We start from the raw sequence: 54,399 nt of genomic DNA, 5'->3' as shown, positions 1-54,399 counted from the left end.
CGGTGCCGTCGCGGTGCCGCTCGGCAACGTCGGGATGCTGGTGGGCGCCATGCTCCTGATCGGGCTGGGGAACGCCGCCGCGCAGCTGTCCCGGTACGCGGCCGCCGAGCTCGTGCCCTCCCGACGCCGCGGGTTCGCCATCGGCCTGATCGTGTGGGCCGGCACCATCGGCGCAGTCGGCGGCCCGCTGCTCCTGCTTCCCACGGCGCGGCTCGCCGGCGCCCTCGGAGAGCCCGCCCTGTCCGGCGCGTTCCTGCTCAGCGTGCCGGCGGGTCTGCTCGCCGCGCTCGCGGTGAGCAGGCTGCGCACCGCCCGACGACCCGCCGGCGGACGGGCGGTGCCCGTGCGGACCATCCTGGGCTCCCCGGCCGGCCGCGACGGCCTCGCCGTGATGGTCACCGGCCAGGTCGTGATGGCGGCCGTGATGACGTCGGTGCCGGTCCACCTGCACCTGCACCACCACGGGCTGGCCGTCGTCGGCCTCGTCCTCGCGGCCCACACGCTCGGCATGTTCGTGCTGTCACCGGTCACGGGGCGCCTCGTCGACGTCCTGGGCGCGGGGCTGGTGATGGCGCTCGGCCTGCTCACGCTCCTGGTCTCGACGCTGGTGGCCGCGTCCGGCGCCCTCGTCCCTCAGGCGGTCGGTCTGTTCGTGCTCGGCTACGGATGGAACCTCTGCTTCGTCGGCGGCAGCGGGTCGCTCGCCGTCGGGCTGCCCGCGGAGCAGCGGGCCGACGTGGAGGGCTCCGTCGAGGCCGTCGTCTGGATCTCGGCCGCGGCCGGCACCCTGACGTCGACCATGGTCCTCGCGCTCGCCGGGTGGTCGGCGCTGACGCTCGGGGCCGGCACTCTCGTCCTCGTGCCGGCCCTCCTCCTGCTCAGCGATCGGCAGCGAACCGCGCCTGGAGCCTTCCGACGAGCCTCCCGGCGATGAACGTCCCTCTCACCGTGCGCCCCAAGGTCGAACAGCCCGAACCGATCGTGGGTGCGAGCTGAGCGCGGGTCAGAAGTCCCAGTCGTCGTCCTCGGTGTTGACGGCCTTGCCGATGACGTACGACGAGCCCGAGCCGGAGAAGAAGTCATGGTTCTCGTCGGCGTTCGGGGACAGGGCCGACAGGATCGCCGGGTTCACGTCGGTCTCGTCGCGCGGGAAGAGCGACTCGTAGCCGAGGTTCATCAGCGCCTTGTTGGCGTTGTAGCGCAGGAACTTCTTGACGTCCTCGGTCAGGCCGACGCCGTCGTAGAGGTCCTGGGTGTACTCGACCTCGTTGTCGTACAGCTCGAAGAGGAGCTCGAACGTGTAGTCCTTGAGCTCGGCCTTCTCGGCCGCCGACAGCTTCTCGAGGCCCTTCTGGTACTTGTAGCCGATGTAGTACCCGTGCACGGCCTCGTCGCGGATGATCAGGCGGATGAGGTCGGCCGTGTTGGTCAGCTTGGCGCGGCTGGACCAGTACATCGGCAGGTAGAAGCCCGAGTAGAAGAGGAACGACTCGAGCAGGGTGCTCGCGACCTTCCGCTTCAGGGGCGAGTCGCCGCGGTAGTAGTCCATGACGATCTCGGCCTTGCGCTGCAGGTTCGGGTTCTCTTCCGACCAGCGGAACGCCTCGTCGATCTCCTTGGTGGAGCACAGCGTCGAGAAGATCGAGCTGTACGACTTGGCGTGCACCGACTCCATGAACGCGATGTTCGTGTAGACGGCCTCCTCGTGCGGCGTGATCGCGTCGGGGATGAGCGAGACGGCGCCGACGGTGCCCTGGATGGTGTCGAGCAGCGTCAGGCCGGTGAAGACGCGCATGGTGAGCGTCTTCTCCTGCTCCGTCAGCGTGGCCCACGACTGCACGTCGTTGGAGACCGGGACCTTCTCCGGCAGCCAGAAGTTGCCGACGAGGCGGTCCCAGACGTCCGCGTCCTTGTCGTCGTCGAGCCGGTTCCAGTTGATCGCGGAGACGCGGCTGACGAGCTTGAGCTTCTCGCTCATCGGAGTGCTTCCTTCGTGTCGTTCAGGGTCGGCGTGAGGGTCACAGCATGCACGAGACGCAACCCTCCACTTCCGTCCCCTCCAGTGCCAGCTGGCGCAGGCGGATGTAGTAGATCGTCTTGATGCCCTTGCGCCAGGCGTAGATCTGCGCCTTGTTCAGGTCACGGGTGGTGGCCGTGTCCTTGAAGAAGAGCGTCAGCGACAGACCCTGGTCGACGTGCTGCGTCGCCTCGGCGTAGGTGTCGATGACCTTCTCGTAGCCGATCTCGTACGCGTCCTGGTAGTACTCCAGGTTGTCGTTCGTCATGAACGGCGCCGGGTAGTAGACGCGGCCGATCTTGCCTTCCTTGCGGATCTCGATCTTCGACGCGATCGGGTGGATCGAGCTCGTCGAGTGGTTGATGTACGAGATCGAGCCGGTGGGCGGCACCGCCTGCAGGTTCTGGTTGTAGATGCCGTGCTCCTGCACCAGGGCAGCGAGCGCCTTCCAGTCGTCCTGCGTCGGGATGTGCACGCCGGCCTCGGCGAACAGCGCCTCGATGCGGGCGGTCCTCGGCTTCCACTCCTTCTCCGTGTACTTCTCGAAGTACTCGCCGGTCGCGTACTTGGAGTCCTCGAAGCCGAAGAACTTCTGCTTGCGCTCCTGCGCGAGCAGGTTCGACGCACGGATGGCGTGGTACGCCACCGTGTAGAAGTACATGTTGGTGAAGTCGAGGCCCTCGTCGGACCCGTAGAAGATGCGCTCGCGCGCCAGGTAGCCGTGCAGGTTCATCTGGCCGAGGCCGATCGCGTGGCCGCCGGCGTTCGCCTTCTTGATGGACGGCACCGACTCGATGTCCGTCTGGTCGGAGACGCCGGTCAGCGCGCGGATGGCCACCTCGACGGACTTGCCGAAGTCGGGCGAGTCCATCGACAGCGCGATGTTCATCGAGCCGAGGTTGCAGGAGATGTCGCGGCCGACCGTCTTGTACGAGAGGTCCTCGTTGTACTCCGACGGCGTCGAGACCTGCAGGATCTCCGAGCACAGGTTCGAGTGCGTGATCTTGCCGGCGATCGGGTTGGCCCGGTTCACCGTGTCCTCGAACATGACGTACGGGTAGCCGGACTCGAACTGCAGCTCCGCCAGCGTCTGGAAGAACTCGCGGGCGCTGATCTTGGTCTTCTTGATCCGCGCGTCGTCGACCATCTCGTAGTACTTCTCGGTGACGTTGATGTCCGCGAACGGCACCCCGTACACGCGCTCGACGTCGTACGGCGAGAACAGGTACATGGGCTCGTTCTTCTTCGCCAGCTCGAACGTGATGTCCGGGATGACGACGCCCAGCGAGAGGGTCTTGATGCGGATCTTCTCGTCGGCGTTCTCGCGCTTGGTGTCGAGGAACCGGTAGATGTCCGGGTGGTGCGCGTGCAGGTACACGGCGCCGGCGCCCTGACGCGCACCCAGCTGGTTGGCGTACGAGAACGAGTCCTCGAGCAGCTTCATCACAGGGATGACGCCGGAGCTCTGGTTCTCGATGTGCTTGATGGGCGCGCCGTGCTCGCGGATGTTGCTGAGCAGGAGGGCCACGCCACCGCCGCGCTTGGACAGCTGCAGGGCGGAGTTGATGCCGCGCGCGATCGACTCCATGTTGTCCTCGATGCGCAGCAGGAAGCAGGAGACGGGCTCGCCGCGCTGCGCCTTGCCGAGGTTGAGGAACGTGGGGGTCGCGGGCTGGAAGCGGCCGGACACGATCTCGTCGACGAGGGAGATCGCGAAGTCCTGGTTCCCCTCGGCCAGCGCGAGCGCGACCATGCAGACCCGGTCCTCGAAGCGCTCGAGGTACCGCTTCCCGTCGAACGTCTTCAGCGTGTACGACGTGTAGTACTTGAACGCGCCGAGGAACGTCTGGAAACGGAACTTCTTCGAGTACGCGTACTCGAAGAGCGTCTTGATGAACGCGCGGTCATACTGCGCGAGCACCTCGGGGTCGTAGTACTTGTTCTCGACGAGGTAGTCGAGCTTCTCGTTCAGGTCGTGGAAGAAGACCGTGTTCTGGTTGACGTGCTGCAGGAAGTACGCCCGCGCCGCCTCACGGTCCTTGTCGAACTGGATCTCGCCGTTCGCGCCATAGAGGTTCAGCATGGCGTTGAGGGCGTGGTAATCCAGTCCCGACGTCTCTACGCGGGTATCTGCGACTGTCGCTGCCAAAATCTTCCCAATCCCTCACGGACGGCTGTGACGTCCTCGTTCGTTCCCATGAGCTCGAAGCCGTACAGGTAGGGGACGTGGCACTTGGCCGCGATGATGTCCCCCGCGATGCAGTACTTCTCGCCGAAGTTCGTGTTGCCGGCCGCGATGACTCCGCGGATCAGCGCACGGTTGTCCTCGTCGTTGAGGAACTTGATGACCTGCTTGGGTACTGCGCCACCCTCGTTGCCCCCGCCGTACGTCGGCAGGATCAGCACGTACGGCTCGGAGGCGTGCAGGAACGGATCTGTCGGCCGCAGCGGGATGCGCTGGGCAGGCAGACCGAGCTTCTGCACGAATCGGTGGGTGTTGTCCGAGGCGGAGGAGAAGTAGACCAGGGAGCTCATCGGTCGGATCCCCTCGCTCGGGTCGTGCTGCTGCTGCGACGAGCCCGCCGAGCCGGCGCGGCATTCGCCAGCGCCGGCCCGGGGAGTCTGCGTGTCAGGCGACCGCGGTCGCCAGACGGTCGGCCAGCGCCTTGATGCGGTCCGGGCGGTAGCCCGACCAGTGCTCGCCGTCGACGATCACGACGGGGGCCTGCAGGTGGCCGAGCGACATGACGTAGTCCCGCGCGTCGGCGTCCTCGCTGATGTCCACGACGGTGTACTCGGCGTCGAGCTTGTCGAGCGCGCGGTAGGTCGCGTTGCACTGCACGCACGCCGGCTTGCTGTAGACGGTGATCGTCATCGTGGGCTCCCCATGTCCTGTCTGTCCTGTCCGCTCGTCCTGCCTGCGGCGGCTCCCCCCGGAGCTCTCGCGAAGCGTTCTCTTCGATGCTTGTGGGCCCGTCTCCGGGCCGGATGCAGAGGCGGGACCGGGCTTCGAGCCGGACATCCACACCAGAAGTTCGTTCCCCACTGCGTCGTGACTAGACACTACACCTAGGGGTCCCACACGCAATGGACCACTAGGGGTTGTAGTGACAAGCGTGTCATTCTTCACCCTGTGGAGAAGTTCCAGGCTACCGCCGACCACTGACACGGCCCCCGACCAGCGTCGATACGGGGCCGTGCACAGGCGTCCACAGGCGCTCGCCCGGCGCCCACAGGTCGCTCCACATCGCAGTCCACACCCGCCGCGACCGATTCGTCGGGAATGCCGCGCCGCGACACGCCAGACGGTCCGGCGCGGGCCGTCGCGACATGCACCCGAACGGTCGAGAGGGCGGCGCGCGCGACCGGGGCGCCCGCCGTGTCGCCCCGGTGCGCGATGCTGTCCCCGTGCAGATCACGACGCTCGGGGCGCTCGCCGTCGACGGCCGCCCCGTCCGCGGCGACCGCCTGGTCGCGCTCGTCGGAGCACTCCTCGACGCCCGCGGCCGCGCCGTGTCCTCCGCGGCGCTCGTCGAGGACGTCTGGGAGGGCGTGCCGCCCGACGACGCCGCCGGCGCGGTGCAGGCGCTCGTCTCGCGCGCCCGGCGCCTCGGCCTCGCCATCGAGGCGGCGCCGGGCGGCTACCGGCTGCCGACCGACGGCCTGCGCATCGACGTCGTCGACGCCGAGGAGCTGCTGGCCCGCGGCCGCGACGCCCTGCGCGCGGGGGACGCGGCGCGCGCCCGGGACCTCGGCCGGGACGCCCGCGACCTGGTGCCGGCCGTCCCCGACCTGACCGACACGGCCACGGCCCACCTCCTCGCGGAGGTCGTCACCCTGCAGGCGCAGGCGGGCCTGGCGCTCGGCCAGGTGGACGACATGGTCGAGGACCTGCGCCGGTGCGCGCTGCGCACGCCGCCCGACGAGCCGCTCGTCGCTCTCCTGGTCCGCGTGCTCGCGGCCCAGGGACGCGACGCCGAGGCGCTCGCCGTGGTCGAGCAGGTGCGCGAGGAGCTCGCCGACCGCTACGGCACGGACCCGTCGCCCGTCGTCGCGCAGGCGCACCTGGCCCTGCTGCGCGGCGAGCTCGCGCCCGGACCGGCCAGGCTGCCGACCCCTGCCCCGCCGCGCGCGGTCCACATGCTGCCCGCCGCCTGGCGTCGCCCCGCGACGGCCCTCGTCGGTCGCGACGCCGACGTCGAGCAGGTGGAGGCCGCCCTCGGCTCGGCGGCGCTGGTCACGGTCGTCGCGACGGGTGGCGCCGGCAAGACCCGGCTCGCGGGCGAGGTCGCCCGGCGCGCGGTCGCCGCGGGCAGGTCCGTCCGGGTCATCGAGCTGGCCGGCCTGCGCGCACCGGCCGAGGTCCTGCCGACCGTGCTCGCGGCGATCGGCGGGTCCGACACGACGGCGGCACGCGCGGACCTGACCATCGACCGGCGCCTGCTGACCCCCGAGGACCGCCTGCGGCTGGCCGCCCAGGACCTCGACGGGCTGGTGGTGCTGGACAACTGCGAGCACGTGCTGGACGCGGCGGCGGTCGTCGTCGGCGACCTGCTGGGCGTCGCGTCCCCGGACGTCGTCGTGCTCGCGACCAGCCGGGCGCCGCTGGGCCTCGTCGGCGAGTCCGTGCACCGGCTGCGGACGCTGCCCGACGACGACGCCCTCGAGCTGCTGGAGACGCGCGCCCGGGCCGGTCGGGAGAGCGTCGGGTGGGACCCCGAGCGCGCGCTCGAGCTGTGCCACCGCCTGGACAACCTGCCGCTCGCGCTCGAGCTGGCGGCCGCCCGGCTGCGGTCGATGACCGTCGAGGACGTGCTCGACGGGCTCACCGACCGGTTCGCCCTGCTGGACGACGCGCTACGAGGACTGCCCGAGCGGCACGCGAGCCTGTGGGCGATGGTCGACTGGAGCCGCGAGCTGCTGGACCCGCCGGACCGCGACCTGTTCCAGCGGCTGGCGGTCATCCCCGCGCCCTTCACGGCGGAGACGGCGGTGGCCGTGGACGGAGGCGGTACCGCACCCACCGTGCGCCGTCGCCTGGCCACGCTGGTCGAGCAGTCGCTGCTCACCCTCGACGAGCAGGACGGCGGCCAGGCGCGCTACCGGATGCTCGAGACCGTCCGGGAGTACGGCGAGGCCCGGCTCGACGCCTCCGGGCACCGGGTCGACGCCATGACCGGCCTGGTCCGGTGGGCGGGCGCCGAGGCCGTCCGGCTGGCGGCGGGGTTCGTCGGCTCCGGGCAGGTCGAGTCCTTCGACCGGTGCGCCGCCGAGCAGGAGACCTTCCTCGCGGCGCTGCGCTGGGCCGTCGAGCACGGCGACGCAGCCGGCGCCGTGGACATCACCTCGGCGCTGTTCCACCTGTGGAGCGTGCGGGGTCTGCACGTCGAGGTCATCGAGTGGGCGAAGCGACTGCTCCTCGCCGACGACCGTGCCGCCCGCCGAATGTCGCCGTTGTTCGTCGGCGCGGCGTCCGGCCGCACCCTCCCGGACGCCGACCGCCTGGCCGCGACCTGCCTGTTCGCCGAGGTGAACGCGGGCGTGTCGGAGTCGATGCGGCTCGCCGCGCTCGCGTGGCGCGCGCTGCGGCTGGTGCTCGCCGAGCGACCGCACGAGGTGTCGGCGCGCATGACCGCGCTCACGGGCGCGATGCCGGCGCTCGGCTCCAACGACGTCGGCACCAGCCTGGTGGCGGCGGCCCGGCTCATGGCCAGCGGGGACCCCTTCCTGCACGGGCTGGGGCTGTTCATGCGGGCCGCGGTCCAGGAGAACGCCGGCGACGCGCTGCACTCCAGCGGCGACGCCCGCGAGGCCTATCGGCAGTTCGAGTCCATCGGCGACCACTGGGGCATGGGGATGGCCGCTCAGGGCGTGGGCCAGTGGGAGAGCGCCCGCGGCGGCGCGGACGCCCAGGAGTGGCTGGTCCGCGGGCTCCGGCACCTCGAGCTCGTCGGGGCGATGCAGGACGTCCGGAGCATCCGCGTCATGCTCGACGTCCAGCGCGCGCTCGAGGGTGACGACGACGCGCTGCGGCGGCTCCGCGAGGTGACCGCGTCGTCGCAGGTCGACGACGTCGACGCCGCGCAGGCCCTCCTCGGGCTCGCGCACGTCGCGTGGCGGGCCGGCCGGGCGGACGAGGCGCTCCAGGACGCGCAGGCGGCGTCCGCGCTCGTCGAGTCGATGTCCATCCAGCTCCCGCAGGCACGGATCTCGTTCCGCGTCGCGGCGGCCGTCGTCCACCTGCGCGTCGCGGGCGTCGACGCCGAGCGGCGGGCCGCGGCCGTGGCGCACGCCGTCGACCTGCTCTCGGACGCCACCCCCGAGGCGCTCGTCACCCAGGACATGCCCGTGCTCGGCGGGTTCGCGCTGGGCATCGCCGAGCTCGCGGCKCACCGCGGCGACGACGCCCTGGCGCGGGACCTGTGGTCGCTCGGCATGCGGCTGGGCGCCAACCTCGTGATGCTCTTCCAGCTGGGGATCTTCGGGCCCCTGGCCGACGTGCTGGGCGACGACGACGAGCGCGAGCGCCTGCTCGCGCAGTGGCGGGACGAGCCCCCGACGGTCGCCGCCGCCCGAATCCGAGAGCTGACCGCGGACGCCGCCTGATGGTGCACGAAGGGCGGCCCGGAGCTCCGGGCCGCCCTTCGTCGTGCGGGGTGGATCAGACCTTGCGGCGGTACGCCCGCAGGGCCAGCGGCATGAACACCGCGACCAGCCCGACGCACCAGGCCAGCGTGTAGTAGACGCTGTTGCCCATCGGCGCCCCGAGGAAGAACCCGCGCATCGCGGCGACCAGGTGGGTCAGCGGGTTCCACTGCACGAAGGTCTGCATCCAGCTGGGCAGCGTCGCGGCGGGGACGAACACGTTGGAGGCGAAGCTCAGCGGCATGATGATCAGGAACATGATCCCCTGCACGGCGCCGGAGGTCCGGACCTTCATGCCGACGAACACCGAGACCCAGCTCAGCGACAGGGCGAAGACGATGGCCAGCAGGCAGCCGGCGACCGCGCTCAGCGGGTCGGTGAGGATGCGGAAGCCCATCAGGTAGCCGACGACGAACGTCGAGACGATGACGATGACGTACCGGACGACGTCACCGATCACGGCCCCGACCAGGGGCGCCGGACGCGGGATGGGCAGCGACTTGAAGCGGTCGAAGATGCCCTTCTCCAGGTCGGTGTTGAGGTTCACGCCGATGGCGATGGCGCCCTGCGCGATGGTCTGGGCGAGGATGCCGGGGAGCAGGAACTGCAGGTAGGTCGTCGTGTCCCCCGCGACGGCCCCGCCGAAGATGTAGACGAAGATCACGAGGAAGATCGCCGGCTGCAGGGTGACGTCGATGAGCGCCTCGGGCGTCCGCCACGTCTTGATCAGGCTGCGCTTGGCCAGCGACAGCGAGTGCCGGACCAGCGGGAACGGCCGCTTCTTGACGGCGACGGCGGACGAGGGGGTGTTGCGGGGGGACCGCGAGGCGATCCCGGCGGGAGCGGTCGTGGTGGTCATCACGCCACCTCCTTCGTCTCGATGGTGTCGTCCTCGGACGCGGTCCGACCCGTGAGGGTGAAGAAGACCTCGTCCAGGCCGGGCAGGTGCAGGGAGAGCTCGGTCACGGAGATGCCGACGCTCGCCAGGCGGGAGACCGTGGCGGTCAGCGCGGAGTCGTCGGTCACCGGGACCGCGAGCACGCCCTTGCGGATCTCCTCGGCGCGCCCGTCGGAGGACACCTGCGCCAGGATCGTCGCGGCCTCCTCCATGCGCGTCAGGTCGGCCGGGCGGATCTCGAGGGTCTGACCGCCGACGACGCGCTTGAGGCCCTCGGGGGTGTCGTGCGCGATGACGCGACCGTGGTCGATGACCGTGATCTCGTCGGCGAGCGCGTCCGCCTCCTCGAGGTACTGGGTGGTGAGCAGCACCGTCGAGCCGTCCGTGACGAGCGAGCGCACGACGTCCCACATGTCCTCGCGCTTGGAGGGGTCCAGGCCGGTGGTCGGCTCGTCGAGGAAGATGACGTCCGGGCGGCCGACGAGGCTGGCCGCGAGGTCGAGGCGGCGGCGCATGCCACCGGAGTACGTCTTGGCGGGCCGGTCGGCGGCCGCCGTCAGGTCGAACCACTCGAGCAGCTCGGCGGCGCGGGCACGTGCGCCCGCCCGGCCGAGGTCGAGCAGCGTGCCGAAGAGCACGAGGTTCTGGCGTCCGGAGAGATCCTCGTCGACGGACGCGTACTGGCCCGTGAGGCCGATCGACTGGCGGACGCGCTCGGCGTCCTTCACCACGTCGTGGCCGGCGATGCGGGCGTGGCCGGCATCGGGGACGAGGAGGGTGGACAGGATGCGGACGGCCGTCGTCTTGCCGGCGCCGTTGGGGCCGAGCACACCGAGGACGGTGCCGCGAGCGACGGCGAGGTCGACGCCCTGGAGCGCCTTCGTCTCGCCGAAGTGCTTGACGAGGCCTTCGGCCTCGATCACCAGGTCAGCTGTTGTCATGGCTCCAGCGTGGCGGGCGCCGCTGACAGGGCGCCGACACGTGGCTGACACGCCCGTGTCGGCGCGACGTCCGAGCAGATGTCGGTCCTGACCTGCATCTGCTCGGACGTCCGCCGGGACCTCAGCTGTCGGCCGGCAGGCCGATGCTCGGGTCCAGGAACTCGTTGGTGAACAGGGCCGCAGCCGTCAGCCCGTCGGCCGGAGGCGTGCCGTCCGCGGTGAGGATCGGCGTCGTGATGTCGAGGATCTTCTGCACCCGCGCCTCGTCGAAGTCGCCGAGCGTGTCGTCCTCGCCGTTGCTGACGATGCCCAGGTCGAGCTGCTGCGTCGTGCCGTCGTCCGCCTGCCCGGCGTCGTAGACCCAGCCGGTGTTGAACTTCTCGACCGCCTCGACGACGAGCGCGTTGGCGGCGGCCGGGTCAGCGAAGTAGTCGACCGTCGCCTGCTGCACGACCGGGATGAGCTTCTTCAGGCAGTCGGCCTGCTTGGTGACGTCCTCGGTGCGGACCGAGAGGGCGACCGCGTAGAGCGGGTAGCCCGTGTCGGCGATCAGCTGGTAGTCGACCGGCTTGCCCCAGGACGGGAGCTCGTTCTGGTAGACGTACGGCTCGTCGGTGGCGAAGCCCTGCTGCGCGTCCTTGCCCTGCGCGGCGACGAAGTTCGCCGGGGTCCCGTCGTAGGAGCCGTCGATCTGGTCCTCGCGCAGCTGGCCCGAGCCGGTCAGGTACTCCATCCAGGTCGCGCCGGCGAAGTAGCGGACCGTGGCGTCGGTGTCCTTGAGGTCGGCGATCGCCTGGACGTCGGGGTAGGTGGCCGGGTCCCACATGATCATCCACGGCGCCTTCTCGAACGTCGCGAAGACCGCCGTGGTCGGCATCGCGACCGAGTTCTGCACCGCCTCGTCGGTGTTCACCCAGCCGAGCAGCACGTCCTTGTCCGCGTACATCTGCGACGGGACCGGCTGGAAGCCGATCGCCGGGCCGCCCGCGCGGACCTCGACGTCGACGCCCGTGTACTCGCCGTGGGCGTACAACGGGCCGCGGACCACCTTCGCGTCGGCGTCGATCGTCGGGTCCGGCCCGAGCAGCTGGTAGAGGCCGCCCTGCTCCGCCTGCGGGTTCCAGTCCGTCTGGATCACGACAGTCGCCGGGCACACGCCGCTCAGGTCGACCGACCCGATCGCCGCGTCGCTGCTGGTGGCGGTGGCGGCAGGGGTGTCACCGGCGCAGGCCGCGGCGGAGAGCGTCAGGGCGAGCCCGGTCAGGGCGGCCGCGCCGAGGCGCAGGCGGGAGATGGCCATGGGTGATTCTCCTTCGGGGACGATCGCGGTGGTCAGAGCTGGTCGATGTCGGTCGCCGACACGGGTGTGCCGGCGGCGTCGGAGGCGAGCGAGAAGCGGTCGCCGGTGGTCACGTAGAAGCTGGCGCCGAAGCGCCCGACGGGGTGGAAGTCCTGCAGCATCACGCGCCAGCGGTCGGTGTCGATCAGCCCGCTGGCCGCGTGCAGGTGACGGATGCGGCCCAGGTAGACCTGGCGGCTCGCGGTGAGGATCCGCTCGTGGACCGTGCACTCGAAGGCGACCGGGGCCTCCGCGATCCGGGGCGGCCGCACGCGGCGGGCCGGCGTGGGCGTGAGGCCGACCATCGCGAGCTCGTCGACGTCCGAGGGATAGGACCGACCGCACTGGTGCATGCGCGTGGCCATCGGCTCGTCGGGGATGTGCACGACGAACTCGCCCGACGCGTCCAGGTTGGCGGCGGTGTCCTTCTGCGCCCCGTCCTCCAGCCGGTTCACGCTGATCATCAGCAACGGCGGGTCCTCACCGACCATCCCGAACATGCTGAACGGCGCCGCGTTCACCACGCCGTCCGGGCTGACAGTGGTCACCAGAGCGATCGGGCGCGGCACGATGAGGCTGGCCATGAGCTTGTAGCGCTCGTAGGGGCCCAGGGCGTCGAAGTCGACGTCGAGCCCGTCAGCCATGCGTCGCGCCCCACCAGGTGAGCAGCACGTCCCGCAGCGCGGCGCCGTCGTCGTCGGCGTACCGCGTGGGGTCGCGGACCGTCGCCAGGTGGGTGACGTCCGCGTCGGTGAGGTCGACGTCGAGCGCGACCAGCCGCACCGGCGTCCTGGCGAAGGACGGCTCGTAGCCCGCCACCTTGCGCAGCGCCCGCTCCGTGCGGATGACCGGCTGGCGAAAGTCGGCCGGCGTGCGTTGCGTCGCGTAGCGCTGCAGCGGCGGCACGGCGTCGATCTCGGCCTGGGTCGTCGCCAGCACCTGGACCTTGACCGGGTCGAGCGAGAAGTTGCTGGTGCCCAGGATGTCGTTGCCGCAGATGTTGGGCACCGCGAGGACGTCGACCAGCGCGAGGAGCTCGACGTGGTCCCCCGGGGCCGTGGACTGGCGCAGGATCTCGGGCATGCCGTCGACGACCCGCGTCGCCATGAACAGGTTGAACGAGTCGTGCACGTCGTCCGGAGTCAGGCCGTACTCACGCTGCGCCTCCGCCTGGATGTCGGCGCAGTTGGTGTGCTCGGCGAAGCCGTGCATCGACTCGTACATGTTCGCGGAGCACCGCGGGAAGAGGGTGTCGTTGATGCCGGCGGTGTCGGTCTGCAGGTACATCAGCGCCCGCTCGCGCGGCGGCGCCGACCACAGGAACGTGCCCGCGCTCGGGTTGGTCCCGTGCAGGGTCCGCGTCCGCCCGACGTGCATGAACTCGCGGTAGTCGTGCAGGTTGAAGACGTTGAGGTCCACGCACTGGTCGCCGGTGAGCTGCTCGACGCGCAGGACCTGTCCGGCCCGCACCTCGAACGCCTTGCCCGTCCCCGGCTCGAGCACCATCTCGTGCACGAGCTCGCGCTCGGCGGGGACCGGAGCGTCCACGGCGTCCCACCAGGTCCACGGGCGGCCGGTCGAGCGCGGGTGCGGTCGGCTGACCACGGCGGTGGCGGACTCTCGCAGGGCGAGGCGCACGAGGGCCGGGGCGTCGACGGCCTCCCCGGCGGTGACTGAGGCGTCGACGAGCTCGAGCTGCTGCTCGGTGAGGTGGACGATGATCTGCGACATGCACTCTCCTTCGTATACCGAAGGAACGTACTTGGTATACCGACGACAACGGTTTCGTATGCGTCAATACTCGATTGCCGGCAGGTTTCGTCTCCGCATCCCCGTATACGGTGAGCGCCATGGACAGTCAGACCGCCGATGCAGCCGGAGCATCCCGGCCCGCCGACCGCGCCAACGCCGCGTTCCTGAGCCTGCGGTCCGCGATCGTCGAGGCCGCCCTGCCCCCGGGCACCCGTTTGCCGGAGGACCTGCTGGCACAGCAGTACGGCGTCAGCCGCACCCTGATCCGCGGCACGCTCGCGCGGCTCACCGCCGCCGGGCTGGTCGAGACCGGCAAGGCGAAGTCGGCGCTCGTGGCGGACCCGTCACTGACCGAGGCGAAGGAGACCTTCGAGGTCCGGCGCTGCCTCGAGCGCGATGCCGTGCGACGTATCGCGACCTCCTGGCAGCCCGCGATGGGCGCCACGCTGGACGCGCACGTCGACCAGGAGCTCGCCGCGGCCGCCACCCCGCGCCCTCAGGTGTCCGGCCGGCTCGGCGCCGAGTTCCACATCCTGCTCGCCGAGCTCTGCGGCAACGCCCTGCTCCAGCGGTATCTGAGCGAGGTCGTCTGGCGCTGCGCCCTGATCCTCGCGGTGCACGGTCGCGACCATGACCAGCGCGGGTCCGTCGCCGAGCACCGTCGGCTCGTCCAGCTGCTCGCCGCGGGTGACGCGGACGGCGCCGAGGCGCTCGTCGTGCAGCACATCGTCGCCGTGGAGGAGCGGACGCTCTCCACGGTCGACGATGGGGCCCAGCTGGACCTCGCCGCCGTCCTCCGCCGGTACTGAGGCGGGCGCGCCCGGTCAGCGCAGGGCGGCCAGCAGGCGGTCGAGCTCGTCGTCGGACGTGTAGTAGTGCGGGGAGGCGCGGACGACCTCCGTCAGGCCGCGGGCGCCGAAGTCGAGCTGGGCCGACGAGACTCGCGTGACGCTGACGTTCACGCCGGCCGCGGCCACCTGGGCGCGGACGTCGTCGGCAGACCGCCCCTCCACCGTGAAGGTGACGATGCCCGACCGCCGCACACCCTTGTCGCGCACGGTGACGCGCGGGACCTGCGCCAGGTCGTCGCGCAGGCGTGCCGCCAGCGCGGTGACCCGCTGCTCGATCGCGGGCAGCCCGATCCCGAGCGCGTAGTCGGCCGCGGCGCCGAGGCCGAGGTTGTCGGCGATCGACCGCTCCCAGGTCTCGAAGCGCAGCGCACCGGGCACGACCTCGTAGGTGGTGGCCGACGTCCAGCGCGCGGCGCCGAGGCCGAGGACCGGTGGGACCAGCCGGTCGACGATCCCGCGGCTCGCGTAGAGGAAGCCCGTCCCCCGCGGACCGCGCAGGAACTTGCGGCCGGTCGCAGCGAGCAGGTCGCAGCCGAGCTCCTCGACGTCGACGTCGAGCTGGCCGACCGACTGGCACGCGTCGAGCAGGAACGGGACGCCCGCCTTCCGGGTCAGGGCACCCACCTCGCCGGCCGGGTTGACCACGCCGCCGCCGGTGGGCACGTGGGTGAGCGCGACGAGCGCGACGTCGTCGTCCAGGCGGCGCTCGAGCCTGTCGAGGTCGACCTGGCCGTGCTCGTCGTCCTCGATCACCTCCAGCGTCGCGCCGGTGCGCTCACACGCCTGGAGCAGGCCGATCGCGTTGCTGATGTACTCGGTGCGCGCCGTGAGGATGCGCTGGTCGGGACGCAGGGCGATCGACGAGAACGCGACGTTCCACGCGGCGGTCGCGCTCTGGACCAGCGCGATCTCGTCGCGGTGGGCGCCGACGAGCGTCGCCACCGAGTCGTACACCGCCGCGACCCGCTCCTCGGCCTCCTCCTCGGCCTCGTACGGACCGATCTCCGCCTCGCGGCGCAGGTGGGCGATCACCGTGTCCGTCACGACGCTCGGGCGCAGCGCTCCGCCGGCGTTGTTGAGGTGGGCGACGTGGTCGACGCCGGGCGTGTCGCGGCGGGCCTTGTCGAGGTCGATGTCGAGGTCGGTCGTCACGGTCGCCGAGTCTAGGCAGCCGCCGCCGTCGACCCCATGGCCACCTACCAGGAAGTGGCTGCCCCAGCGGCGGCACCACACGCCGGCGCGGCCGCAGCGCGTATGACATCGGTCACCTCGTCACGCCGCGAGTCAGGAGGTCCCAGGAGGGAACGGACACCGGCCGGAGTCGGCGACGACGGTTCGGTCGGGGCTCTGCCTACCGGGTGCTTCCATGGAGCACTTCATTTGGACGCTTGTCCAGAACTCTGACTCCGAAAGGCCCTCCGATGCGGCGCACCCTCGCCCTCACGCTCGGCGCAGTCGCCGCAGTTCCCCTGACGTTCGCCCTCGCCGGACCCGCCGCCGCGGCCCCGAGCGGCTACGACGGGATCGCCACCGGCCCGCGCGCCTCGGCGACGGACGGCACCACTCGCCCGGCGTACTTCCGGTACGACCCGACCCTCGGCTTCTCGGTGTCCGACCTCGCGGCGGGTGAGAGCGTCACGTTCACGACGACCATCGCGGCGAACCCGAACGCTGCGCACTGGAAGAACCCGGCGGACTCGCAGGCGAACCTCTACGCCGTCGGCTTCCTGCGGGTCGTCGCCAGCGAGACCGTCGTCCAGGGCACGCCGCTGGCCAGCCCTGCGCACGACCAGGACCCGGTCATCTGGGGCCAGGACAACCAGGGCGCCGGCTCCGGCGTCGGCGGTATGGCGTTCTGCAGCAACGACAAGTTCTTCGTCGGCGGCGCCTTCGTCTTCGGGCCCGGTGAGCACTGCGTGCTGCCGAAGGACAACGCCGACGGCTCCGACATGGACCAGATCTCGACCGAGCGCTACACGGTCACGATCGCGGCCGACGGCACCTGGACGGGCACGGTCGTCCCGCTCGACGCGGCCGGCCATGTGGTGACGTCCTTCGTCTCGCTCGACGTGCCGCCCACCTACTCCGGCACTCTCCCCGGCGACGCCAGCACGGAGTTCGTGCCGTTCGTGCGAGCCCGCGCCGGCGCCTACACAGACTCGACGGGCCTCACGGACCCCGACGGCGCCTGGAGGATCGACATCACGAACAGCTCGCTCGTGACGCCGTTCGTCGCACCGGCGGCGCCCGCCGCAACACCGGCCCCGACGACGCCGGCACCGGCCGCCGTCACGCCGTCGCCGAGCGCCTCGGCCCAGGCCGCCGCCGAGCTCGCGGTCACCGGCTCGCAGAACGGCCCGACGGCCGCCGTGGCAGGCGCGCTCGTGCTCGCGGGGATCGGCGGCGTCCTGCTCGCCCGCCGTCGTCGCCGCGCCTGACGTTCGCACCCAGCACTGAGGCCGCCAGGCCCACCTTCCTTGTCGGAGGGTGGGCCGGGCGGCCTCGAGTCGTTCTGCGCCGGCGTCAGCGGGAGGTCTGGCGCCAGAGGACGACGGCGGCGCGGTCCGCCGTGGTCGTCGGGCGCCGGCTGCGGCTGGCCGTGCGGTTGACGGCGACGACGTCGCCGCGAGGGTCGGCGGTGAACACGCGGCGGCCCGGCTCGACGAACGCGCGGAGGTACTCGATCTGCCGGCGTAGGCCGTCGAGCTCCGCCTCGAGCTCGAGGATCCGCTTGATCCCGGCGAGGTTGACGCCCTCGTCCTGGGACAGCCGCTGCACCTCGCGGAGCGTCGCGATGTCGCGCAGGGAGTAGCGCCGCCCGCGCCCGCTGGCGCGGCTGGGACTCACGAGCCCCAGCCGGTCGTACTGGCGCAGTGTCTGCGGGTGCATGCCCGCCAGCTCGGCGGCGACCGAGATGACGTAGACCTTGGCGTCCTCGGTGGCCATGGCTACGTCTTCGCCGCGTCGAGCAGGCCCGCGCGCACGTCCTCACCGGAGGTCGCGATGCCGAAGGCCTGGACCGCCTCGCGGGCGGCGGGGTTGAGCCGCTGGGGGACGACGACCTGGACGGTGATCAGCAGGTCGCCCTTGGTGCCGGGGACTCCGCGACCCTTGACGCGCAGCGCGCGCCCGGACGGCGTGCCCTCGGGGACGCGGACCCGGACGGTGGACCCATCGAGGGTCGGCACCTCGATGGTGGCGCCGAGGGCGGCCTCGTCGAAGGCGACCGGGACGGTGATCCGCAGGTTGTCGCCGTCGAGCGAGAACACAGGGTGCGGGGTGACCCGTACGGTGATGACCAGGTCGCCCGAGGGGCCGCCACGGTCGCCGGGCCGGCCCTTGCCGCGCAGGCGGATCTTCTGGCCGTCGCGGACGCCGGCCGGGATGCGCGCGTTGACGGTGCGACCCTCGACGCTGAGCGAGACGGTCGAGCCCTCGACCGCCTGCCGGAAGGGCAGGGTCGCGCTCGTCGCGAGGTCGGCACCCTGCTGCGGGCCGGGCGCGAAGCCCCCACCGCCGCCGTTGCCGAAGAGCCCGCCGAGGATGTCCTCGAAGCCGGCCGCGCCGCCGGGGGCGTTGGTGTACCGGACCCGACCGCCTTGCTGACCGCCGCCGAACATGCCGCCGAAGACGTCCTCGAAGCCGGCGGTGCCGCCGCGTCCGCCGGACGTGAACCGCGGACCACCGGCCATGGCGCGCAGCTGGTCGTACTGGCCGCGCTGCTCCGCGTCGGAGAGGACCGCGTAGGCCTCGCCGACGTCCTTGAACTTCGCCTCCGCCTTGGCGTCACCGGGGTTGTGGTCCGGGTGCATCTGCCGCGCGAGCTTGCGGTACGCCTTCTTGATCGTCGCGGCGTCGGCATCCTTGGGGACGCCGAGGACCGAGTAGAAGTCCTTCTCGAGCCAGTCCTGACCGGTCACGCCGCTCCTTCCTTGCTGTCTGTGTGCAGCGTCCGGGCAACGACTGTGCCGTTGCCCGGACGCTACTCGGGTTCTACGCCTCGGGGTCCACGACCGCGACGCGCGCGGCGCGGAGCACCCGGTCGGCGGTGCGGTAGCCCGGCTGCAGCACCATCTGCACGGTCGACTCCGTCACGTCCGCGGAGTGCGAGTGCATGAGCGCCTCGTGCACCGCGGGGTCGAACGGCTCCCCGGCCTCGCCGTAGCGGACCACCCCGAAGCGACCGAGGGTCGCCTCGAGCTTTTCCGCGATGGACACGAACGGGCCGGTGAGGTCACCGTGCTGGCGCGCCAGCTCGATGTCGTCGAGCACCGGGATCAGCGCCTCGACGATGGCGTGCACCCCGCGGTCGTGGGCGGCGAGGGCGTCGGCCTTCGACCGCTTCACGAACCCGGAGTACTGCTGCTCGAGGTTGTAGTACGCCGCCTTGGAGCGCTGGAGCTCCTCCAGCCGCTCCGCCGCGAGCGCCTCGGCCGCCACGAGGCCCTCGAGGACGACCTCCTCCTCGGCGCCTGCTGCGATCGACTCGGCGTCGGCGAGCACCTGCTCCTCAGGAGTCAGGTCGTCGCCGGCGTCGTCGGGCGTGGTGGTCACTTGACCGCCTCGTCCTCGTCGTCGACGATCTCGGCGTCCACGACGTCCTCGTCGGACGACGCGTCAGCCGTTGGCTGCTCGTCGGCCGGCGCACCTGCCGCCATGTTGTCCGCCGAGTAGATCGCCTCGCCGATCTTCTGGCTCGCGGCGAGCAGGGCCGAGTGCTTGGCCTTGACGTCGTCGACGTCGGTGCCCGCGAGCGCCGTCTTGAGCTCGCCGACCGCGGCCTGGACCTCGGTCTTGACGTCCTCGGGCAGCTTGTCCGCGTTGTCGACCAGCAGCTTCTCGGTCGAGTAGACGAGCTGCTCGGCAGAGTTGCGGACCTCGGCCTCCTCGCGACGCGCCTTGTCCTCGGCCGCGTGCTCCTCGGCCTCGCGCACCATGCGCTCGATGTCCTCCTTGGGGAGGGCCGAGCCGCCGGTGATCGTCATCGACTGCTCCTTGTTGGTGCCGCGGTCCTTGGCGGACACGTGCACGATGCCGTTGGCGTCGATGTCGAACGTGACCTCGATCTGCGGCACGCCACGCGGCGCGGGCGCGATGCCCGTGAGCTCGAAGGTGCCGAGCGGCTTGTTGTCCCGCGCGAACTCGCGCTCGCCCTGGAACACCTGGATCAGCACGGACGGCTGGTTGTCCTCGGCCGTGGAGAAGATCTCCGACCGCTTGGTGGGGATGGCCGTGTTGCGCTCGATGAGCTTGGTCATCACGCCGCCCTTGGTCTCGATGCCGAGGCTCAGCGGGGTGACGTCGATGAGCAGGACGTCCTTGCGGTCGCCCTTCATGACGCCGGCCTGCAGCGCGGCACCGACGGCGACGACCTCGTCCGGGTTGACGCCCTTGTTGGGCTCCTTGCCGCCCGTGAGCTCCTTGACCACCTCGGTGACCGCGGGCATACGGGTCGAGCCGCCGACGAGGACCACGTGGTCGATGTCCGCGAGCTTGATGCCCGCGTCACGGATGACCGAGCGGAACGGCTCCTTGGTGCGGTCGAGCAGGTCCTGCGTCATCTGCTGGAACTGCGCGCGCGTGAGCTTGGTGTCCAGGTGGACCGGGCCGTTCTCGCTCATCGACAGGTACTGCAGCGAGATGTTGGTGCTCGTCGCCGACGAGAGCTCCTTCTTGGCCTGCTCCGCCGCCTCGCGCAGACGCTGCACGGCGATCTTGTCCTTGCCCAGGTCGACGCCCGTGGAGTTCTTCACCTCGGAGATGAGGAACTCGACGATGCGCTGGTCCCAGTCGTCGCCGCCGAGCCGGTTGTCACCGGACGTGGCGCGGACCTCGATCGTCGAGAAGCCGTCGTCGTCCTTGCCCACCTCGAGGAGGGACACGTCGAACGTGCCGCCACCGAGGTCGAAGACGAGGATGAGCTCGTCCTCCTTGCCGCGCTCAAGGCCGTAGGCCAGGGCGGCCGCGGTCGGCTCGTTGATGATGCGCAGGACGTTGAGGCCCGCGATGGCGCCCGCGTCCTTGGTGGCCTGGCGCTCGGCGTCGTTGAAGTACGCCGGGACGGTGATGACCGCGTCGGTGACCGGCTCGCCCAGGTACGCCTCGGCGTCGCGCTTCAGCTTCGAGAGCACGCGCGCGCTGATCTCCTGCGGCGTGTACTTCTTGTCGTCGATCGTCGCGGACCAGTCCGTGCCCATGTGGCGCTTCACGGACGTGATCGTGCGGTCGACGTTGGTGACGGCCTGACGCTTGGCGATCTCGCCGACCAGCACCTCACCCGTCTTGGAGAACGCGACCACCGACGGCGTCGTGCGCGACCCCTCGGCGTTGGCGATGACCGTGGGCTCGCCGCCCTCGAGGACAGCGACCACCGAGTTGGTGGTACCGAGGTCGATGCCGACTGCTCGTGCCATGTGTGTGCCTTCTTTCGTGTGCTTCCGGGGACTACGTCTGTCGCTCTTGAGTCCGGCTGGCTCAAGTCTGCGGCGGCCTTCGGTCGCGCGCAACTCCGAGTCGGTCGAACTTGAGTCTGTTGGGCTCAACCTTGCCGAGGCTCTATGCATTCCCGGCTCGGGGAGCGACCTAGGCGGGTCCTGCGTCACCGCCGCGCACCTTGTGACAGGGATGCACCGCTCGTGGCGCCGCTTTTCGCAGCCCGCGATGCGACGCCAGCCTGCGCCGAGGGCGCCCGCCGACCGCGACGGCGCCCCGTACAGGTGGCGCCATGGCGAGTTTGAGGCGCCGTCGAGGCGAACAGACGGCAGCAGCACGGCGGGCCACGCGCAGACCGTGCCGCGTGAGTTCCTGAACGTAGGGATCGGACTCCATCAGCGGTCGAGATCCGAGCGGGCTGAGCGTTCGGGCCGAGCCGGGCCATTGAGTGCGTGGCCGGCTTCGGTGAGAATTGCGCCATGGCGCTGACCACGCGGATGCTGACGCCGGACACGTGGGACGACTTCGCTGCGCTCGTCGAGGCGAACAACGGCGTGTGGGGTGGCTGCTGGTGCATGGGATTCCATCCGGGGGGGTCCACCGGAACACGCCAGGGCAACCGTGATGCCAAGCAGCAGCTCGTGCAGCAGGGGGCGGTGCGCCAAGTACTGGTCTACGACGCGGACAGATGTGTGGGCTGGTGCCAGTTCGGCACGCCACCGCAGCTCCCCAACATCAAGAGCCGCCGCACCTACGAGGCGGCAGCGCAGGATCCGCCCGACTGGCGGATCGGCTGCATCTTCACGAACTCGAAGGACCGCGGCAAGGGGATCGCTGGTGCCGCCGTGAGAGGTGCCCTGGACGAGATCGGACGCGCGGGCGGTGGCGTCGTCGAGGCTTATCCGGAACAGACGGCGGATCGACCCCCGCAGCGGGGCGCATTTCTCCATACCGGACCCGAAGAGCTGTATGAGCGGCATGGGTTTGTGAGGGACCGGCGCATCGCCAAGTGGCGCTGGGTCATGCGCGCCAACGTCTGACTGCGTGAGCACCCGCCAGAGGTCCGTAACGGACCCCGGCGGTGCCCCGAATGACGATCCAGATACCAGCGAGTCCCGCCTCCGGCGCTCGCCCTCGCGAGCCGCAGCCGCCGGGCATGGATCATGGGCGCATGCCTCTCGAGCCCGCCATCACCCTCATCCGACCCGAGCAGCTGACGGCGAAGGCGCCCTACGCCTACGCCGCAGTGGCCGGCCCCGGTGAGTTCGTCTTCACCGCCGGCGCCTGCCCGCTGGACGCCGATGGCAGGACGGTCGCCGTCGGCGACGTCGCCGGACAGGCGCGCCAAGTGGTGGCCAATCTCGTGACCGCGCTGCACGCCGCCGGGGCGCAGCTGACCGACGTCGTCAAGACGACCGTCTACGTCGCCTCGTCGCGGCAGTCAGACCTCGGGACCGCCTGGGACGTCGTCCATGCGGCGTTCGGGGATCACGAGGTGCCCAGCACGTTGCTTGGCGTCACCGTGCTCGGCTATGACGACCAGCTGGTCGAGGTGGAGGCCATCGCGATCCGTCCACTGCCGACGGCATGACACCCGACCAGGCAGAGACTCCGGGTCGGATGGGCGGCTCACCCGAACGACCTGCGCGCTTCTTCGACAGTCCCGAGGAGTTCGGTGCGTGGCTGGCACTGCACCATGCCACTGAGACGGTGCTGTGGATGGGCTTGAAGAAGAAGGGCGTGGCCGATCGCGGCCTGACCTGGGAGCAAGCGGTCGTCGAAGCACTCTGCTGGGGATGGATCGACTCGACCGCGCAACGCATCGACGACCAGTCCCGGCGGCAGCGCTGGACCCCTCGCAAGAAGACCTCCCACTGGAGCCGGGTCAATCTCGATCTCGTCGAGAGGCTGCGCGCCGAGGGGCGGATGCAGCCGAGCGGCTTGGCGATCTGGGAGCAACGCACCCGCGAAGAGGCGCCCTACAGTCACGAACGACCTTGGGACGGACTACCGGACTCGTATGCGGAGGACCTGGCTGCGTCGCCGGCGGCCACCGCCTTCTGGGAGGCCTCGACTGCGACGTACCGCAAGGTCTGCGCCGTCTGGGTCACCTCAGCCAAGCAGGACGTCACCCGCGCCCGCCGGATGGCACAGCTGATCGAGTGCAGCGCCGCGGGCCAGCTCGTGCCGAACCAACGCTACGGCGACGTTCCGGGGTGGTTGGCGCGGGCCGCGGCTGCAGCGTCAGCGGCACGATGATCTAGCCAGGGAACGCAGCGCGCGTGTCCGCGTGAAGCTGCCGCACGTCTGCATGCGTCGACTCCGGTCGGCCCGACAGGTACACCTCGACCTGCGCCACGACGTCCACCTCGTTCTCGGGGTCCCCGCACGACACCAGATCACGCGGCAAGCGTGGCGCGCTGCCCGGCGTCCACGCGCCAGAATGCGAGCGTGGAGAACCGTCGCGAAGCAGGCCTGCCCGACCGCATCGTCGTGGTGCTGCCGGGCCCCACAGGAGTGCGGGCGGCCCGCGTGGTTGAGCCGTGGTTGCGGTTGGGGCTGCGCGCCTCGCAGGGCGAGGTCGACGGCAACCTGCTCGGGCCGGACGGGGCGGAGGTCTGGGTGTACCCGACGGACACCACCGCCGCCGCGGCGAAGATCACGAGGCTGCTACGACTCGTCCACCTGCCCGCGGGTTCGCACCTGAGCATCGACGCGGGCCACGAGCTCGTTGTCATGAGGCTCCGTCGCTGACGCACCCACGAGACCTATCGCAAGACTCACCAGGTAGGTCAGGCTTGTCCTGTGCGGCCGGAAGCAGGTGGGACGGCAGGGAGACACGTGAGCGAGACGACCGATGCGCTCGCCACGTTCGACTTCGCCGCGTTCTTCAGTGCTGTCGACGAAGCGCGCCGAAGGCAGGGCCTGCACTGGTACGCGTTTGCCGACGAGCTGTGGGACCTGTCCGTGCAGCTGAATGCCGAACGCGACGACCACCCGCTCTGCGGCGGTGCCGTCTCCCGGCTCGGTGCGCGAGGTGAGACGTCGTGCCAGTACGCGCTCTACATGCTGCGCTGGCTCGGCGACGCGCCCGAGGCGTTCCTCGTGGGCCCCGCCGTGGACGTCGGCGACACGAGGCTCCCGGAACCTGGCCCCGACAGCCGACTCCGTTGGGACCTGCCCCAGCTCCATGCCGCGGTCGACGAGCAGCGGCGGCAGCAGGGCCTCACGTGGGTGGGACTGGCCGATCACATCGGCTGCACGCCCGCTCGGCTGACAGGGCTGCGCCGCGCGCGATTTGCTGACATGGCTCTCGCGATGCGACTGACCCAGTGGCTACGCAAACCGGCTGCCGACTTCATTCACCCGGCCAGCAGCCGGCACCGTGCGGAGCTGCTCTGACCACCGCTCCTCGTTGGCGACGACCCGGAGACACTGCCGAGGTCCGCCAGGTCTCAGCTGTAGCGCTCGACGAGGATGCGGTCGCCAGGTCCGAGAACCTGACCCACTTCGTGCCGAACGTGGACGTGGTCACCCTGGACTGCGGTCATTGGATCCAGGAGGAGGAGCCGGAAGAGACGACCCACGCGATTCTCACTTGGCTGAACCAGCGCGAGGCCCTCTAGTACCTCCTCACCCAGGCCCGGCCCGACGCCGGCGGGTGGGGCCGCACGCCCGACGCGCAACTGCACGCGGCGCACGATGCGGCCGCCGTCAGCCGGGGCCCCGCCGCGCCGACACTTGCCATGTTGGAAAGTTGGACGCATACTTTCCAACATGGAAAACATGGAGCCCGCCGCGGCGGCAGCCGCCCTGGACGCGTCCGACCGGGCGCGCTCCGCCATCGCACGGTCGGTCCGGGTGCCACGCGGCCACGACGTGGTCATCGGGGCCGCGGTCGCGGTGCAGATCGCCACGGCGGTCATCGGGATCGCACGTGCCGACGACGTCGGTGCGACGGAGGGAACCGTCCTCGGTTGGGTGGCCGCCGGTGTCGTCGTCTTCCTCGTCGGCGCGCTGGTCGAGGTCGTGCGGTTCCGTCGGATCAACGGCGTGCGGCTGGACGGGTTCACGGGTCGGGTCGTCCTGGGCACCGACCTGTGGGCGTCGTTCTCGTACGGTGCCGCCGCGGTCGTCGCCTACCTCGCGGCGGACCGCGGGCTCTGGTGGCTGGCCCTGCTGGTCTCGTCCGCGGGCGGCGCGGCCTACGCGTTGTGCGGCCGGCGCTGGATGCGCCGCTACCGGGAGGTTCCCGAGCGCGGACTGCGGACCGAGTCGAGGGTGCTCCTCGGGCTCTACGTCGCCGTCGCGATCGTCGCGCTCGGCCTGCTGGCTGCGAACGCGCGATGAGCGCGGCGCTCGACCCCCTGATCAACCCGCCCGCCCGGCTGATGCTCCTGTCCATGCTGACCGCGGTGTCCGAGGCGGAGTTCGTGACCGTGCGCGACCAGCTCGACGTCAGCGACTCGGTGCTCTCCAAGCACGTGTCCGCGCTGGCGGCGGCCGGCTACGTCGTGAGCCGCAAAGGTGTGCACCGCGGACGCCGCACCACCTGGATCGCCCTCACCACGACGGGCCGGACGGCGCTCGACGGGCACGTGGCCGCGCTGCGGGCCGTGATCGACGGCATCCCGGCCGGGTGAGGCTGCTGACTGGTCCCACGCCCGGACGACCGCTTCGCGAGACCTGACGAGGTCCCACGGCCGCCCCGGGGCTGACCGGCCGCAGCGTCCCGACGGCCCGGAGCATCCTCCTCATCACCACGGCTGGGTGCCCGCGTCGTCGCGGAAGGTGCCGTTCGGGCCGCCGTCGGGCAACGTGGCGAGCTCGAGGAAGACAGCGGCGCCCTGCTCGGGCGTACGGGTCCCGCGGTGGCCGTTGAGGTCCGTCGCCACGTACCCCGGGCACCCCGCGTTGATCAGGATCCCGGTCCCGGCGAGCTCCTTCGCGTACTGGACCGTGACGGCGTTGAGGTACGACTTCGACGGCGAGTACGCACCGGAGACCGGGCCGACGGCCTCGGCCTGCGCCGTCTGCATGGTGAGCGACCCGACCGTGCTGGACACGTTGACGATGCGCGGCGACCCGGCCCGACGCAGCAGGGGCAGCATCGCGTTGGTGACCCGGATGACGCCGACGACGTTCGTGTCGACCACCCTCAGGACCTGCTCGGCGCTGACCTTGCTCGGCTCTTGCGGCATGCCACCGGTGATGGCGGCATTGTTGACGAGCACGTCGAGGCCACCCTGGTCGTCGAGCTGCGCGGCGGCGGCGGCGACGCTCGCGTCGTCGGTCACGTCCAGCGGGACGCCGAAGACGTCGAGCCCCTCGGCCCGCAGCTTCAGCACGGCGTCGTTCCGCCGACCGGTGTCGCGTGCACCCACGCCGACGCGGAACCCGAGCCGGGCCAGCCCCGCGGCGATCTCGTAGCCGATGCCCTTGTTCGCGCCCGTCACGAGTGCCGTCTTCTTCGTCGCGCTGCTGTTCTCTGTCATGCGTCGATCGTCCGGCGCCGCCGCGAGGACTTTCCAACACCGATCCGGTGCCGTGCGATACCGCGCCGGTATGACGCGAGGCCATCGGCGTACTCTGCAGGCGTGGAGACCCGCGAGCTGCGCTACTTCGTCGCCGTCGCCGAGGAGGCGCACGTCGGCCGTGCGGCCCAACGCCTGGGGATGGCCCAGCCTCCGCTGTCGCGTGCCATCGCCCAGCTCGAACGCCGGATCGGCGCTCACCTCTTCGTCCGCTCTCCGCGCGGGATGACCCTCACGATCGCCGGCGAGACCCTGCTGCGCGAGGGCCGAGCGGCTCTGGCTGCGGTCGATGCGGCGGAGCGCCGCACCCGCCGCACCATCGCGGCGGCCGGCCCGGCGCCCGTGGTGCTCACGGCCAAGGCGGGCGCGTCCAGCGAGCTGATGGCCAAGGTGCTCGACGCGTATGCCGCCGAGCCGGACGCCGTCGACGTCGAGGTGGTGCTGAGCCCGCCCGGTCACCAGGCCCCGATGCTGCGTGACGGGCGCGCCGACGTCGCGATCCTGCACCATCCGTACGACGACACCAGCGGCTTCGACGTGGAGACGCTGAACGTCGAGGACCAGGTCCTGATCCTGCCCGCGGGCCATCCCGTGAGCCGCAGGACCTCGCTGACCGTCGCCGAGGCGACGTCGATCCCCGACCTTCCGCCGCCACGTTGGCCCCGGCTCGACGGCACCTACCCCGACGCCCGAGGTCCCGAGATGCGCGACCTGACACAGGTGCTGCAGCTCGTGCGGCTCGGCCGCGCCTCGATCGTGCTGCCGGAGTCGTCGCGCATCAACGTGGGCGACGGGCTGGCGGTCGTACCGGTCTCGGACGCCGCTCAGGTCACCACGCTCATCGCCTGGCCGCCGCAGAGCACCTCGTCGGGCGTGGCCGGCCTGGTGCGCACCGCGTCACGCCTCTCTGGCGAGCCGCGCGGCTGACCACCGGCAGCATGCCTCGCCCGGGGCTCCGAGCGGGCGCGGTGTCAGCCTCGTAGGCTGGCACGGTGAGTGACGCGGCGGGCCCGGACCAGTTCTTCCATGGCACGAAGGCCGACCTGCAGGTGGGCGACCTCCTCACCGCCGGCTTCCGGTCGAACTACCGGCCCGAGGTCGTGATGAACCACGTCTACTTCACGGCGCTGCGCGACGGGGCCGGGCTCGCCGCTGAGCTCGCGGCCGGCGACGCTCCTCCGCGCGTCTACGTCGTCGAGCCGACGGGTGCGTTCGAGGACGACCCCAACGTCACCGACAAGAAGTTCCCCGGCAACCCGACCCGGTCCTATCGCAGCAGCGAGCCCCTCAGGATCGTCGGCGAGGTGACCGACTGGACACGGCTCACCCCCGAGGCGTTGCAGGCGTGGCGCGATCGGATCGCGGCGATCCGCGCGGACGAACGCGCCGAGATCATCAACTGATCGGGCGCCCTCGGCCGGCGAACTAGCTCCTCGACGCGGCGCCCGCGGTTCTCGGGCAGGAAGCGTCCCCTGACAGTGCTGTCGCGACCCGGGCGCTCCGGGGCCGCGGTCGGTCGACGGGCTTCTTCCGGGGCCGCGCCCCGCCAGGAGTACGGTGCGGAGATGGAGCGCATCTTGCGGACGACGCTGTCCGCCGTTCTGGCCGTGACCGCCGCGTTCGCCCTCGTCGGGGCCGCTGGTTCCGCCGCGAGCGCGACACCGGCCGCCGCCTCCCGCGTGGTCTACGACGCCCTCGGGGACTCCTACGCCTCCGGGTACGGCGTCCCGCCCTACGCCGAGTGCGGCCGATCGCAGAGCGCCTACGCGGTGCAGCTCGACGGTCGTCACCGGCTCCGGCTCGACGACTTCGTCGCCTGCGCGGGCGCGACCACGACCTCCCTGGTCACGGGCGGCCAGCTCGCCGCGCTGGACGCGGACACGGGCCTGGTCACGTTGACCATCGGCGGCAACGACATCGGATGGTCGACCGCGGTCACGGCGTGCCTCGGCGGCACGGACGCCCAGTGCGCGGGCACCGTCGGTGTCGTCGAGGCCCGCACGACGAGCCAGCTGCCGACCCTCCTCGACACGGTGTATGCCGACGTGGCGGCGGCCGCCCCGAACGCCCGTGTCGTGGTGACCGGGTACCCACGCCTCTTCTCGCCGGAGTACGGCGCCTACCTCGCCGCGTCGCCCACAGAGCTCAGCACGCTCAACGCCGCAGCGGACACCCTCGACGCGGTGATCGCTGCCGCGGCCACCCGCGCCGGGTTCCAGTTCGTGGACGTCCGCGAACGCTTCGACGGCCACGGGGCGAACTCGCCGGACCCCTGGATCCTGGGGCCGTCCGACCCCGGAGCGTTCCACCCCACGGTCAACGGGTACAAGGCCTACACGGCCGCCGTGAACTCCGCGCTGGGCCCGGTCTGGCTGGACTGCGGCGGGCACCGGTCCTGACGCGGCCGGACCAGACTCAGACCCGTTCGACGCTGTCAGCCTGCGGTCCCCGGTCGCTCTGGCGCACCTTGTACCGGACCCGGTCGCCCTCCTGCAGCCCCTCGGCGCCCCGCACGACCGACACGTGCACGAACAGGTCCGCGCCCCCCGCATCGGGGGTGATGAAGCCGAACCCGCGCTCGTCGTCGTAGCGCGCGACCACGCCCTCGCCGCCGCGCACGGAGCCGCCGGACTCCCTGGGGGAAGCCGACCGACCGCGGTCCGGCACCGCGGGGGCAGCCCCGACGAGCCGGATGTTGCGGGCCTGGAGTCCCTTGTCGCTGGCGCCGACGTCGTAGGTCACGCGATCGCCCTCGGACAGCTCGCTCACCCCGCCGGGCAGGGCCCGGACGTGCACGAAGAGGTCCTCGCCGCCGGAGTCGGGTGTCACGAACCCGAAGCCCTTCTCACCGTCGTACCAGGACACGGTGCCGTCCGCTCCGTCGGACGCCCGAGGTCGACCAGTCGTCTCGGGCCCGAGCGGAAGCAGGTGGTCCGCCTGCGGCCCCTTCTCCCCCTCGACGACGAGGAACGCCACCCGCTGCCCCTCCGAGACCACGCCGCCGCCCACGATGGCCGAGCTGTGCACGAAGATCTCCGCGCCACCGCCGTCGGGTGCGGCGAAGCCGTATCCCTTGCCCGGCTCGTACCAGGTGATCGTGCCGAGCACACCCAGCGTGGCGTCGGGGCCGAGGTCGCCCGTGACCCGGACGCGCCGGGCCTGCGGACCGCGGTCGCCCTCGCCGAGCTCGAACTCGACGACCTGCCCTTCCCGGAGGACCCTCGCGCCGTCGTCGCCGACGATCTCGGACGCGTGCACGAACAGGTCGTCGGACTCCTCTCCCAAGAAGAGGAAGCCGAACCCCCGCTCGGCGTCGAACCAGCGGACAGTTCCCTGGGGCACGGTGGATCTCCTCGTCGAAGCAATGGGTTGCTGTCGCCCAGTCTCCCCCCAGAGTGGCGCCGTGGCGTCCGCGCGTTCGTACACTCGCCACGGCGGCGATCGCGCCGCCGCGGCCCGCGGGGACGAGGGAGCACGGGGTGGGCGAGCACAACGCGTTCGTGTCGCCGGGCGTGGGCGCGCAGATCCGCGTCGAGACCGCGGTGCCGGATCGCTGGCCCGACGTGGTCGAGGCGTTCGGCGCCCGAGCGTCGACACCCGACGCGTGCTGGTGCCAGCGATTTCGTGCGCACGACCAGCCGAGCAATCGCGACGAGCTGCACCGGGAGATCGAGGCGGCCGACATCCCCGTGGGCCTGATCGCCTACGTCGACGGCCGCCCCGCAGGGTGGTCGCGGGTCGTTCCGCGCGCGTCCTTGCCGGGCGTCATGAACAACAAGGCCTTGCGACGCCTCCTCGACCAGGATGCCGCGGTGTGGTGGGTGACCTGCTTCGCGGTTCGCCGTGAGCACCGCGGCTCAGGCGTCGGGACGGCCTTGCTGACGGCCGCCGTCGAGCACGCCCGCCGGCACGGGGCGTCGGCCGTCGAGGGTCACCCGGTCGACGTCGACCGGCTCCGCGCCGCGAAGGTCTCCGGCTCGGCTCTGTTCACCGGAACCCTCGCCATGTTCCAGGCGGCCGGCTTCCAGGAGATCGGCCGCACCTACCCGAGTCGGCCGGTCATGCGCATCGACCTCGCGACCCGGACCCCGGCTCATCGGCCGCTCGATGGGATCATGGCGCGATGACGGCGTCAGCGGATCCCGGCGCCCTGCGGTTCGTCGGGGCGTCCCTGGACTGCGCCGACCCGGCCGAGCTGGCGCAGTTCTACCTCCAGCTGCTGGGAGGACATCTGCTGTGGAGCCGCCCGGGCAGCGTGGGCGTGCAGGTGCCAGGGCTGCTGCTCGTCGCGCAGCGGGTGGAGAGCTACCGCCCGCCCCAGTGGCCGGGCGCGTCGATCGTGCACCTCGACCTKACCGCCGGCGACGAGCTGGACGAGCCGGTGGAGCGCGCCGTGGCTCTGGGAGCCCGGCTCGCCGATCCGCAGCCGGACCCTCGGTGGAGGGTGCTCCTGGACGTCGCGGGCCACCCGTTCTGCATCACCACCGTGGCAGGGCGCCGAGGCGGGTGACCTGCTCCCCGGCGCGGCATGGGTGACCATGGGTGCGTGAGCGACTCGGCGCGTGGGTTGCGCAACGTCGGCGTCCAGGCGGCGCTGTGGGCGGCGGTGCTGTTCGGGGCGAGCGCGCCGCTGGCCAAGCTGCTGCTCGGCGAGGTCAGCCCGTGGCTGCTCGCCGGTCTGCTCTACGTCGGAGCCGGCGTCGGGATGGGCGTGTGGCGCCTCGTGCGACGGGCCCCGCGGGTGCAGCTGCCCCGTCGGGAGGTCCCGTGGCTGGTCGGCGCGGTCGCGGCCGGCGGCGTCGCCGGTCCGGTGCTGCTGATGGTCGGGCTGTCGTCGATGCCGGCGTCGGGCGCGTCGTTGCTGCTGAACGCCGAGGGCGTGCTCACCGCTGTGATCGCGTGGGTGGTGTTCCGGGAGCCGGCGGATCGTCGCCTCGTGCTGGGCATGCTCGCGATCGTGGCGGGCGCCGTCGTGATCGCGGTGCCGACCGGGCACGCCGAGGTCACCAGCGTGTGGCCCGCCGTGGCGATCGTCGCCGCGTGCGCGTGCTGGGCGCTCGACAACAACCTGACCCGCAAGGTCTCCCTGACGGACGCCACCTGGCTCGCGACGGTCAAGGGCGCCGTCGCCGGTCCGACCAACCTCGTCGTCGCGCTGCTGCTGGGCGCTCACCTGCCGTCGGTGGCGGTGTCGGGAGCGGCGATGGGTCTGGGGTTCGTGTCGTACGGGCTGAGCCTCGTGCTGTTCATCGTCGGCCTGCGCCATGTCGGCGCCGCTCGGGCCGGCGCGTACTTCTCGGTCGCCCCGTTCTTCGGCGCGGCGCTCGCGGTCGCCCTGGGGGACCCGGTCACGTGGCAGCTGCTGCTGGCCGGCGGGCTCATGGCCGTGGGCACGTGGTTGCACCTCAGCGAGGAGCACGGGCACGAGCACGCGCACCAGGCCGTCACGCACGAGCACTGGCACACCCACGACGACGGGCACCACGACCACGAGCACCCGTCCGGCGAGCTCGTCGCGGCCGGGGTACGGCACCACCACGTCCACACGCACGACGCGGTGACCCACACCCACGAGCACTACCCGGACGCCCACCACCGCCACGACCACTGACCGCCGCTCACCCCTTGACGACACCGGCGATCGGGCCAATAGTTAGGTACGTGCCTAAGTATTACGACGACCTCGACGCCGTGCTCCGCGCTCTCGCGGACCCCACGCGCCGGGCCGTCGTGGAACGGCTGGCGACGTCCCCCGCCGTCGTGTCCGAGCTCGCGGCACCGTTCTCCATGGCGTTGCCGTCGCTCCTGCAGCACCTGCGGGTGCTCGAGGACGCCGGCGTCGTCACCTCCCAGAAGCACGGGCGCGTGCGCACCGTGAGCCTGCGACCGGGCGCACTCGACGCCCTGCACCTGTGGCTCGGCGAGCAACGCACCCCTGCGGAACGCCGCGCCGACCGGCTCGGCACCTACCTGACCCGCACCACGACAAAGGACACCTGACATGACTCGCGTTCGCCTCGACATGTTCGTCTCGATCGACGGCTACACCTCGATCGCCGACGGCACCGCCGACAACCCGATGGGCGAGGACTGGGGACGCCTGACGGGGACCTACGTCACGACCCGCACGTTCCGCGAGCGCGTGCTCGGCGACACCAGCGGCGCGGGCACGACCGGTATCGACGACGCCCACGCCGCCGCGTTCTTCGAGGGCGTCGGCGCCGAGATCATGGGCGCCGCCATGTTCGGCCTGCACACGTTCCCCGCCGACCCGGAGTGGAAGGGCTGGTGGGGCGACCGGCCGCCGTTCGGCACCCCGGTCTACGTGCTCACCCACACCGCTCCGCGGCCGCCGATCGCGATGGAGGGCGGCACCACGTTCCACTTCCGCAGCGGCGCGCTCGACGACGTCCTGGGGGAGGCGACCGAGGCCGCCGACGGGCGGGACGTGCGCGTCGGCGGCGGGTCCAGCACCGCGCGCGACTTCCTGCGCGCGGGCCTGGTGGACCACCTGCACCTCATGGTCGCCCCGGTCGTCCTGGGCCGCGGCGACCGGCTGTGGGACGACCTGCGCGGTCTCGAGCTCACCCACACGGTGACGACGGAGGTGGCCGAGAGCGGCACCACTCACGTCACGTTCACGCGTGAGTAGCCGGCGGCCCACAGCACCGCGACGAGGACGAGCCACAGCACGAGGAGGCCGCCCAGCACGCCGATCAGCGACCACGCCCAGCCCGGCATCCCCGCTCCCCTTCGTCGACGGTCAGGCAGCTCAGCGGTGTCTCGCCAGCTCCGCCGCGAAGCGTCGCACGCGCTCCGCCATCGCCTCCGGGACCTCGGCGACGGCGAAGTGGCCGCCCTCGTCCAGCCGCTCGAAGACGCGGAGGTCCCGGTAGAAGCGCCGCGCCACGGACTCGGGGTTGTCGTGCTCGTGCCGCTGGATGAAGACGGCGGCGGGCACCTCGACCGCCGGTATCACGGCGTCACCGCCGTCGAAGTACGGCCGGAACGACGTCCCGATGCTCTGGGTGGCCCAGTACACCGTCGCCTCGGTGAGGATCCGCTCGCGCGAGAGGCGTCGCTCGACCGCCGCCGGGTCGCCGGCCGGGGTGTCGCTCCACTCGACCAGCTTCTCGGTGATCCAGGCGAGCAGCCCGGCGGGCGAGTCGTTCAGTGCGGCCGCGAGCGTGTCGGGCCGGGTCCCCTGGGCGTGGGCGTAGCCGGCCTGCTGGTACCAGCCCTCCGACATGCGGTCGTAGAACGCGCGCTCGGTCGGGTCGGTCGTCGCCGCCTGCTCCTCCTGGGACAGGAAGTGCGCGTGCGTGACGACGATCCCCGCGACGGCTTCGGGGTGCGTCGCGGCGACGAGGTCGCTGACGTTCGCGGTGAGGTCCTCGCCGTAGACGAGGTAGCGGTCGTAGCCGAGGACGTCCGCCATGAGGGCGTGCATCAGCCCGGCGAGGCGCTGCTCGGTGATCGCCTCGTCCAGCGCGGGCGAGAACGCGAACCCCGGCAGGCTGACCACCACCACGTCCAGCTCCGGCAGCAGGTCGGCGAAGTCGAGCTGCAGCGCGAAGGTGTGCGGCCAGCCGTGCATCACCAGGAGCGCGGGCGCGTCGGGGGTGCTCGACCGCAGGTGGGCGAAGTGCAGCGTGGTGCCGTCGACATCGGCGAGGAACTGCGGGTGGTCGTTCAGCCACGCCTCTCGCGCTCGCCAGTCGAACGACTGCCACGACGACACGAGGGTCTGCAGGTAGGCCGACGTCATGCCCGACGACGGGCGGCGGGGCGAGTCGTCGAGGAAGCGCGTGCGCGACAGGCGGTCGCGCAGGTCGTCGAGAACCGCCTGAGGGACGTCGACGGCGAACGGTCGCACGGTCATCGCGCCACCGTAGGACGACCCTCCGACATCACTGCCAGACGGTCGCCTTCACGTCCGGCTGGGCCGACACGGCAGGTGCCGGGGCGGGTGCGGGAGCGGCCGCCGCGAGGTCACGGACGTTCTTCTGCACGGCGACGACGGAGAACAGAGCCATCGCGTAGCCGAGGCCGTAGAAGCCCTTCTCGGACAACGCCAGCGACGAGTTCGCCAGGCCCGTGGCCACGAGCACGAGCGACACGAGGACCATGGCCCACGACAGCCCCAGGAAGATCGACGTCACGGGGATGCCCTCGGCACGGTCCCGGACCGACTTCTGCAGCGCGATCGCGGAGAACAGACCGAGCAGGAGCAGGGTGCCGTAGAACCCCTTCTCGGACAACGTCATCTCCGCGTTCCACAGCCCGATGGCGAAGGCGCTGACGGCGATGACGAGGGCGACCCAGGACGCGCCGACGAACGCGGCGGTCGGTCGGGCCGGGACGGTGTGCTGCGACATGCGGACGCTCCCGAGATCGGGCTGCCGGCATGGTGCCAGCCGCGGGCCTGATCGTGGTGGTCCCGGTCGCCCGCCGCAAGCACCTGCACCCACGACCCACCGGTCGGGCTAGTCCCGCTACACGAGCTTGGGGAAGGCGATCAGGAACGACGAGGTGACGAGGAACAAGGCGATGGCGAGCCCGAGCAGCACGTCACCGCCCCGGGTGGACTTCATCCGCCCGGACATGGCCGCGAAGAAGAGCACGGCGGCGAAGGCCACGGTCAGCACCGTGTAGTTGTCCCCGCGCTGGTTGTTGGTCAGCGCCTGCTGGTACTTCGCGTCCGCTCGCGCGTCCGACTTCTTGGCCTCGGCCAGCTCGGGGATCTTGTACTCGGGCAGGTCGAACGGCGTCGCGGCGGCGTCGGCGTTCTGCAAGGGCTTCGAGTCCAGCCACACCGGGAACGCCGTGGCCAGCGGTTCGGGGAACCGCTGCGACAGGAAGTCGGCGAGGGCCATGTCGTTCGCGGCGTACGCGGCGGCCCACTGCGAGAACAGCGTCGCCTGCACGGAGAGCTTGCGGTTGGCGACGCCCTCGTAGCGCGTCGCCTCGATCCGGGCCGTCGACGCCTGGCTGAACGAGATCGACATCGCCCCGCCCCACTTGCTCGCCTGGAACCCGACCCAGGCCGTCAGGATCGTCGTCACCGAGAGCAGGACGACGACGACCACCTCGCGCCAGTCGATCCGTCGGTCCCGCGCGTCGGATTCCTCCACAGGCCGAGTATGGCCGCCGCGACGGCCGCTCCGCTCCTCGAGCCCGCGGCGGCGTGTCTCGTGGTCGGCCGCCCGCCCGCGAGGGAGAGGATCGTGCGATGCCCAGCGGTCGCCTCATGCGCATCCACAGTCCGGAGTTCCAGGCGATGGCCGACCGGGTGCTGCAGGTCACGGCGCTCACCTCGCGACTGAACGTGCTGCCCTTCGACGACGAGGCGGGCAAGGCGGCGCTGCTCGAGCAGATCCTGGGCCGGCCCCTGCCCGCACGGCTCACGATCTACCCGCCCTTCTACACGGACCACGGGCTGCACCTGGAGCTCGGCGAGCGCGTCTTCATCAACCAGGGCTGCACGTTCCTCGACTACGCGGGCATCCGCATCGCCGAGCGCGTGATGATCGGTCCGCAGGTCACGTTCATCACCGGCGGGCACCCGGTGGATCCCGCGGACCGCGCGCTGTACCTGACCGGCGCACCGATCGACGTGGCCGAGAACGTGTGGATCGGCGCGGGGGCGACGATCCTGCCGGGGGTGAGCATCGGTCGCGACGCCGTCATCGCCGCCGGGGCGATCGTCGCCGACGACGTCCCGGCCGCGAGCCTGGTGGCCGGCCCGAAGGCATCGGTGCGCCGCCGCTGGTGAGGCGTCACGCCCGGAGCCGCGCGGGCCGACGAGCGCCCGAGGTCCGGCCGGCCGCGGCAAGACGGACGACCATGGCGATCGCCACGGGGACGAGCGCGGCATAGAGCAGCTGGGCACGGTGGACCGGTGCGTCCACCAGACCGAGTCCGGCACCCAGCCACGCGAACGCGGTCGTGGTGGCGACGGCCAGGCCCACGGACTCGGTGACCACCACGGCCGCCGCCATCCGGTCCGACGAGATCCCGTCGTCGGCGTCCGGCGGGCTCAGGCAACGGCCGAGCAGGTCGGGGTACAGCGAGCCCATCCCGGCGCCGAGCAGGGCGGCCCCGAGCAGCAGCCCGGCGAAGGCGGCCGACGAGCCGTCCGCCCGCAGCGTCGTGGCCAGGAGCACCGCGACCCCGGCCGCGATCGTCAGCCCGGCGGGGACGGCCCGGCGCCGGAACGCGCGGTCCTCCAGGGCGGGGTGCGCGCCCGTCCACAGCGCCGCGACCGCCCAGAGGAACCCCGGCGCGGCGATGACGAACCCGAACTGCCGTGCGTCGAGGCCGAAGGCGTCGTGCGCGACCACCGACAGGACCATCGAGGCGCCGAAGAACACCGCCGCGGTCAGCAGGAGCGCCGCGAGATCGGCGCGACGGCCGTCCCGCGCGCGGAACGTCCCGGCCGGCAGGATCGCCGCGGTCGCCCACAGCATGAGACCGCCGCCGACGAGCACGGCAGCGACCGACCACAGCCCGAGCGGGAGCGACAGGAGCACCGATCCGGTGGCGAGCAGGACCGCCCACGACCACGGCGCCCGCTCCTGGGCGACCTCACCCGTGCGCTCGGGCATCGTCCGGGCGATCACGAACCGGGCCAGCAGGAGCACGGGCAGGTACAGGACCATCGCCCATCTCCAGCCGAGGGTCGACGCGACCGACACGGCGTAGACGGGGCCCAGGACCGAGGAGAACAGCCACACGCCCGACATGCCGGCCAGGACGAGCTGGCGGTATCTCGGCGGGAGGCCCCGACTGATCGCCCCCATGCCGACCGTCGCCAGCGCGCCCGCCGCGAGCGCCCGGACCGCCGTCCCGCCGACGAACGCCCCCATCGACTGGGCCGTCGCGCACAGGACCGCCCCGGCGACGGTGACCATCGTGAAGAGGACCATCAGGCGGCCGACGGTCCAGCGTGACAGCAGCCACGCCCCCAGCGGCATGGTGAGGAACATCGGCGCCTGGGCCGCGGCGTCCAGCGGGCCGTACAGGTGCTCGCCATGCAGGTCCGCGGCCACCAGCGGCAGGACCGTCTGGGACAGGTAGCGCTGCATCCCGGCGAGGAACTCGGTCAGGACGAGCGAGGCGGCGAGCGCCACGACGGCGAACCGGCCTCCGGCCCGGGGTGCCGCCCGCATCAGCGGTCGCCGCGCCGCACAGCCACCGGGCGCGGGTCTCGTCGAGGGCGGGACGTCACCGGTCCAGGATGCCGAGAGGACACGCGGACGACCATCCGGCCGCGGCTCAGTCGTCGAAGACGTGCCAGCAGAGGGCGCTCCGGAGTCGTTGGTCCTCGAGGACGAGCTCGCGCACGTCCGCCGGGATGCGCTCCCGCTGCCACTCGCGCTCCCGCGCGCGAGCCGCGTCGTCGGCAGGAACGGACGCGCCGACCGAGCGGATGGCGTAGGCCGCGGCGCCGAGGTCGTGGGCGGCGACGTGCGCCACCGCGACCGCCTGGCCCGCCGACAGCGCAGCGAACCGGGCCGGGTCGGGCAGGCCGCGGCCGGCGGCGTTCGCCGTGAAGGCCGCCTGGTGCGCGACGCGCATGGGCACCTCGCCGCGGATCCAGGCGTGCCCGATGTCGAGGGCCTCGCGCGGGCGGCCGTCACCCGGCTGCTCGTCCTCGAAGAGGTGCAGCACGTGCTCCGCGCACGCGAGCGCCCAGCCGGCCAGCAGGCGGTGGTGGTCGTCGGTCAGGGTGCCGCCACGGCGGAGGGTGATGAGCCGGGGACACGCTCGGCCGGCAGGATCGGCATGCTCGCCTTCCTACCACCGGGGGGCCGGGCCGTAGGCTGCCGCGGGTGAGCTGGCCGCGCTGGTCCGTCGACGAGGTCGTCGCGAGCCGGCCCGCGGTGCGCGTCAACCAGCGGGGCTACCTGCCGGACCGGCCGATGCGCGCCACGCTCGTCTCGGACGCGGTCGACCCCGTCGCTTTCGTCGTGGTCCGCGACGACGGCGTCGTCGTGCACGAGGGCACCTCCGAGCCGTGGCCCGTGCGACCGGAACCCACGTCGGGCTCCTGCGTGCACGTGCTCGAGCTCACCGGCCTGCCGCCCGGCACGTTCCACGTGCGCACCGCCGACCTCCGCAGCCACCCGTTCCGGGTGGACCCCGCGCTGTACGCCGACCTGGCTGCGGACGCCCTGCGCTTCTTCGCGCTCATGCGGTCGGGGACCGCGATCGACGTCCCCGGCTACCGCCGCCCGGCCGGTCACGTCGGTCGCCCGCCCAACCGCGGGGACGTCGCCGTCCGGGCGTGGACCGGGCCCGATGCCGAGCGGCTCTACCCCGGGTGGCACGACGACGGCACGTACGACGTCTCGGGCGGGTGGTACGACGCCGGCGACTACGGCAAGTACGTGACCAGCGGCGCCCTGGCGGTGTGGCAGCTGCTGGCGACCCTCGACCTCCTCCCGGCCGGCAACCCCGCGCGAGGTGCCGTCCTGGCCGAGTGCCGGTGGCAGCTGGACTGGCTGCTGCGCATGCAGGTGCCCCCCGGCCGACCGTGGGCGGGCCTCGCGTTCCACCGGGTCCACGGCGTCACCTGGTCGCCGCTGCCGGGCTGGCCGCACCTCGACCCGACCGAGCGCGTCCTGCACCGGCCGTCCACCACCGCCGCGCTGCACCTGGCCGCGGCTGCGGCCGCCGGCGCGCGCCACCTCCGGTCGGTCGACGCCGCCTACGCCGACGCCCTCGTCACCGCCGCCCGCACGGCCTACGACGCGGCGCGACGGCATCCCGACCTCGTCGCGCCGAACGACCACGCGCGTCATGGCGGTGGTCCGTACGACGACCGCGACGTCGCGGACGACTTCTGCTGGGCGGCGACCGAGCTCTGGCTCGCGACCGGCGACGCGGGCTACGCGGACCGGGCCCTCGACTCGCCCGACCCCTTCGACCCGGCTGGGTTCGACTTCGACCGCGTCGGGGCGCCCGCCCGCCTCGACCTCGCCCTGCACGGCGGCCACCTCGCCGAGCACGAGCGCGTGGTCGCCAGCCTGCTGGCCGGCGCCGACCGTCTGCGCGAGCTGCAGGCGCGCCAGCCGTGGGGCCAGCCGTACGCGCCCGCCGACGGGTGGGGGTGGGGGTCCAACGGTCGCCTGCTGAACAACCTCGTGGTGCTCGGGGTGGCGCACCTCGTCACCGGCGAAGCCGCCTACCGCGACGCGGTCGCCTCGGGCATGGACTACCTGCTCGGCCGCAACGCGCTCGGCCAGAGCTACGTCACCGGTCATGGCACCGACCACAGCCGCCACCAGCGCACCCGCCAGTTCGGCCACGACCGCGACCCGGCGATGCCGCCGCCCCCGCCCGGAGCACTGGCCGGCGGGGCGAACTCGTGCCCGGCACCGGACTTCCCGTACGACGAGCGACTGCTGGGCCTGCCGCCCCAGCTCTGCTACCTCGACGAGCCGACGTCCGAGGTCACCAACGACGTCTGCATCCGCTGGAACGCGCCGCTCGTGTGGGTCTCGACGTTCCTCAGCAGGTGAGCGTCACGGCCGCGGGCGTCGCCAGTCCAGCATCACGAACAGGTCGCGCTCGCCGGGCGCGCCCTCCAGCACGGCCCGGGCCACTGCCGCCTCACCCGCCTGCTCGCACGACCAGAGCTCGAAGTCGACGGTCTGCGACCAGGCCGGCGGCAGGAAGCCCAGGACCGTCGGTCCGTCGAGGACCTTGACCACGTCGTGCTCGGAGCGGGCCAGCGCGACGGCGAACCCGCGCTCGGAGCGCCCGGCGCGCGCCGGCGCTGAGGCCTCGAGGAACCCGCGGACCCGCACGGGCACGTGGCCGCCGCTCGCGGGCACGAGGCGGCCGGGCATCCGGGTCGAGGACGTCGGGTCCATGCCGGGAAACTACTCCTGCTCCCCGTGCCGGCACATGTAGAGAACCGAGGAACGGCTCCGTTCGACGAGTGAAGGTGCCAACCTGGGCACGACGAAGGAGGAGCAACATGGCCAAGTACCTGCTGATCGTGGACTTCCAGAGCGGTCCCGACGACGCGCCCATGTCGGAGTGGTCGGACCAGGAGGTCGCGGACCACCTGAGCTACTACGGGCGGCTCAACGAGCAGCTGCTCGCCAGCGGAGAGCTGGTCGGCGGCGAGATCCTCACCGGCCCGGACCTGGCCAAGGTCGTCACGTCGGACGGGTCGACCACGGTGGTGACCGACGGCCCCTTCCAGGAGTTCAAGGAGTGGGTGGCGGGCTACCAGATCGTGGAGACGGAGACCGAGGCGCGCGCGCTGGAGATCGCGGGGCTGGTGTCCGCGGTGCCGGGCCGGGGCGGCGTCCCGACGCAGCAGCCCATCCAGGTGCGTCGGATCATGGACGACGGCCCCTCCGACGTCGAGGAGATGAACGCGTTCCTCGAGACGGCGAGCGACCCGCGCTGAACGTCCCGCGCGACGTCGAGGACCTGCTGCGCCGGCTGGCGCCGCAGGTCGTCGGCGCGCTGGCCCGACGCTGGGGCGACTTCGACGCGGCGGAGGACGCGGTGCAGGAGGCGCTGATCGCGGCGGCGACGCACTGGTCGACCGACGGCGTCCCGGAGCAACCGCGCGGGTGGCTGCTGCAGACCGCGTCGCGGCGCATGGTCGACCGCTGGCGCAGCGACACCGCACGCCGGGACCGCGAGCTCCGGGCCGCGGCCGAGCCGGCGGTCGGCGGCGGCGCGGAGGAGGACGACACGTTGACCGTCCTGTTCCTGTGCTGCCACCCGGTCCTCACCCCGACGTCCGCGATCGCGCTGACCCTGCGCGCGGTCGGCGGGCTGGCCACGGCGGAGATCGCTCGCGCGTTCCTCGTGCCCGAGGCGACCATGGCGCAGCGCATCAGCCGCGCCAAGCAGAAGGTCGCGGGCGAGCGCTTCTCGATGCCCGACCCCGCCGAGCGTGCCGCCCGCCTCCGCAGCGTCCTGCGCGTGCTGTACCTGATGTTCAACGAGGGCTACACCGGCAGCGCGGGCCCGGACCTGACCCGTGTCGACCTGTCCGACGAGGCCATCCGGATCGCGCGGCTGCTGCACGAGGCCGACGACGACGCCGAGGTCACCGGCCTGCTCGCCCTCATGCTCCTGACGGACGCCCGCCGGCCGGCGCGGACCGACGGCTCGGGGGCGCCCGTGACGTTGGCCGAGCAGGACCGCCGCCTGTGGGACCACGCCCGGATCGCCGAGGGGACCGCGCTGCTGGACGGCGCGTTCGGCCGCGGGGTGGTCGGCGAGTACCAGCTCCAGGCCGCGATCGCCGCGATCCACGACCGGGCCGCCAGCGCGGACGCGACCGACTGGCCCCAGATCCTCGCGCTGTACGACCTGCTGGAACGGATGACGCGCAGTCCCGTGGTGACGCTCAACCGGGCGGTCGCGGCGGGGATGGTCCACGGGCCCGCCGCCGGTCTGGCGATCCTGGACGGCGTGGACGAGACCCTGCCGCGCGTCGACCAGCTCCGGGCCTACCTGCACGAGCGCGCCGGCGAGCGTGACCTCGCCCTCGTGCACTACCGCCGCGCGGCGGGCCGGGCGACGAACGTGGCCGAGCGTCGGTACCTCGACGCACAGGTCGCCCGGCTCTCGGGCTGAGGCTGTCGGGCGGTGTCACCCCCTCCCTCTACGGTGCCTGGATGCACGTCATCGAGCGCGGATCGGGCACGCCCGTCGTCCTGCTGCACGGGTTCGGCGTCGACCACCGGATCCTGCTGCCGCTGGACCCTGTGTTCGAGGGCTGGACGCGGCTGTACGTCGACCTGCCGGGTTCCGGCGGCACCCCGATCGGTGACGTCGCGAGCGCGGAGGACGTCGCGCGGGTGGTCACCGACGAGATCCGCAGCCGCGTCGGTGACCGGCCGTTCGCCCTCGTCGGCAGCTCCTTCGGGGCCATGATCGCCCGGCGGATCGCGCACGACCTGCGACCCCAGGTGCTCGGGCTCGCGACGCTGGCCGGGGTGTTCGTCGCCGAGCACGACCGCCGTGCCGTGCCGCCGAGGACCGTGCTGGTCGCCGACCCGACGGTGGACGGCGGCGAGGACTACGCCGAGCAGGCCGTGGTGCAGAGCCCGGCAAACCTGCGGGTGTTCGTCGAGCACGTCCTGCCCGGTCTGCGGTCGGCGGACGAGGTCGGCCTCGCGCGGATCGCCGAGCGGTACGGGTTCGACCAGGAACCGGAGGACGCCGCACCCGAGCCGTTCACGCAACCCTGTCTCGTGGTGACCGGCCGTCAGGACGACGTGGTCGGCTACGCGGACGCCTGGGCCCGGGTCGAGCACTACCCGCGCGCGACCTTCTCGACCCTGGACACCGCCGGGCACAACGTCCACCTGGACCGGCCCGGCCTGGTGGCGGCACTCCTGACCGACTGGCTCGAGCGGGTCGTCGCCGACGCACGGCCCGCTGGACGCACGGAGGTCAGTCGAGCAGCGCCGTCATCCGCGACCTGACGAGCCGTGCGGCCCGCTCGGGCGCCAGGCGGGCGAGGACATCGAGGATCGCGGCGTCCTTGCCGACGGTCACCCGGTAGGCGTCGCGCTCGACGGCGTCGAGGATGCGGCGCGCGGCCGTCGGCGCGGACGTCATCATCCGCTCGACGCGCCGGGCGGTCGCTCCAGAGATCCTCGGCGCGGTCACGCCGGAGTTCTCGACGATCCGCGTGCGAACGGCGCCCGGCACGACGACCGTGACCGACACGGAGGTGCCGGCGAGCTCGGCGTGCAGCCCCTCCGTCAGCAGCGTCACGGCCGCCTTCGACGCTCCGTACGCCGTCTGCCCGGGCACCGGCAGGAAGCCCCCCATGCTCGAGATGTTGACCACGTGCGCCGTCGGCCGGGCGACGAGATGGGGCAGGAACGCCTTGGTGGTGTGCACCGGCCCCCAGAAGTTCACGGCCATCACCCGCTCGATCTCGGGGTAGCCCAGGTCGAGCAGCGGGACGAACGGCTGGATGATCCCGGCGCAGTTGATGAGTCCGTCGACCTGCCCGTGGGTTCCGACGACGACCGCGGGGAGCTCGTCGACCGCCGCGCGGTCGGTGACGTCGACGACGTGGGTCGACAGCCCCGCGGCCGCCGGACCGGCGCACTCGGCGGTCTCCCGCAGGTGCTGGGCAGTGCGCCCGACCGCCGCGACCCGGGCGCCGCGCGCAAGGAGAGCGAGCACCAGCGCTCGACCGATGCCGTCGCCACCTCCCGTGACGACGACCGTCCTGCCTGCCACCTTCATCGCCGGCGCCCCCCGCGATCCGTGCGCCGACCGTACTGCGGGCGGCACCCGCGGAGAAGGGCGGGGTCGTCGTGCGCGACACGTCCGGCGACCGTGCTCTCGCGGACCGAGGCGTCGGCCGACGCCTGGGCCTAGAGCGTCAGGCTCGCGCGCGTCCGCGGGTCCAGCGCCAGATCGCGGTGATGATCAGCGCGCCGACGATCGAGCCGATGATGCCGCTGGGCCGCAGCTCGAGACCGTCGCCGGCGATCAGGCTGGCGAGCAGGCCGCCGACGAACGAGCCGACGAGGCCCGCGACGATCGCCATGGTCCAGTCGATGCCTTTGCGGTCCTTGCCGAGCAGGAGCTGGGCGAGGGCGCCGATGAGCATCCCGAAGAGGATCAGGCCGAGGATGAGCATGGGCCGAGACTAGGGCACGACGTCCGTTCTGCGGTGCTGATCCGGATTCGGCGTCGACGGGCCGCCGGCCACGGGCGTCGAGAGTTTCGATACTCAGCCGCGTCACGCGGCATTGCGCCACCTAAACGGTTCACGGGCCCAGGGAGCTGTTCCTGTGCCTCGAGGACGGCGGCACACTGCTCGATAACGTTGTCGATATCGATCGCCAACCTCCGGCGCACCGTCGAACCCGGCTCGGACTCCGACGTGCGCCACGTGTGTCCCGATCCGAAAGACGGCACAAAGGAGTGCACGATGTCCGATAGTTTCGCTCAGACGCGCGGCGCGCCCCCACGGCGGCGCTCGCTGAGAGCCCTGGTGGGCTTCCTCGCCGCCGGCGCGCTCGTCGCCACCGCCATGGTCGCGGCCAGTCCCGCCACGGCGGCGACGACCTCCAACTCGACCGGCACGAACAACGGCTTCTGGTACTCGTTCTGGACCGACAGCCCCGGCACCGTGTCCATGGACATGGGCGCGGCCGGCCAGTACAGCACCCAGTGGTCCAACACCGGCAACTTCGTCGCGGGGAAGGGCTGGAGCACCGGGGGCCGCAAGACGGTCAGCTACTCCGGGTCGTTCAACCCGTCGGGCAACGCCTACCTCGCGCTCTACGGCTGGACCACGAGCCCGCTGGTCGAGTACTACATCGTCGACAACTGGGGCACGTACCGGCCCACCGGCACGTTCATGGGGACCGTCACCAGCGACGGCGGCACGTACGACATCTACCGCACGCAGCGCGTCAACCAGCCCTCCATCGAGGGCGACCGCTCGACGTTCTCCCAGTACTGGGCCGTGCGGCAGGCCAAGCGGACCGGCGGCACGATCACGACCGGCAACTTCTTCGACGCGTGGGCGTCCAAGGGCATGAACCTGGGCACGCACAACTACATGATCATGGCGACCGAGGGCTACCAGTCGAGCGGCAGCTCGAACATCACCGTCAGCGAGGGGTCGGGCGGCGGCGGCACCACGACGCCTCCGCCGTCGGGCGGGGGTGGCAGCACCGGCTGCACGGTCACGGCGACGCGCGGCGACGAGTGGTCCGACCGGTTCAACGTCACGTACGCCGTCACCGGCAGCAGCGCGTGGACGGTGAACCTCGCCCTCAACGGCAGCCAGAGCGTGCAGAGCAGCTGGAACGCCAACGTCACCGGTAGCGGGTCCACCCGGACCGTCACGCCGAACGGCTCCGGCAACACGTTCGGGGTGACGTTCTACAAGAACGGCAACGCCACCACGCCGTCGGCCACCTGCTCGTCGTCAGGCGGGACGACGACGACGCCACCGCCCTCGAGCGGGGGGTGGACCGGCAGCTGCACCGCCGGCTACGTCGGCCTCACGTTCGACGACGGGCCGACGGCGGGTAACACGCAGAACCTGGTCAACGTCCTGACCAGCAACGGTGCGACCGCCACGGTGTTCCCCGAGGGCCAGTACGTCCAGGCCAACCCCGCGCTCCTGCAGGTCTACAAGAACGCCGGGCTGGTGATCGGCAACCACAGCTGGGACCACCCGCACCTGGTGAACCTCAGCCAGGCGGACATCCAGTCGCAGCTGTCGCGGACCCAGCAGATCATCCAGCAGACCGTGGGCACGGCCCCCCGCCTGTTCCGGCCGCCGTACGGCGAGACCAACGCGACGCTCAAGAGCGTCGAGGCCTCGCTGAGCCTCCGGGAGATCATCTGGGACGTCGACTCGCAGGACTGGAACAACGCCAGCGCGGCGTCCATCCGGCAGGCGGCGAGCCAGCTGCAGAACGGCCAGATCATCCTCATGCACGACTGGCCGGCCAACACCGTCGCGGCGCTCCCGGGCATCCTGCAGGACCTCCGTTCGCGCAACCTGTGCCCGGGCGTCGTCTCGCCCGACACGGGCCGCGCCGTGGCACCGTCCGGCAGCGGCGGCTCCACGGGCGGGGGCGCGAGCTCCTGCTCCGTGACCGTGACGCGCGCCGACGAGTGGTCCGACCGGTTCAACGTGACCTACGCCGTCAGCGGCAGCAGCGCGTGGACCGTGACGCTCACCCTCAACGGCAGCCAGAGCGTCCAGAGCAGCTGGAACGCGACGCTGTCCGGCAGCGGCTCCACCCGGACCGTCAAACCGAACGGCTCCGGCAACACGTTCGGCGTCACCTTCTACAAGAACGGCAACAGCACGACCCCGGCCGCCACCTGCGCGACCTGAGCACATGACGACGGGGGTGCCGACGACGGTCGGCACCCCCGTCGAGCCGGCGTCAGCCGGTCGTCGCGTGGATCCGCTCGACCAGCCGCCAGCGCGAGGCGGCGCTCTCCACCAGCGTGAGCCCCGAGGGCTCCAGCAGCAGCAGGGGTCGGCGGCGGTGGTGCTCGCCGGCCCGCGCCGGCGTCACCACGTCGAGGATCCGCTGCACCCCCCGGCCCAGCCGCGCCGACGACTCCACGTGGTCGGCCATGAGCAGCCGACCGCCCGGCCGCAGCACGCGCGCCAGCTCGCGCAGGACGGCGAGCTCGTCGGCGACGCAGCACATCGACAGCGTGCAGACGACGGTGTCGAACGAGTCGTCGGGAAGGCCGAGGTCGGACGCGTCCGCGAGCAGGGTGCGGACCGGCACGTGCAGGGAGGCCGCCCGGGCCGTCGCCGCCCGGAGCATCGCCGGGCTGACGTCGGTGAGCGTCAGGTCGGTCACGCGGTGCGCGTAGTAGGGCAGGTTGGCGCCCGTGCCTACGGCGACCTCCAGGGTCCGGCCCGAGACGCGGTCGGCGATCCAGGACCGGGCAGGCGCGAAGAGCCGCGGCTCGAGGAACGCGGTGGTGCGGTCGTACGTCGGCGCCTGCTCGTCCCAGTACGCCGCCGGACCGGTCACGCCGGCTCCAGAAGCACCAGCGGGATCACGCGCGACGTCCGCGTCTGGTACTCCGCGTAGTTGGCCAGCGCCGCGGTCACGCGCGGCCAGAGCTCGGCGCGCTCGTCGGGCGTCGCGACGCGGGCCACCATCGGGCGACGTGGGCCGCCGGAGACCGCCACCTGCACGCGCGGCTCGTCGACGAGGTTGAGGTACCAAGCGGGATGACGGTCGTCGCCGCCGGCCGACGCGACGATCACCAGGGTCTGCCCGACCTGCACGGGCACCGTGAGCATCGACACCCTCGGCCGTCCGGACCTCCGGCCCCGCGTGGTGAGCTCGAGAGCCGGCAGGCCGACCAGCGCAGCCCCGAGCCGGCCGCCGCTCACGCGGAGGATCACGCGGTGGACGCCGCTCAGCGTCCGCATCACGAGGGTGCTGGTCACCAGGCGACCGTACGGGCCTTTCGGCCCAGGTCGCGATCGCGCGGCGGGGGGAGAATGGGAGCGTCGGCGATCCCGACGCCCGAAGTCGCACCCACCAGGAGCCCCGATGTCCGCCGCCACAGCCACCCTCCCGACGATGCGGCCCTCCCGGCGCTTCGCCGAGCTGCTCGAGACCGTGCGCTGGGCGCCCGCTCCGCGCTGGGGCGGCACCGCGGCCGAGCACGGGCGCTACGTCGTCTACCTGGCCGGGAGCATGCTCGCCTGGACCCTGATCGGCGTCGGCGGCGCGGCCCTCCTCGGGCAGGCGCTCCTGCTCCTGGGCTGACCCTCCCCGGGCGGTGACGGTTCGGGCCATGCTGGACCCGTGCTGAGACGGGACGAGGTCCGCCGGGTCGTGGTCGTGGGCGGCAGTGTCGCCGGGCTGCTGGCAGCCGCCGCGCTCGCCGGTCCGGCGCGCACCGTGACCGTGCTCGACCGCGACGAGCTCCCCGACCATCCGACGCCGCGCAAGGGCGTCCCGCAGGGCCGGCAGCCGCACGTGTTCCTCCACCGCGGGCTGCTCGCCATCGAGGAGCTGCTGCCCGGGTTCGGCGACGACCTGCGCGCGGCCGGCGCCGTGCCGCTCGACACCGGGCAGCTGGCATGGCTCGGCGAGTCGGGGTGGGCACCGCTGGCGCAGCAGTACGGGATCGCCTCGGCGACGCGGCCGCTGTTCGAGCACGTGCTCCGCCGCCGGGTGGCCGAGCTGTCCGGGGTCGAGGTGCGCGACCGGACCACGGTCGAGGGTCTGCGCCGCGGGTGGTCGGGCGGCCCGCGCTGGCACGTCGAGACCACCGGCTCGTCGGTGCCGGCCGACCTGGTGGTCGACGCGTCCGGACGGTCCTCGCGGCTCCCCCGCTGGCTCGCCGAGCTGGGCGTCCCGGCGGCGCGCACGTCGCAGGTGGATGCCCGGGTCGGGTACGCCACGACGGAGGTCTCGGTGCCCGCGGGGACCGTTGCCGTGGACGGCATCGTGGTCCAGCAGACGCCCGAGCGGTCCGGTGGCCTCGCGCTGCCCGTCGAGGGCGGTCGCTGGCTCGTGGGGGCGGTCGGGTCCGGCGACCGGCGGCCCGGGCGCGAGCGCGCGTCGTTCGTCGGCACCCTCGCCTCGCTGCCCGACCGCGCCCTGGCCGACCTCGTCGGGGCGTCCGACGGCGAGGTCGTGCTGCACCGGCAGACCGGCAACATCCGCCACCACTACGACCGGGTGCCGAGCTGGCCGGACGGGCTGCTGGTCGTCGGGGACGCGCTGTGCGCCTTCAACCCGATCTACGGCCAGGGCGTCGCCGTCGCCGCGCTCGAGGCCCTCGCGCTGCGCGACGCCGCCCGCGGACCCCTGCACACCCGCCGGCTGCTGCGTCGGTTCGCGCACGTGACCGACCTGCCGTGGCGGATCGCCACGAGCGAGGACCTGCGCTACCCCGCCGCCGGCGGTCGGGTGCCGCGGTTCTCCGCGCTCTTCTCGCGCTGGACGCGCGAGCTCGGGCGGCTGGGGGCGCACCGCGACGAGGTGGCGCAGGCGTCGATGGCGCGCGTCTACCACCTCATGGGCTCGCCCCTGCTGCTGGTGCGGCCGTCGCTCGTCGCGCGGGCCCTGCGCGCACGGCGGTCGGGGTACGGCGAGCCGACGCCCCGGCCGCGGGTGTTCGCCTCGGAATGACCTTGGCCCCCGGGCCCGCGCCTGCCAGAGTGACGCCGCCCGAGCCTTGGAGGTCAGCCATGCCCGCCCTCGACGGACGCGTCGTCCTGGTCACCGGCGCCAGCCGCCGGATCGCGATCGGCGCCGCGGTCGCCCGCCGAGTCGTCGCCGACGGTGCCGCGGTCCTGCTGCACTCCTGGTCCCCGCACGACGCCGAGCAGCCCTGGGGTGCCGACGACGGCGGAGCCGACGTGCTCGTCGAGGAGCTGCGCGCCGCGGGCGGTCGCGCCGAGCACGTGTCGATGGACCTTGCCGATGCCGCGGCGCCGCATGCTCTCGTCGGCGCCGCGCACGACGCGTTCGGCCGGCTCGACGCGGTCGTCGCCAACCACGCGCGCAGCTCCGGGCAGTCCCTCGAGCAGCTCACCGCGGCGGAGATCGACCTGTCCTACGCCGTGAACACCCGGGCCACGCTGCTGCTGGTCCAGGCGTTCGCTGCCGGGCACGACGGCTCGCCGGGCGGCCGCGTGGTCCTGTTCACGTCCGGCCAGTACCGCGGCGCGATGCCCGACGAGCTGCCGTACATCGCGTCGAAGGCGGCGCTGCACGAGCTCACCCCGAGCCTGGCCGTCCACCTCATGCCCCGCGGCATCACGGTGAACTGCGTGAACCCCGGGCCGAACGACACCGGGTACGCGGACGCCGAGGCGATCGCGGCCGTCAGCGCCCTCAGCCCGGGCGGACGGTGGAGCACCCCTGCGGACACGGCCCGGCTGGTCGGCTGGCTGCTCAGCGACGAGGCCGACTGGGTCACCGGCCAGACCATCGCGTCGGACGGCGGCTTCTCGTCGCGCTGAGGCGTCACTCGGCGCCGAAGCGGCCCCGCGCCTCGTGCGGGATCAGCGGCTTCTCGCCGCGGACCTTGAGCTGCTGCACCGCCCAGGTGTTCCCGTCGGGGTCGCTGAAACCGAAGAACGTGCCGCCGTCGCGCTCGTCGAACACCGTGATCTCCGACGCCTGCACGCCGCGGGAGACGAGCTCGTCGCGGGCGGCCGCCGCGTCGGCGACCACCAGCTGCACGCCCTTCAGCGAGCCCGGCGCCATCTCCGACTGCGACGGCAGGTTGCCGATGACGATCGAGCAGCCGGAGCCGCGCGGGGTCAGCTGCGCGACGTGCATGAACTCGTTCTCCGTCTCGTGGTCGAGGTCGAACCCGACCTGGTCGCGGTAGAACGCGATCGACGCTGCGAGATCGCTCACCGGCACGACGACGACTTCGAGGGTCCAGTCCACGGGAGCTCCTTCGCTCGGGTCTGCGGAACGACTCCACACTATGCACGGGACCACGACCGTCGGGACGACTACTGTCTCGCCCTTGTGAGCCGGATCGTCGACACCGTCGTCCCGCAGCGACTCGGGACCAGGTTCCGGTGGCTGCTGGCCTCGTCGTGGAGCTCGAACCTGGGCGACGGGATCGTGATCGCCGCCGGTCCCCTCCTGGTGGCGAGCCGGACCGACGACGCCTTCCTCGTCGCGCTGGCCGCACTGCTGCAGTGGCTGCCGCCGCTGCTGTTCGGGCTGTGGGCCGGCGCGCTGACGGACCGGCTCGACCGCCGGCGGCTGGTGATCCTGGTCGACTCCCTCCGGACGGTCGTGCTCGTCCTGCTCGCCGTCGCCGTCGCCACCGACGTCGCGTCGATCCTGCTCGTCCTGGTCGCGATGTTCCTGCTCGGCACCGCCGAGACGTTCGCGGACAACGCGTCCAGCACGCTGGTGCCGATGCTCGTCCAGCGCGACGACCTCGCCCTGGCCAACAGCCGCATCCAGGCGGGGTTCGTCACCGTCAACCAGCTGGTCGGCCCGCCCCTGGGCGCCCTGCTGTTCGCGGCCGGGCAGGCGCTGCCGTTCGCCGCGGAGGCCCTGCTGGTCGCCGCGGGTGCGGTCCTGGTCTCCCGGATCGCGCTGCCGCCGCACCGCAGCGAGCGGCCGGACACCCACATCCGCCACGACATCGCCGAGGGCGTCCGCTGGGTCCGGCACCACGCCGCCGTCCGGACGCTGGTGCTGACCATCCTGATCTTCAACGTGACCTTCGGGGCCGCGTGGTCGGTGCTGGTGCTCTACGCCCGCGAGCACCTGGGGCTGGGGGCGGTCGGCTTCGGGATCATCACGACCGTCGGGGCGGTCGGCGGCCTGGTCGGCACCGTGTCCTACGGGTGGATCACCCGGCGCGTCAGCCTGGCGAACCTCATGCGCATCGGGCTCATCGTCGAGACGCTCACCCACCTCGCGCTCGCGCTGACGACGACGGCCTGGTTCGCGCTGATCGTGTTCTTCGTGTTCGGCGCGCACGCCTTCGTGTGGGGGACCACGTCCGTGACGATCCGGCAGCGGGCCGTCCCGACCGAGCTCCAGGGCCGGGTGGGCAGCGTCAACCTGGTGGGCGTGTTCGGTGGCCTCGTGGTCGGCGCCGCGATCGGCGGGGTGCTCGCGCAGCGCTACGGCGTGACGGCCCCGTTCTGGTTCGCGTTCGTGGGCTCCGCGATCTTCGTCGTGCTCATCTGGCACCAGCTGCGGCACGTCGCGCACACCGACGAGCGGGACGCGCCCGCACGCGCGTGATGACTTGACCTCTGCATCGAGAAACTTCAATATAGGCAGGTGATCGCCGCGACCGCCATGAGCGCACCCGCGGCGGAGGACCTCGCCCGGGCGCTCAAGGCGCTCGCCGACCCGCTCCGCCTCCGCGCCCTGTCGCTCATCGCGGCGAGCCCGGCCGGCGAGGCGTGCGTGCTGGACATCAGTGAGCTCACGGCCGTCTCGCAGCCGACGGTGTCCCACCACCTCAAGGTGCTCAAGGACGTCGGGCTGGTCACCGCCGAGCGGCGCGGCACCTGGGTCTGGTACCGCATCGCGCCCAACCACCGCGCCGCCGTCCGGGCGGTGCTCGAGGCCTTCGCTGCGGCGGACCCCCGACCCACGGCGTCGGTGCACGAGCTCGACCACCTCCTCGACGACGTCGCCGCGGCGCTCGTGCCGCGCTACCCGACGATCGACCCGGCCCGCGTGCGGGACGTGGTGCGCGACTCGTCCACGGCGCTCGCCCGCACCGGCGGCGTGCACCCCCGGCTCGTCGGGCTGACGGACCGGTTCGCCCGGCAGCGGCTGGACGACCTGGTCCACATCGAGGGCGGCGCCACGGTGCCGCGGGTGCTGTTCGTCTGCGTGGCCAACGCCGGTCGCTCGCAGCTGGCCGCCGCCCTGCTGCAGCACCACGCCGGCGACTCGGTGCTCGCGCGGTCGGCGGGGTCGCGACCGGCCGCGGCGATCCACACCCACGTCCGTCCCGAGCTCGAGGCCCTCGGCGCCGACGGGTTCCCCAAGCCGCTGACCGACGACGCGGTCCGCGCGGCCGACGTCGTGGTGACCCTGGGCTGCGGCGACGTCTGCCCCGTCTACCCCGGCATCCGCTACGAGGACTGGGCCGTCGGCGACCCTGCCCTCGCGTCCCCCGAGGGCGTCGCGGCCATCCGCGCCGACCTCGACACCCGCGTCCGACACCTGCTCGCCTCCCTCGACACCCCAGGAGAGTCATGACCACGCCCAGCGTCCTTTTCGTCTGCGTGCACAACGCCGGCCGGTCCCAGATGGCGGCAGGGTTCCTCACCGCGCTGTCCGGCGGGGCCGTCGAGGTCCGTTCCGCCGGGTCGATGCCCGCGGACCAGGTCAACCCGGTGGCGGTCGACGCCATGGCCGAGGTCGGCATCGACATCCGCGCCGAGCAGCCCAAGGTGCTCACGACCGAGGCGGTGCAGGCGTCCGACGTCGTCGTGACCATGGGCTGCGGCGACGCGTGCCCGTACTTCCCGGGCAAGCGGTACGAGGACTGGGTGCTCGAGGACCCCGCGGGTCAGGGCATCGACTCGGTGCGCCCGATCCGCGACGAGATCCGCGGTCGGATCCTCACGCTTCTCGACGAGCTGGGCGTGGCGCCGGTCGGCGCATGACCACCCTCGTCCGGCGGCTCGGGGTCACCGACGCCGTCGTCATCGGGCTGGGCGCGATGCTCGGTGCCGGCGTGTTCGCCGCGTTCGCCCCGGCCGCCCAGGCCGCGGGATCGGGCCTGCTGATCGGGCTGGCGATCGCGGCCGTGGTCGCGTTCTGCAACGCCACGTCGTCGGCGCGGCTGGCGGCCGTCCACCCGGAGTCGGGCGGCACGTACGTCTACGCGCGTCGTCGTCTCGGCGAGTTCTGGGGCTTCCAGGCCGGCTGGTCGTTCGTCGTCGGCAAGACGGCGAGCTGCGCGGCGATGGCCCTGACCTTCGCGTCCTACGCCGCCCTCGGTCAGGAGCGGCTGGTCGGGATCCTCGCCGTCGTCGCGCTGACCGCCCTCAACTACCGCGGCGTGCAGAAGTCGGCCCTGGTCACGCGCGTGATCGTCGCCCTCACGCTGCTCACGCTCGTGGTCGTGGTGGTGGCGGCCCTGGCCGGGGGCACGGCGAACGCCGAACGGCTGAGCCCGTTCCCCGGCGGCGACCTGCGCGGCATCCTGCAGTCGGCGGGGCTGCTGTTCTTCGCGTTCGCCGGCTACGCGCGGATCGCGACGCTCGGCGAGGAGGTGGTCGACCCGCGCCGGACCATCCCGCGGGCGATCCCCGTCGCGCTCGGGATCGTGCTGGTCGTGTACGTCGTCGTCGGCGTGAGCTCGCTGCTCGCGGTCGGCGCCGACGGGCTCGCCGCGACGACCGCTCCGCTGCGCGCCGTGGTGGAGGCCGGTTCGCTCGCCGCCCTGAGCCCCGTCGTGCAGGTCGGCGCCGCCGTCGCCTCGCTGGGGGCGCTGCTGGCGCTGATCCTCGGGGTGTCCCGCACGACGCTGGCCATGGCCCGCGACCGTGAGCTCCCGCCGTTCCTCGCGGCGATCCACCCGCGGCACGGGGTGCCGTACCGCGCCGAGCTCGCGGTGGCCGCCGTGGTGATCGTGCTCGTCGCCACCCTCGACGTGCGCGGGGCGATCGGCTTCTCGTCGTTCGGCGTCCTGACCTACTACGCGCTGACCAACGCGAGCGCGCTGCGCATGGCACCCGACGAGAGCCGGCCGCCCCGCGCGGTCGCGGTCCTCGGACTGGCGGGGTGCGTCGTGCTCGCCGCGACCCTGCCGCTCGCGTCGGTGCTCGGCGGCGCGGCCGTCGCGCTGGTCGGGGCGGGCACGTGGGCGCTGCGCCGGGGACGCGACCGGACCCAGGTGGAGTGAGCCCGGCCGCGCCCCATCAGGCGGTGGCGCAGCACACGGTCGGCGCCGCCGGCCGGCTGGCGACGGCGCGCCGGACCCGCACCAGCAGCCCGGGTCCCGGGC

Annotated in this window: 59 protein-coding genes (1 of these 59 only partly in view); 32 read left to right on the top strand and 27 right to left on the bottom strand. The window is 72.3% G+C overall.

Features of this window, described 5'->3' with window-relative positions:
* Positions 1-934, top strand: the 3' portion of a protein-coding gene (locus tag AC1DQC_RS14220) for an MFS transporter (protein WP_477051897.1). The gene continues 281 nt to the left of window position 1, outside the view; 934 of the gene's 1,215 nt are visible here — the last part of the coding sequence; the start codon falls outside the window, past its left edge; the stop codon is at positions 932-934.
* A gap of 69 nt (positions 935-1,003) precedes the next feature.
* Here the strand turns inward: AC1DQC_RS14220 and nrdF are convergent, their stop codons facing one another.
* From nrdF to nrdH, 4 genes are all read right to left on the bottom strand, one after another.
* Positions 1,004-1,978: a class 1b ribonucleoside-diphosphate reductase subunit beta gene (nrdF, locus tag AC1DQC_RS14215; RefSeq protein ID WP_146846702.1), complete on the bottom strand. Its 975-nt coding sequence runs from the start codon at positions 1,976-1,978 to the stop codon at positions 1,004-1,006.
* A 40-nt stretch (positions 1,979-2,018) separates the two neighbouring features.
* Positions 2,019-4,166: a class 1b ribonucleoside-diphosphate reductase subunit alpha gene (gene nrdE, locus AC1DQC_RS14210; protein ID WP_477051896.1), complete on the bottom strand. Its 2,148-nt coding sequence runs from the start codon at positions 4,164-4,166 to the stop codon at positions 2,019-2,021.
* Positions 4,136-4,552, bottom strand: coding sequence for a class Ib ribonucleoside-diphosphate reductase assembly flavoprotein NrdI (gene nrdI / locus AC1DQC_RS14205; RefSeq protein WP_477051895.1), 417 nt, complete (start codon positions 4,550-4,552; stop codon positions 4,136-4,138). Before nrdI ends, nrdE begins: the two co-directional genes overlap by 31 nt.
* Positions 4,553-4,646: 94 nt before the next feature.
* A complete protein-coding gene (gene nrdH / locus AC1DQC_RS14200; RefSeq protein ID WP_370503192.1) occupies positions 4,647-4,892 on the bottom strand; it encodes a glutaredoxin-like protein NrdH in 246 nt (81 codons plus the stop codon).
* Positions 4,893-5,425: 533 nt separating this feature from the next.
* Between nrdH and AC1DQC_RS14195 the strand changes: the two genes are divergently transcribed.
* On the top strand, positions 5,426-8,623 hold the full coding sequence (locus AC1DQC_RS14195; RefSeq protein WP_477051894.1) for a winged helix-turn-helix domain-containing protein: 3,198 nt from the start codon (positions 5,426-5,428) through the stop codon (positions 8,621-8,623).
* 55 nt (positions 8,624-8,678) lie between these two features.
* Here AC1DQC_RS14195 and AC1DQC_RS14190 read toward each other — a convergent pair whose 3' ends face one another.
* From AC1DQC_RS14190 to AC1DQC_RS14170, 5 genes are all read right to left on the bottom strand, one after another.
* On the bottom strand, positions 8,679-9,521 hold the full coding sequence (locus AC1DQC_RS14190) for an ABC transporter permease (RefSeq protein ID WP_477051893.1): 843 nt from the start codon (positions 9,519-9,521) through the stop codon (positions 8,679-8,681).
* A complete protein-coding gene (locus AC1DQC_RS14185; RefSeq protein WP_477051892.1) occupies positions 9,521-10,501 on the bottom strand; it encodes an ATP-binding cassette domain-containing protein in 981 nt (326 codons plus the stop codon). Before AC1DQC_RS14185 ends, AC1DQC_RS14190 begins: the two co-directional genes overlap by 1 nt.
* A 121-nt stretch (positions 10,502-10,622) precedes the next feature.
* Positions 10,623-11,801: a substrate-binding domain-containing protein gene (locus AC1DQC_RS14180; RefSeq protein ID WP_477051891.1), complete on the bottom strand. Its 1,179-nt coding sequence runs from the start codon at positions 11,799-11,801 to the stop codon at positions 10,623-10,625.
* 32 nt (positions 11,802-11,833) lie between these two features.
* The gene (locus AC1DQC_RS14175) at positions 11,834-12,484 is read right to left on the bottom strand and encodes a flavin reductase family protein (protein WP_477051890.1); all 651 of its coding nucleotides are present in this window, start codon (positions 12,482-12,484) and stop codon (positions 11,834-11,836) included.
* On the bottom strand, positions 12,477-13,571 hold the full coding sequence (locus AC1DQC_RS14170) for a DUF1989 domain-containing protein (protein ID WP_477051889.1): 1,095 nt from the start codon (positions 13,569-13,571) through the stop codon (positions 12,477-12,479). The genes AC1DQC_RS14175 and AC1DQC_RS14170 overlap by 8 nt, the downstream gene beginning before the upstream one ends.
* Positions 13,572-13,690: 119 nt before the next feature.
* Here AC1DQC_RS14170 and AC1DQC_RS14165 point away from each other — a divergent pair, with 119 nt between their 5' ends.
* Positions 13,691-14,401 carry a GntR family transcriptional regulator gene (locus tag AC1DQC_RS14165; protein WP_477051888.1) on the top strand — a complete coding sequence of 237 codons (711 nt, stop codon included), beginning with the start codon at positions 13,691-13,693 and terminating at the stop codon, positions 14,399-14,401.
* A 15-nt stretch (positions 14,402-14,416) separates the two neighbouring features.
* Here the strand turns inward: AC1DQC_RS14165 and AC1DQC_RS14160 are convergent, their stop codons facing one another.
* Positions 14,417-15,595, bottom strand: a complete 1,179-nt coding sequence (locus AC1DQC_RS14160; RefSeq protein ID WP_477051887.1) for an aminotransferase class V-fold PLP-dependent enzyme — start codon at positions 15,593-15,595, stop codon at positions 14,417-14,419.
* 269 nt (positions 15,596-15,864) lie between these two features.
* Here AC1DQC_RS14160 and AC1DQC_RS14155 point away from each other — a divergent pair, with 269 nt between their 5' ends.
* The gene (locus AC1DQC_RS14155; RefSeq protein WP_477051886.1) at positions 15,865-16,881 is read left to right on the top strand and encodes an LPXTG cell wall anchor domain-containing protein; all 1,017 of its coding nucleotides are present in this window, start codon (positions 15,865-15,867) and stop codon (positions 16,879-16,881) included.
* Between the two features lie 85 nt (positions 16,882-16,966).
* Here AC1DQC_RS14155 and AC1DQC_RS14150 read toward each other — a convergent pair whose 3' ends face one another.
* From AC1DQC_RS14150 to dnaK, 4 genes are all read right to left on the bottom strand, one after another.
* Positions 16,967-17,389 carry a heat shock protein transcriptional repressor HspR gene (locus tag AC1DQC_RS14150; RefSeq protein ID WP_477051885.1) on the bottom strand — a complete coding sequence of 141 codons (423 nt, stop codon included), beginning with the start codon at positions 17,387-17,389 and terminating at the stop codon, positions 16,967-16,969.
* Positions 17,390-17,391: 2 nt separating this feature from the next.
* Complete coding sequence (locus AC1DQC_RS14145; RefSeq protein ID WP_477051884.1) at positions 17,392-18,363, bottom strand: DnaJ C-terminal domain-containing protein; 972 nt, start codon at positions 18,361-18,363, stop codon at positions 17,392-17,394.
* A gap of 73 nt (positions 18,364-18,436) precedes the next feature.
* On the bottom strand, positions 18,437-18,997 hold the full coding sequence (gene grpE / locus AC1DQC_RS14140) for a nucleotide exchange factor GrpE (protein ID WP_477051883.1): 561 nt from the start codon (positions 18,995-18,997) through the stop codon (positions 18,437-18,439).
* On the bottom strand, positions 18,994-20,856 hold the full coding sequence (gene dnaK / locus AC1DQC_RS14135; protein WP_477051882.1) for a molecular chaperone DnaK: 1,863 nt from the start codon (positions 20,854-20,856) through the stop codon (positions 18,994-18,996). The genes grpE and dnaK overlap by 4 nt, the downstream gene beginning before the upstream one ends.
* A 498-nt stretch (positions 20,857-21,354) precedes the next feature.
* Here dnaK and AC1DQC_RS14130 point away from each other — a divergent pair, with 498 nt between their 5' ends.
* From AC1DQC_RS14130 to AC1DQC_RS14100, 7 genes are all read left to right on the top strand, one after another.
* Positions 21,355-21,915: a GNAT family N-acetyltransferase gene (locus AC1DQC_RS14130; RefSeq protein WP_477051881.1), complete on the top strand. Its 561-nt coding sequence runs from the start codon at positions 21,355-21,357 to the stop codon at positions 21,913-21,915.
* A 131-nt stretch (positions 21,916-22,046) separates the two neighbouring features.
* A complete protein-coding gene (locus AC1DQC_RS14125) occupies positions 22,047-22,466 on the top strand; it encodes a RidA family protein (RefSeq protein ID WP_477051880.1) in 420 nt (139 codons plus the stop codon).
* Positions 22,463-23,134, top strand: coding sequence for a YdeI/OmpD-associated family protein (locus AC1DQC_RS14120; RefSeq protein ID WP_477051879.1), 672 nt, complete (start codon positions 22,463-22,465; stop codon positions 23,132-23,134). Before AC1DQC_RS14125 ends, AC1DQC_RS14120 begins: the two co-directional genes overlap by 4 nt.
* A gap of 192 nt (positions 23,135-23,326) precedes the next feature.
* Positions 23,327-23,629, top strand: coding sequence for a hypothetical protein (locus tag AC1DQC_RS14115; RefSeq protein WP_477051878.1), 303 nt, complete (start codon positions 23,327-23,329; stop codon positions 23,627-23,629).
* A gap of 87 nt (positions 23,630-23,716) precedes the next feature.
* Positions 23,717-24,277 (top strand): hypothetical protein, encoded by a 561-nt coding sequence (locus AC1DQC_RS14110; RefSeq protein WP_477051877.1) that lies wholly within the window; start codon positions 23,717-23,719, stop codon positions 24,275-24,277.
* A 375-nt stretch (positions 24,278-24,652) separates the two neighbouring features.
* Positions 24,653-25,225: a hypothetical protein gene (locus AC1DQC_RS14105; protein ID WP_477051876.1), complete on the top strand. Its 573-nt coding sequence runs from the start codon at positions 24,653-24,655 to the stop codon at positions 25,223-25,225.
* A complete protein-coding gene (locus AC1DQC_RS14100; RefSeq protein WP_477051875.1) occupies positions 25,222-25,518 on the top strand; it encodes a transcriptional regulator in 297 nt (98 codons plus the stop codon). Before AC1DQC_RS14105 ends, AC1DQC_RS14100 begins: the two co-directional genes overlap by 4 nt.
* Before the next feature lie 114 nt (positions 25,519-25,632).
* Here AC1DQC_RS14100 and AC1DQC_RS14095 read toward each other — a convergent pair whose 3' ends face one another.
* Positions 25,633-26,370: an SDR family NAD(P)-dependent oxidoreductase gene (locus AC1DQC_RS14095; protein ID WP_477051874.1), complete on the bottom strand. Its 738-nt coding sequence runs from the start codon at positions 26,368-26,370 to the stop codon at positions 25,633-25,635.
* Between the two features lie 102 nt (positions 26,371-26,472).
* On the opposite strand from AC1DQC_RS14095, the gene AC1DQC_RS14090 reads away from it, so the two are divergent.
* From AC1DQC_RS14090 to AC1DQC_RS14080, 3 genes are all read left to right on the top strand, one after another.
* Positions 26,473-27,336, top strand: a complete 864-nt coding sequence (locus tag AC1DQC_RS14090; protein WP_477051873.1) for a LysR family transcriptional regulator — start codon at positions 26,473-26,475, stop codon at positions 27,334-27,336.
* A 65-nt stretch (positions 27,337-27,401) separates the two neighbouring features.
* Entirely contained in the window at positions 27,402-27,812 is a 411-nt protein-coding gene (arr, locus tag AC1DQC_RS14085; RefSeq protein ID WP_477051872.1) for an NAD(+)--rifampin ADP-ribosyltransferase, read from the top strand.
* Positions 27,813-27,974: 162 nt separating this feature from the next.
* Entirely contained in the window at positions 27,975-28,808 is an 834-nt protein-coding gene (locus AC1DQC_RS14080) for an SGNH/GDSL hydrolase family protein (protein WP_477051871.1), read from the top strand.
* A gap of 16 nt (positions 28,809-28,824) precedes the next feature.
* Here the strand turns inward: AC1DQC_RS14080 and AC1DQC_RS14075 are convergent, their stop codons facing one another.
* On the bottom strand, positions 28,825-29,751 hold the full coding sequence (locus AC1DQC_RS14075) for a cold-shock protein (protein WP_477051870.1): 927 nt from the start codon (positions 29,749-29,751) through the stop codon (positions 28,825-28,827).
* Positions 29,752-29,888: 137 nt separating this feature from the next.
* On the opposite strand from AC1DQC_RS14075, the gene AC1DQC_RS14070 reads away from it, so the two are divergent.
* Genes AC1DQC_RS14070 through AC1DQC_RS14050 form a run of 5 tightly spaced genes read left to right on the top strand, consistent with a single transcriptional unit; the run spans position 29,889 to position 33,061 of the window.
* A complete protein-coding gene (locus tag AC1DQC_RS14070) occupies positions 29,889-30,536 on the top strand; it encodes a GNAT family N-acetyltransferase (protein ID WP_477051869.1) in 648 nt (215 codons plus the stop codon).
* Positions 30,533-30,919, top strand: a complete 387-nt coding sequence (locus AC1DQC_RS14065; RefSeq protein ID WP_477051868.1) for a VOC family protein — start codon at positions 30,533-30,535, stop codon at positions 30,917-30,919. The genes AC1DQC_RS14070 and AC1DQC_RS14065 overlap by 4 nt, the downstream gene beginning before the upstream one ends.
* A 36-nt stretch (positions 30,920-30,955) precedes the next feature.
* Positions 30,956-32,020 (top strand): DMT family transporter, encoded by a 1,065-nt coding sequence (locus AC1DQC_RS14060; protein ID WP_477051867.1) that lies wholly within the window; start codon positions 30,956-30,958, stop codon positions 32,018-32,020.
* 14 nt (positions 32,021-32,034) lie between these two features.
* A complete protein-coding gene (locus AC1DQC_RS14055) occupies positions 32,035-32,409 on the top strand; it encodes an ArsR/SmtB family transcription factor (RefSeq protein WP_477051866.1) in 375 nt (124 codons plus the stop codon).
* A gap of 1 nt (position 32,410) precedes the next feature.
* Positions 32,411-33,061, top strand: a complete 651-nt coding sequence (locus AC1DQC_RS14050) for a dihydrofolate reductase family protein (protein ID WP_477051865.1) — start codon at positions 32,411-32,413, stop codon at positions 33,059-33,061.
* A gap of 120 nt (positions 33,062-33,181) precedes the next feature.
* Here AC1DQC_RS14050 and AC1DQC_RS14045 read toward each other — a convergent pair whose 3' ends face one another.
* The 3 genes from AC1DQC_RS14045 to AC1DQC_RS14035 form a co-directional block, all read right to left on the bottom strand.
* Entirely contained in the window at positions 33,182-34,291 is a 1,110-nt protein-coding gene (locus tag AC1DQC_RS14045; protein WP_477051864.1) for an epoxide hydrolase family protein, read from the bottom strand.
* 28 nt (positions 34,292-34,319) lie between these two features.
* On the bottom strand, positions 34,320-34,787 hold the full coding sequence (yiaA, locus tag AC1DQC_RS14040; RefSeq protein WP_477051863.1) for an inner membrane protein YiaA: 468 nt from the start codon (positions 34,785-34,787) through the stop codon (positions 34,320-34,322).
* 117 nt (positions 34,788-34,904) lie between these two features.
* Complete coding sequence (locus AC1DQC_RS14035) at positions 34,905-35,543, bottom strand: hypothetical protein (RefSeq protein ID WP_477051862.1); 639 nt, start codon at positions 35,541-35,543, stop codon at positions 34,905-34,907.
* A 98-nt stretch (positions 35,544-35,641) separates the two neighbouring features.
* Here AC1DQC_RS14035 and AC1DQC_RS14030 point away from each other — a divergent pair, with 98 nt between their 5' ends.
* Positions 35,642-36,184 carry a DapH/DapD/GlmU-related protein gene (locus AC1DQC_RS14030; RefSeq protein ID WP_477051861.1) on the top strand — a complete coding sequence of 181 codons (543 nt, stop codon included), beginning with the start codon at positions 35,642-35,644 and terminating at the stop codon, positions 36,182-36,184.
* A 4-nt stretch (positions 36,185-36,188) separates the two neighbouring features.
* On the opposite strand, the gene AC1DQC_RS14025 is transcribed toward AC1DQC_RS14030, so the two are convergent.
* Positions 36,189-37,580 carry an MFS transporter gene (locus AC1DQC_RS14025; RefSeq protein WP_477051860.1) on the bottom strand — a complete coding sequence of 464 codons (1,392 nt, stop codon included), beginning with the start codon at positions 37,578-37,580 and terminating at the stop codon, positions 36,189-36,191.
* Positions 37,581-37,686: 106 nt separating this feature from the next.
* Positions 37,687-38,082 carry a putative immunity protein gene (locus AC1DQC_RS14020; protein ID WP_477051859.1) on the bottom strand — a complete coding sequence of 132 codons (396 nt, stop codon included), beginning with the start codon at positions 38,080-38,082 and terminating at the stop codon, positions 37,687-37,689.
* Positions 38,083-38,243: 161 nt separating this feature from the next.
* On the opposite strand from AC1DQC_RS14020, the gene AC1DQC_RS14015 reads away from it, so the two are divergent.
* Positions 38,244-39,935, top strand: a complete 1,692-nt coding sequence (locus tag AC1DQC_RS14015) for a glycoside hydrolase family 9 protein (protein ID WP_477051858.1) — start codon at positions 38,244-38,246, stop codon at positions 39,933-39,935.
* Between the two features lie 3 nt (positions 39,936-39,938).
* On the opposite strand, the gene AC1DQC_RS14010 is transcribed toward AC1DQC_RS14015, so the two are convergent.
* Positions 39,939-40,289: a hypothetical protein gene (locus AC1DQC_RS14010; protein ID WP_477051857.1), complete on the bottom strand. Its 351-nt coding sequence runs from the start codon at positions 40,287-40,289 to the stop codon at positions 39,939-39,941.
* 107 nt (positions 40,290-40,396) lie between these two features.
* Between AC1DQC_RS14010 and AC1DQC_RS14005 the strand changes: the two genes are divergently transcribed.
* Genes AC1DQC_RS14005 through AC1DQC_RS13995 form a run of 3 tightly spaced genes read left to right on the top strand, consistent with a single transcriptional unit; the run spans position 40,397 to position 42,878 of the window.
* Entirely contained in the window at positions 40,397-40,837 is a 441-nt protein-coding gene (locus tag AC1DQC_RS14005) for a YciI family protein (protein WP_477051856.1), read from the top strand.
* Positions 40,834-42,024 (top strand): RNA polymerase sigma factor, encoded by a 1,191-nt coding sequence (locus AC1DQC_RS14000; protein ID WP_477051918.1) that lies wholly within the window; start codon positions 40,834-40,836, stop codon positions 42,022-42,024. Before AC1DQC_RS14005 ends, AC1DQC_RS14000 begins: the two co-directional genes overlap by 4 nt.
* A 41-nt stretch (positions 42,025-42,065) precedes the next feature.
* On the top strand, positions 42,066-42,878 hold the full coding sequence (locus tag AC1DQC_RS13995; protein ID WP_477051855.1) for an alpha/beta fold hydrolase: 813 nt from the start codon (positions 42,066-42,068) through the stop codon (positions 42,876-42,878).
* Here AC1DQC_RS13995 and AC1DQC_RS13990 read toward each other — a convergent pair.
* Positions 42,847-43,656, bottom strand: a complete 810-nt coding sequence (locus AC1DQC_RS13990; RefSeq protein ID WP_477051854.1) for an SDR family NAD(P)-dependent oxidoreductase — start codon at positions 43,654-43,656, stop codon at positions 42,847-42,849. The genes AC1DQC_RS13995 and AC1DQC_RS13990 overlap by 32 nt on opposite strands.
* Positions 43,657-43,795: 139 nt before the next feature.
* Complete coding sequence (locus AC1DQC_RS13985; RefSeq protein WP_477051853.1) at positions 43,796-44,056, bottom strand: GlsB/YeaQ/YmgE family stress response membrane protein; 261 nt, start codon at positions 44,054-44,056, stop codon at positions 43,796-43,798.
* Between the two features lie 294 nt (positions 44,057-44,350).
* Between AC1DQC_RS13985 and AC1DQC_RS13980 the strand changes: the two genes are divergently transcribed.
* Complete coding sequence (locus AC1DQC_RS13980; protein WP_477051852.1) at positions 44,351-46,282, top strand: glycoside hydrolase family 11 protein; 1,932 nt, start codon at positions 44,351-44,353, stop codon at positions 46,280-46,282.
* A gap of 52 nt (positions 46,283-46,334) precedes the next feature.
* On the opposite strand, the gene AC1DQC_RS13975 is transcribed toward AC1DQC_RS13980, so the two are convergent.
* Both AC1DQC_RS13975 and AC1DQC_RS13970 read right to left on the bottom strand, forming a co-directional pair.
* Entirely contained in the window at positions 46,335-46,943 is a 609-nt protein-coding gene (locus AC1DQC_RS13975; RefSeq protein ID WP_477051851.1) for a class I SAM-dependent methyltransferase, read from the bottom strand.
* Complete coding sequence (locus AC1DQC_RS13970; RefSeq protein ID WP_477051850.1) at positions 46,940-47,368, bottom strand: nitroreductase/quinone reductase family protein; 429 nt, start codon at positions 47,366-47,368, stop codon at positions 46,940-46,942. The genes AC1DQC_RS13975 and AC1DQC_RS13970 overlap by 4 nt, the downstream gene beginning before the upstream one ends.
* A gap of 106 nt (positions 47,369-47,474) precedes the next feature.
* Between AC1DQC_RS13970 and AC1DQC_RS13965 the strand changes: the two genes are divergently transcribed.
* Genes AC1DQC_RS13965 through AC1DQC_RS13955 form a run of 3 tightly spaced genes read left to right on the top strand, consistent with a single transcriptional unit; the run spans position 47,475 to position 49,903 of the window.
* A complete protein-coding gene (locus AC1DQC_RS13965; RefSeq protein WP_477051849.1) occupies positions 47,475-47,693 on the top strand; it encodes a chemotaxis protein CheW in 219 nt (72 codons plus the stop codon).
* A 39-nt stretch (positions 47,694-47,732) separates the two neighbouring features.
* Positions 47,733-49,067 carry an NAD(P)/FAD-dependent oxidoreductase gene (locus AC1DQC_RS13960; protein ID WP_477051848.1) on the top strand — a complete coding sequence of 445 codons (1,335 nt, stop codon included), beginning with the start codon at positions 47,733-47,735 and terminating at the stop codon, positions 49,065-49,067.
* A gap of 59 nt (positions 49,068-49,126) precedes the next feature.
* On the top strand, positions 49,127-49,903 hold the full coding sequence (locus AC1DQC_RS13955) for an SDR family oxidoreductase (protein WP_477051847.1): 777 nt from the start codon (positions 49,127-49,129) through the stop codon (positions 49,901-49,903).
* 4 nt (positions 49,904-49,907) lie between these two features.
* Here AC1DQC_RS13955 and AC1DQC_RS13950 read toward each other — a convergent pair whose 3' ends face one another.
* Positions 49,908-50,339, bottom strand: coding sequence for a VOC family protein (locus AC1DQC_RS13950; protein ID WP_477051846.1), 432 nt, complete (start codon positions 50,337-50,339; stop codon positions 49,908-49,910).
* 84 nt (positions 50,340-50,423) lie between these two features.
* Here AC1DQC_RS13950 and AC1DQC_RS13945 point away from each other — a divergent pair, with 84 nt between their 5' ends.
* The 4 genes from AC1DQC_RS13945 to AC1DQC_RS13930 are packed head-to-tail and all read left to right on the top strand — an operon-like array spanning position 50,424 to position 54,297.
* Entirely contained in the window at positions 50,424-51,668 is a 1,245-nt protein-coding gene (locus tag AC1DQC_RS13945) for an MFS transporter (protein WP_477051845.1), read from the top strand.
* Positions 51,669-51,725: 57 nt separating this feature from the next.
* Positions 51,726-52,643: a metalloregulator ArsR/SmtB family transcription factor gene (locus tag AC1DQC_RS13940; protein ID WP_477051917.1), complete on the top strand. Its 918-nt coding sequence runs from the start codon at positions 51,726-51,728 to the stop codon at positions 52,641-52,643.
* Positions 52,640-53,053, top strand: a complete 414-nt coding sequence (locus tag AC1DQC_RS13935; protein WP_477051844.1) for an arsenate reductase ArsC — start codon at positions 52,640-52,642, stop codon at positions 53,051-53,053. The genes AC1DQC_RS13940 and AC1DQC_RS13935 overlap by 4 nt, the downstream gene beginning before the upstream one ends.
* Positions 53,050-54,297, top strand: a complete 1,248-nt coding sequence (locus AC1DQC_RS13930) for an APC family permease (protein WP_477051843.1) — start codon at positions 53,050-53,052, stop codon at positions 54,295-54,297. Before AC1DQC_RS13935 ends, AC1DQC_RS13930 begins: the two co-directional genes overlap by 4 nt.
* The last annotated feature ends 102 nt before the right edge of the window (positions 54,298-54,399 follow it).

It is taken from the genome of Cellulomonas sp. P4_H12 (assembly GCF_056400905.1).
This window is presented reverse-complemented; position numbering and strand designations above follow the sequence as displayed.

Bases quoted from the DNA above. Each gene is read 5' to 3' on its own strand.
- nrdF (WP_146846702.1), bottom strand. From the start codon at position 1,978: ATGAGCGAGAAGCTCAAGCTCGTCAGCCGCGTCTCCGCGATCAACTGG.
- nrdI (WP_477051895.1), bottom strand. From the start codon at position 4,552: ATGAGCTCCCTGGTCTACTTCTCCTCCGCCTCGGACAACACCCACCGA.
- nrdH (WP_370503192.1), bottom strand. From the start codon at position 4,892: ATGACGATCACCGTCTACAGCAAGCCGGCGTGCGTGCAGTGCAACGCG.
- AC1DQC_RS14190 (WP_477051893.1), bottom strand. From the start codon at position 9,521: ATGACCACCACGACCGCTCCCGCCGGGATCGCCTCGCGGTCCCCCCGC.
- AC1DQC_RS14185 (WP_477051892.1), bottom strand. From the start codon at position 10,501: ATGACAACAGCTGACCTGGTGATCGAGGCCGAAGGCCTCGTCAAGCAC.
- AC1DQC_RS14180 (WP_477051891.1), bottom strand. From the start codon at position 11,801: ATGGCCATCTCCCGCCTGCGCCTCGGCGCGGCCGCCCTGACCGGGCTC.
- AC1DQC_RS14175 (WP_477051890.1), bottom strand. From the start codon at position 12,484: ATGGCTGACGGGCTCGACGTCGACTTCGACGCCCTGGGCCCCTACGAG.
- AC1DQC_RS14170 (WP_477051889.1), bottom strand. From the start codon at position 13,571: ATGTCGCAGATCATCGTCCACCTCACCGAGCAGCAGCTCGAGCTCGTC.
- AC1DQC_RS14165 (WP_477051888.1), top strand. From the start codon at position 13,691: ATGGACAGTCAGACCGCCGATGCAGCCGGAGCATCCCGGCCCGCCGAC.
- AC1DQC_RS14155 (WP_477051886.1), top strand. From the start codon at position 15,865: ATGCGGCGCACCCTCGCCCTCACGCTCGGCGCAGTCGCCGCAGTTCCC.
- AC1DQC_RS14150 (WP_477051885.1), bottom strand. From the start codon at position 17,389: ATGGCCACCGAGGACGCCAAGGTCTACGTCATCTCGGTCGCCGCCGAG.
- dnaK (WP_477051882.1), bottom strand. From the start codon at position 20,856: ATGGCACGAGCAGTCGGCATCGACCTCGGTACCACCAACTCGGTGGTC.
- AC1DQC_RS14130 (WP_477051881.1), top strand. From the start codon at position 21,355: ATGGCGCTGACCACGCGGATGCTGACGCCGGACACGTGGGACGACTTC.
- AC1DQC_RS14125 (WP_477051880.1), top strand. From the start codon at position 22,047: ATGCCTCTCGAGCCCGCCATCACCCTCATCCGACCCGAGCAGCTGACG.
- AC1DQC_RS14120 (WP_477051879.1), top strand. From the start codon at position 22,463: ATGACACCCGACCAGGCAGAGACTCCGGGTCGGATGGGCGGCTCACCC.
- AC1DQC_RS14105 (WP_477051876.1), top strand. From the start codon at position 24,653: ATGGAAAACATGGAGCCCGCCGCGGCGGCAGCCGCCCTGGACGCGTCC.
- AC1DQC_RS14100 (WP_477051875.1), top strand. From the start codon at position 25,222: ATGAGCGCGGCGCTCGACCCCCTGATCAACCCGCCCGCCCGGCTGATG.
- AC1DQC_RS14095 (WP_477051874.1), bottom strand. From the start codon at position 26,370: ATGACAGAGAACAGCAGCGCGACGAAGAAGACGGCACTCGTGACGGGC.
- AC1DQC_RS14080 (WP_477051871.1), top strand. From the start codon at position 27,975: ATGGAGCGCATCTTGCGGACGACGCTGTCCGCCGTTCTGGCCGTGACC.
- AC1DQC_RS14050 (WP_477051865.1), top strand. From the start codon at position 32,411: ATGACTCGCGTTCGCCTCGACATGTTCGTCTCGATCGACGGCTACACC.
- AC1DQC_RS14045 (WP_477051864.1), bottom strand. From the start codon at position 34,291: ATGACCGTGCGACCGTTCGCCGTCGACGTCCCTCAGGCGGTTCTCGAC.
- yiaA (WP_477051863.1), bottom strand. From the start codon at position 34,787: ATGTCGCAGCACACCGTCCCGGCCCGACCGACCGCCGCGTTCGTCGGC.
- AC1DQC_RS14030 (WP_477051861.1), top strand. From the start codon at position 35,642: ATGCCCAGCGGTCGCCTCATGCGCATCCACAGTCCGGAGTTCCAGGCG.
- AC1DQC_RS14025 (WP_477051860.1), bottom strand. From the start codon at position 37,580: ATGCGGGCGGCACCCCGGGCCGGAGGCCGGTTCGCCGTCGTGGCGCTC.
- AC1DQC_RS14010 (WP_477051857.1), bottom strand. From the start codon at position 40,289: ATGGACCCGACGTCCTCGACCCGGATGCCCGGCCGCCTCGTGCCCGCG.
- AC1DQC_RS14005 (WP_477051856.1), top strand. From the start codon at position 40,397: ATGGCCAAGTACCTGCTGATCGTGGACTTCCAGAGCGGTCCCGACGAC.
- AC1DQC_RS13995 (WP_477051855.1), top strand. From the start codon at position 42,066: ATGCACGTCATCGAGCGCGGATCGGGCACGCCCGTCGTCCTGCTGCAC.
- AC1DQC_RS13990 (WP_477051854.1), bottom strand. From the start codon at position 43,656: ATGAAGGTGGCAGGCAGGACGGTCGTCGTCACGGGAGGTGGCGACGGC.
- AC1DQC_RS13985 (WP_477051853.1), bottom strand. From the start codon at position 44,056: ATGCTCATCCTCGGCCTGATCCTCTTCGGGATGCTCATCGGCGCCCTC.
- AC1DQC_RS13980 (WP_477051852.1), top strand. From the start codon at position 44,351: ATGTCCGATAGTTTCGCTCAGACGCGCGGCGCGCCCCCACGGCGGCGC.
- AC1DQC_RS13965 (WP_477051849.1), top strand. From the start codon at position 47,475: ATGTCCGCCGCCACAGCCACCCTCCCGACGATGCGGCCCTCCCGGCGC.
- AC1DQC_RS13955 (WP_477051847.1), top strand. From the start codon at position 49,127: ATGCCCGCCCTCGACGGACGCGTCGTCCTGGTCACCGGCGCCAGCCGC.
- AC1DQC_RS13940 (WP_477051917.1), top strand. From the start codon at position 51,726: ATGAGCGCACCCGCGGCGGAGGACCTCGCCCGGGCGCTCAAGGCGCTC.
- AC1DQC_RS13935 (WP_477051844.1), top strand. From the start codon at position 52,640: ATGACCACGCCCAGCGTCCTTTTCGTCTGCGTGCACAACGCCGGCCGG.
- AC1DQC_RS13930 (WP_477051843.1), top strand. From the start codon at position 53,050: ATGACCACCCTCGTCCGGCGGCTCGGGGTCACCGACGCCGTCGTCATC.